We start from the raw sequence: 55280 nt of genomic DNA, 5'->3' as shown, positions 1-55280 counted from the left end.
GGCGAAGCCGTCCCTCCCTCTGAGACTGGCGGTGGCGCCGGTGAAGATGATGGTGCCGCGACCGCGGGGCAGCATGACCTTGGCTGCTTCTCGCCCCATCAGGAAACCGGCGAAGCAAGCCATCTCCCAGACCTTGTAATAGACCCGTGCCGTGGTTTCGGTGATTCCGAACCGCACGTTGGCACCAATGTTGAAGACGGCCACTTCAATCGGCGCTATCTCTGTCTCGATCTTCTGAACGAGCGCCACCATCTCTTCTTCTTTGCGCGCGTCGGAACCGAACCCGTGTGCCTCGCCTCCCTCGGCGCGAATCTGCTCGACAAGGGGCTGGAGCTTGTCGGCGTTACGCCGGGTCATGCACGCGACATAGCCTTCGCGTGCGAACCGTTTGGCGATGGCGCCGCCTGTGGCGTCTCCCGCGCCAATGACCAGAATTGCTTTTCTGTCTGCCATGGTTGTCTCCTTTGGATGTGGGGTACGAGTAGGCCTACCGGATCGCGCCAGGACGGTCGCAGCGGCGTTCTCGAAATTTCAAGAGGCGTCGCCCGACGCTTCCTTGGCGAGCATGTGCTTCAGGATCTTTCCCGCGGATGTGGCCGGCAGCGAGGTTCGAATGAACACCTCGGCTGGCCGCTTGTAAGGTGCAAGGTGTTGGGCCGCGAACTGCCCGATTTCCTCTGGCGTGGCCTTGGTGCCAGGTTTGAGCTGTACAAAGGCGACGACCTCTTCGTTGCCTGGTACGCGTCTGCCTACTACCGCGCAAGTGGCCACATCCGGGTGCGCCGCCAGAACGGCCTCGACTTCAGGAGGGTAGACATTGAAGCCTGACCGGATGATCAATTCCTTGGTGCGCCCGACGATGTGCAGGTAGGGTCCGTCCATCCGTGCTAGGTCGCCGGTGTTGAACCACCCCTCAGGATCAACGACTTGCGTCGTCAGCTCCGGTGCCTTGTAGTAGCCGAGCATCACGTTCGGTCCGCGCACGTGCAGCTCCCCTACTTCGCCTGATGCCGCCAATTCCCCTGTCGTACTTTTCAGTCGCACCTCGACTCCAGGAATGGGCGGACCGACCGTGGTGTCATCGCGTGGATCGTCGACACGGGTAAAGGCGATCGTGGGGGCGCACTCGGTAATGCCGTAGCCGTTTTGCAAGGGCAGCCCGAAGGCGGTCTCCACCGCACGCTTCAATGTCAGGTCCAGCGGTGCGCCCGCCACGCCGATTCCGCGAAGTGCGGGACAGGAGATTTCTCCATCTGAAGCTTCAAGCAGGCGTTGGAACATCGTAGGCACACCCTGGAATCGAGTGATCCCGTCTTCGCTGAGGGCACGTAAGGCAGCCTTGGCGTCAAAGCGGGGTACGAGCTCTAGACGTGCACCAAACATCAATGTGCCGATGAGTACTGAAGAGAAGCCGACAATGTGGGACATCGGCAGCACCCCGTAGACAAAGTCATCCGGCCCAAATCCGCGCATAGCGCCACCGATCACCGCAGTGAACATCACGCTGCGATGACTCAGCATGACGCCCTTTGGGGTTCCGGTTGTACCGGAGGTGTAGATGAGCGCCCCGACTTGATGGGCACCGTCAGCACTGACGGGTTCCGCGGTCGCGGCCGGATCAATGTCGGTCACGGCAACGGCGCCGACTCCCGGTATGTCATGGACGAGCGCGCTCAACTGCTGGGCATGCCGGGCAGCATCGGGTGAGATGGAGCTCGTCGCGATCACCAAGCGAGCCCCGCTGTGTACGCGGATGGCAGTAACCTCGCGCTCGCTGATCCGCGCGTTAACGACCAGGGGCCAGGCGTCGATGTCCCCGATAGCGAGAACCAGGACCGCGAGTGCGATTGAGTTCTCACCAAGGACCATGACCCGGTCTCCGGGGCGAACACCGCGCTGAATGAGCCACTGCCCCGCGGCTTGGATCGCTTGCGCCAGCTGTAGATATGTCATGACGCGGGCGCCTTCTGACAACGCGATCGCATCGGGCGAGCGCTGTACCCAAGGGCGCACTACGTGCGACGTACGATCCGGAAGGGCGGCGACCCTGGCCTCCAGCTCGGCTGCAGAGAGTTGCATGTTTCCTTGTCTCCATAGTTCTGTTTTTGAACTTACAAAATCATAAGTTTGAAAATTGAACTCGTCAACGGTAAAATCGCGCAAATGAAGTGGAATGATCTTGAACAGGAACACTGCTCCGTGGCGCGCACGGTCTCCGTGATTGGAGACCGATGGACCCTGCTCGTGCTGCGCGACTGCTTCCTTGGCGTGCGCCGCTTCCACGAGTTTCAGCAGCGGCTCACGATCTCACGGCCCATGCTTGCGGATCGTCTTAGCAAGCTGGTGGAGGCCGGCGTTCTCAAGAGGGTTGCATACCAGGAGGCACCAGTCCGATATGAGTACCGGCTGACCGCCAAGGGCATGGACCTTCATCCGATCATCATGGCGATCGTGCATTGGGGCGATGTCCACATGGCCGGCAAGGCAGGAAGGCCCTTGCTGCACCGGCACACCGCCTGCGGGCACTTGTTTGATCCTGTCGTTGTTTGCTCAGAATGCGCGGCAGAGGTCCATGCCAAAGACGTGGTGGTAGAAAAGGGACCGGGTGCGTAGCGTTGGTGCTGGCACTGAGGTTCCGACCGTCGTGTCGGGATGCGGGACATCACGGTCATCATGCAACGGCCTGTTCGGGGCCCTTCAGGCGGGAAACGCCTTCCCCGTCTGCCTGGCCCTTTTGACTTCATCGCTATGCAGGTAGACCGACGTCGTGGATACGGACACATGCCGCAAATTGTCCCGAACGCTGGTCAACTCCACGCCTCTGGCTAAAGCATGCGTGGCATGCGTATGCCGCATCCAGTGCGGACTGGCACGGCGCGGCTTGTCGGCTGCCGCGGGATGGTCGCCACCAATGGCACCGCGGGGGCTCGCCGAGGCGGCCACAATCCGAGGTGACGGAATTGGGCGAGCCGACACGCTCCTGGCCGAAGCCAAAGCAGTAGGCCTGATCGCGCTGAGCGACGGAGCCACCTGGCAGGAAAAGATCGACACCCTGCGCGCGATCCAAACGACGCCGGTGCGATCCGCAGGCGCGGAGGCCGGCGATGACGCAGAGTTCAAGCGGCTCTCGACCGTTCGCGGCGAACTAGTGCTCGAGCAGCGCGCACTGCAATCGACGTTGGAGCGCGCACGGAACTTCGAAGGCAGTTCGCAGGGGTATTCGGCGGAGGCGCGCGAGCATATCGCCCGCCTGAGCGCCCTCACGGTCTTCGAGCATGATGCCCCCGGGCACTCGTGCCCACTGTGCCTGCAGGGGCTGCCCGAAGCCTCTCAGGTTCAGTCCATCGGCGACCTGCGTGCGGCCCAGAATTACATCGGCGAGCGCAGCGGTGCGATGGATTCCGCGACGCCACACATCGCAACGGCAATTCAGGAGGTCGAGAGCCAGCTCGCGGTCTTTTCAGCCTCATCTTCGAGGTGGTCGAAAGCCTAAAAGGAAAGTTCCAAGTAATCATCACCGACCACCCCGATTTCAGTGACAATGCCCGCTTTCAGAAGGCACTGCGAGAGCGCTGGCGCGACGGACTAAAGCTTGTCCCCGAAGATTGGCCGCCTGCACCCTGACCCCTATCTTCCGCACAATAAGGACGAAGCCTTGATTAGCGCTTAGTCTGCTGTGACCGCAACTGCTGCAAATCTGTCATCCCAGCAATTCTGAGTTCCGCTTCGGGGTCGAGAGCTGCCGTAGGCGCAGGCCATTTGCAGCGAGTCGCTCTGGATCCGAGGGGCACCCTGTCTTCTCATGGCCCGAATGCCAACAACCACTCGGGGTTCGGTTAACCGTGCAAGGCGACCCACGCTACCTATCACCAAAGGCCTCCCTTATTTGCCGAGCTCGCGTGACTTCATCGCTATGCAGATAAACCGATGTTGTCGACACCGACGCATGCCGCAAATTGTCCCGAACGATGGTCAGGTCCACGCCCCGTGCCAGGGCATGTGTGGCGTGCGTATGCCGCATCCAATGCGGACTCGCGCGGCGCAGTTGCTCCGCTAGCGAAGGATGGACCGCTGCAATGACATCGGCGGCCAGCGTGAAGAAGCGCTTGATGACATGCCACAGCCGCGTGCTCGTGATGCCGATTTCCGGCTTCCCGGTCAGATCACCAACGAGGGCGGTCTCGGGGCGCCACAGACTCCGACTGATCGGAAGTTCGCGGTCCGTCAGATTGCGCTCCAATGCCCGGCGCGCCAACGGCGGCAATGCCACCTTGCCCCTGCGCATGCCCTTCCCCGTCAGATTGAGCCATTCATCACCCTCCCCGTCGGTCTCTATATCGCCGAGCCTCGCTCCAATCAACTTGGTGGCCCGCAGTCCCGTGGCATAGCCGAAGTCCAGCAAAAACCGCAGGCGCTGCGCAGCGGCGGCCTCCCAACCGTAGGCCCACTCGAGCCCGTCGGCTATGGTCCGCACCAGCTTCCATTCGCCTTCGGTGAAGGCGTGCGAATTGTCCAGCGCCGCCGTGCGGCCGCCGCCCTGGACCTTGATGCCGGCGAACGGATTGGCGAGGACATACCGCTGCTGGACCAGCCAGCGGAACATCGCGCCCAGGATCGACAGCGCATGGGCGACGGACTGCGCCGATAGCGCACCCGTAAACGGCCGCCAGATCTGAGCGATGACGAGTGGCGCATGCAAAGGCTCCGCGTGGGTCGGCGTCAGACGATCCACGCGGACGTTGGTCTGGTGGCAATACCGGCCTCAGAAGCGGTGGCGAATGCCGATCGCGGTGCCGATCTGATCGTTGTTGCCCTGCGCCAGCGCATAGCCGGACGAGATGCCCGTTGCCGCGCCATCGAAGTTCAGGCCGGAATGCCGGGCATAGGCGATCGACCAGTAGATGTCGGTGCGCTTGGACAGCGAATAGTCGGCATTGAAGCTGATCTGCCACGGATTGGCCGGGTTGCTCGCCGGGGCGTTCAGTCCAACGCGTGATTGCTTCAGATCGTCGTAGTAGTAGCCGGCTTGCAGCAGTAGTGCCGGGTTGACGTTGTAGTTCACGCCGAGCCAGTAGAGGTCGTCGCGCAGCAGCGTCGCCCCGCTCGCGCTCTCGGTATTTCCCCAGCGATAGCCGGCCACCAGCTTGACCGGTCCCACCGCATAGCTGACCGCCGCCGCGGCCTTCTTCGCGCGGGCCGCGTTGCCCGTGGTCACCGCCGGATTCCATTGATCGTAGATCGCGGTCACGCCCCAGGGGCCGGACGCATAGGTCAGCGAGCCGCCGTATGCCGAGTTGTCGCGGAAGTGCCCCGGCGCTTCACCGACCCCGCCGCCGGCGAGCGGCATGGCGCCGAGCGTACCGTTGCCGGCGCCAAAGCTGTAGTACGCCTCTGCGCTGAGCGGCCCCCATTTGCCCGCGTACTTCGCCGTGTTGTCCACACGAAAGGCAGGCCCAAGCAGATAGGTCAGCGGCTCGTACAGCGGCGCGAAGCGCAGCGGCGTGAAGTTCGCCAGCACGTCGAACATCGGCGTGTACTGACGGCCGAACGTGACCGCCCCGTAGTCGGCATGCTGCAGACCGACGAACGCTTGCCGGCCGAACAGCCGGCCGCCCTGCTGCGAGCGGCCGTCGTCGACCCCGAAGCCGCTCTCGAGCGTAAAGATGGCGCTCAGGCCGTCACCGAGGTTTTCCGTGCCGCGCAGACCCCAGCGCGATCCCGACAGGCCACCGCTGTTAATCATCGAGAAGCGGTTGCCGCCTGTGCGCTGCGTGACCTGACCGGTGGCCGCGTCAATCGCCGGCGCCGGGGCGGCGTGATTGATGTACTCGATCGCCGTATCGACGACCCCATACAGAGTGACGCTCATCTGTGCGTTTGCTTGGCCGAACGCTGTCGCGCCGAGCGCGGCCAGTAGCACGCGTGTCTTCTTCATGCTCATTGTCTCCTCTATGTTGTTGTTTGAGGTGGTGGAAGATCGGTTTGTTGTGTGTCTGTGCGCGCTCGACTGTGCGGTTGTGCGAGCGTCCTCCGGGCGTCAGCCGTGTCGCAAGCGCACGCCACCGCGCCGGCGGCGTGCAAACGCCGCCGGTGTTGTCGCCGACGATGCGATGAGCGTGGAGAGTGCTGCGGCGCGGAGCCGCGGCGCCGCTATGAGGCCGCGGCCGTTAGCGCCGGCGCGATGCGATGGGTGCCGGCGTTGAAGTTGATGATCGGCCTGGCAAGGCGGCAACTAGTCCTGCGGATCTTGCCGACGATCAGGTCATGCGTGCCCAGTGTCTCAGTACAGACGATCTCGCACTCGATGCTGGCCAGCGCGTCATCGAGTACCGGCAGGCCCTGGTCGCCGTCCACCCATCGCCCGGCCGAGAAGCGCGCCGGACCCTGCGGCGCCTTCAAAAAATCGCTGATGATGCTGCCATGCTCTTCGCCGAGCACGTTGGCGACGAAGCGGCCGCTGCGCAGCAGCGGCCCATGCGCCGAGGCCGTACGCTGCACGAAGAAGCCCACCATCGGCGGGTCGGCAGACACCGAAGTCAGGCTCGAGACGATCAGCCCGGCTACGTCGGCGCCGCTGCCGGTCGTCACCGCGCTGATGCCGGCCGGCAACGCGCGCATCGCGGCCTTGAAGTCGTCGACCGAGACCACCTCGTCGGAATCGTTCAGCGTCAGGTGTGCACGCACGTCGCCGCGTTCATCCACCCAGCCGTGGCTTGCGGCGTAGCCGAGCATCGCCGAGAAGCCCGCCTCCCACTCCGGCTCGCCGGCATGCCCCGACAGGAAGCGCAGCACGGACGGCGACAGGCGGACATGCGCTTCGTCCTCGCGCCTGCCGATGCGCGCGATCGCATGGGCTAGCCGCTCGGGCGGTTGCGGATCGACCACGACGTCGAGTCGCTTGAAGTCCGCCGGGTCGCGCAGCGTGATCGCGCCCGCGTTGGTCAGATGGATACGCATGGGTCGGTCCTCAGGCGGCAACCCGCAATTCGCCGACTTCCTTGCGAATCGCCGGAATGATGCGCTCGCCCCACAGCGCGATCTGCTTGAGCATCGTCTTCTGGTCGAAGTCGCCCAGCTGGGTCTGCAGCGCAATGTGCTTGGGCCGCAGGATGCTGATTTCCTCCAGCAGCTTGTCGATGACCTGATTGACCGAGCCCACCGGCAGGTTCTGGCGCAATTGCTCGAACGTCGGATCGGTGTCGGACGGCACCTCCTTGACCATATAGCCGTCGTCGCTCTGCGCGCGCCGGTATTTCAGGCTCTCCGAAATCCGGCGCTGGAAGCGCGCGCAGTCCAGGTAGGCGTCGATCTCCGCCTTGTTGTCCGATGCATAACCGCAGCGCAGGAAGCCGAACTTGACGTCGCGGTCCAGATCCTTGCCGTTGTCCGCGGCAATCTTCTCGAGGCGGCCGCGCAATCCGGCAATGGCATCGTTGCCGTTGAGCAGCGCGGTGACGAACAGATTGTGGTTCTCGCGTACGCCGCGACCGAGCGTAACGGGATTGCCCGAAGTGACCCACAGCGGTGGCATCGGATCCTGCAGGCAGCGCACCGCGATCGAGCTGCGCGGAATCTTCAGGAATTGCCCTTCGTATTCGAAGATCTTCTGCGTCAGGCCCTGCGGAATGACGTCGAGAAACTCATTGAAGATGGCGCCCGATTCGGCGATGTCGACACCGAAGCGCTCGAACTCGAATTGCTGATAGCCCGAACCGACACCGAGATCGAGACGGCCATTGGACACGGTATCGACAAAGCCGACTTCGGCCAGGAAGCGTGCCGGATGATACAGCGGCAGAATGCACACCGCCGTACCGAGGCGAATCCGATGCGTTTTCGCGGCGGCATGGGCCACCGTCATCAGTGGCGACGGCGACAGCGAGTAGTTGTTGAAGTGGTGCTCGGCGTACCAGGCGGTATCGAATCCGGCCTGCTCCGCCATCACGGTCTGCTCGATTGAGTTGCCGATGACTTCCCTTGAAGTCTGATGGTACCCTCGCTGTTGCGCCAAAATAAATACGCCGAATTCCATGGTGTCTCCTAAAAATCCCTGCTGCGGTTCGAGGAAATTCTAGGGGTCGGCGATACCAGCCGGAATACCGCAAACACGGCGATCTGTACTGCAGAAAATGGAGGAATGATGGACAGGCTTCGCGCGATGGAACTGTTTCTGTCGATCTCGAAGACCGAGAGCTTTTCGGAGACGGCGCGCCAGTTCGGCGTATCGGCGACATCAGTGTCGCGCATGATCACCGACTTCGAGAACGAGCTGAACGTCAAGCTGCTGATGCGCTCGACGCGCCAGGTGGTGCTGACCGAAGCCGGACAGGAATACGCGCGCGAGCTCGAAGGCATTCTATGGAACATCAATCAGGCCCACCGCAATATCACGGAGATTCGCTCGGCGCCCAAAGGCACGTTGCGGGTCCATTCGCGGATGATGTTCGGGCTGGGCGTGCTGCCGCCGCTGATCGCGGCCTTTCGCCAGCAGTACCCCGATATCCTGGTCGAACTGGTGCTGTCCGAATCGAAGGCGGACCTGCGCCGCAACAACTTCGATATCGATTTCCGCATCTCGCCGCCGGTCGAGGCCGGGCTGAAGCGGCGCATCCTGTTCCGCAGCGAGCGCTATCTGGTGGCTTCTCCGGCGTACCTGTCGCGCCGGCCGGCGCCGGTGCAGCCATCGGACCTCCTCGCGCATGACTGCATGGCGTACCTGCTGCCGGGCAACTACCCGAGCTGGCAATTCAAGCAGGGCGAAACCGTCGAGGAAATCAGCTTCAAGCCCCGGCACGTCACCAACAATGGCGTGGCGTTGCTGGAACTGGCGCGGCTGGGCGAAGGCATCGCGCTGCTCGACGACTACACGGTCCATCACGACCTGTCGCGCGGCACGCTGGTGCGGCTGTTGCCCGAGTTTCGCGTCACCAATACGACATTCGAGGAAGGCATGTACGCGACCATCCTCGATACCGCGATGATCCCGGCCAAGATCCGTCTGTTCCTCGATTTCGTCGCCTCGCACGTGTCCGGCGAGTCGATGCGTTTCAGCGCCTACAGCAAGGGCAGCGCCGCAATGGCGGGCGCCACACCCTAGACCGGGATACGACAGCGCGGTCGCGTCGCCCCGCGAAAGCCCGCGCCCCGCACGCGCAGCAGCGCGCCGTCGAGCGGACCGTCGGCGCGCAAGCGGCCGCTGTCTCGGATCGAGGTCACGTAGATGTCGTCCAGTTCCGCGCCGCCGAAGCACAGCGCAGTCGGATGCGCGACCGGCAGCGCGATCCGGTGCGACAGCACGCCGTCCGCGTCGAAGCGGACGATGGCCCCGGCATGCACCAGCGTCGTCCACAGCCCGCCATCGCGGTCGAAGCAGCAGCCATCGGGCGCCGAGCCTAGCGGTGCGGTATCGACGAACGGCACGCGCAGGCCCAGATTGCCTTCCGCGTCGATGCGATAGCGATAGATCTCGCGCGCGGCACTGTCGGCCACATAGAATTCGGCGCGCGACGGATGCGGCAGCGGTCCATTGACGACCGCCAGGCCCCGATCGAGCCGCGCGAAGCAGCCGCCCGGGTCGAGCCGATACAGCCCGCCGAGCGGCGGCTCCCCCGGCTCGCGAAACAGATGCATGGTGCCGACGATGAAGCTGCCGTCCGGCATCGCCGTGCCATCGTTGAGCCGGAGATGGGGATGGCTGTCGTCGATGCGCGCGATGCGAGTCAGGGAGCCGGTGGACGGTGTGTACAGCCCGATCTCCTCCTTCAACGCCACCACCAGGCTGTCGTCGTCGTTCAGCGCGAAGGCGCCCAGCGGCGCCGGCAGTTCGTGACAGATGTGGCCGCCCTGCTCCGGGTCCAGCCGATAGATCAGGCCTCGGCGGCAGTCCGCCAGCCACAGCTGCCGCTGCTCGGCGTCCCACACCGGGCACTCGCCCAGATCGGTACGGACGGTTCCGATGCGCTCGATCTGGATGGCCATCGCTACATGACCTCGCCGCCGTTCGGACTCAGGACCTGGCCGGTCATGTAGTCCGCGTCGGACGATGCGAGGAAGGCCACCACCGCCGCGATCTCTTCGGGCGCGGCGCGCCGTCGCAGCGGCACACGGCGCCGCATTTCCGCCTCGTAGACCGGATCGGCACTCAGGCTCGCGCTCATCGGCGTCTGCACCCGTCCCGGTGCGACCGCATTGACGTGGATGTTCCACTCGGCGAATTCGCGTGCCCATGCCCGCGTCAGGCTCAGGATCGCGCCCTTGGCCGCGGCATAGACGCTGCCGCGCGCATGGGAGCCAAATGCGGTGATCGACGACGTGTTGATGATCTTGCCGGCGCGGCGGTCCTTCATCGCGGGCAGCACCTGGCGCGTGCACAGCATGGCGCCCTTGACCGTGACCGCGAACATGCGCTCGATCGCGGCCTCGTCGATCTCCTCGAAGGCCGGCATGCCGCTCGGAATGCCGGCGTTGTTCACCAGGATGTCGACGGCGCCCAGCGTCTGCTGTGCGTCGGCAAAAGCCCGTCGTACCGCCTCGGCGTCGGACACATCGGCGACGCACGGCAGCGCCGTGCCGCCTGCCTGGCGGATCAGTGCGACGGTCTCGTCTGCCGCGCCGGCGTTGACGTCGTTGACGATGATGGCGGCTCCGCGCGCCGCCATGAGCACGCTGTTGGCCCGGCCGATGCCGGAGCCCGCGCCGGTGACCAGCGCAATCTTTCCTGCCAATGCTTGCATCGCTGTTCTCGCTTCCGAAATGCCGGCGCTGCCACCGAGGCGGGCGGTCGGCATGCGGCTGGCCGCCTGCCGGCGCAGCCCATGTTAAGCCAGCACGGCGCCGGGCACTCCGTCCGTTTGCGCAGAACACACTCAAGCATTCTGCAGGAATACAGCGCGATCTTCGTGGATAGAATTCCCTCACGCCCCCTGCAGAGGGCTTCGCATTTTCCCGGCCTCAATTCCCGGCATCAGGAGACAACTTTGACAGCGCCCGTTTCGCTGCGCCAGTTCGCGCGGCCCCTCCCCCTTCCTTCCCACGCCATCGCCCGCCAGCGCCGCGATATCGACGGAGGCCGTCATGACTGAGAAAAGCGTGCTGCTGGAGGTCAGCGACAAGGTCGCGCTGGTGACATTGAACCGCCCGCCGGTCAACGCGCTCAATCGCGCGATGCGCCGGGAACTGGTGGCGGTCTTCGACGAGGTGTCCGAGCGCGACGATATCCTGTGCGCCGTGTTGACGGGCCAGGGCTCGGTGTTCTGCGCCGGCGCCGATCTGAAGGATCGGCCCAGCCCGGACATTCCGGGCGACTTTCTCGAGCACAACCGCATCACGCGCGAAACCGGCAACGCCATCCGCGAATGCGCCAAGCCCGTGATCGCCGCGATCAACGGCGCGGCGCTCGGCGCCGGCATGGGCCTCGCCGCGGCCTGCGACATCCTGTACGCCTCGGACAACGCCACGTTCGGCATGCCGGAGATCAATGTCGGGCTGGCCGGTGGCGCGTCGATGCTTCGCACGCTGTTCGGCCGCTCTACCGCGCGCCGCATGTTCTTCACCGGCCAGCGGCTGACCGCTGCCGATCTGCTGCGCCGTAACGTCCTGGAAGACGTAGTGCCGGCCGACGCGCTGCTGCCGACGGCCATGGCGCTCGCGCACGAGATCGCATCCAAGGCCCCGCTGGCGGTCGTCTACGCCAAGCGCGCGGCCAATATGGTCGACCTGATGCCGCAGCGCGACGCCTATCGCTTCGAGCAGGATTTCACCATGGCCCTGTCGCGCACCGAGGACGCGCGCGAAGCGCGCATGGCTTTCCTGGAAAAGCGCGCGCCGCAGTTCAAGGGACGCTGAGCCATGCGCACGACAGGCAAACCGGCCCCCGGGGCCGGCATGGAGTCCTTTTTTCTCGCGAATCGCATCGCGGTGATCGGCGCCTCGTCGGAGCCGTCGAAAATCGGCGGCCGTCCCGTCCATCTGCTGCGCAAGCACGGCTATGCCGGCGAGATCTATCCGATCAATCCGAAGGGCGGCGAGATCCAGGGCCTGCGCGCCTATGCGACGCTGGCCGATACCCCCGAGGCGCCCGAGCTGGCGATCGTCGCGGTCCCCGCCGCGATGGCGCTGCAGGCGGTGCGCGATTGCGCCGCGCGCGGCGTGCGGGCGGTCGTGGTGCTGTCCTCCGGTTTTGCCGAAGCCGGCGGGGAAGGCGCGGCATGGCAGGCCGAAATGCGCAGCGTCGCCCTGCGGCACGGCATGCGCCTGCTCGGCCCGAACTGCCTGGGGACGGTTGGCGTCGCCGAGCGCACGATCGGTTCGTTCTCGGTCGCGCTCGAAGACCATTTTCCTGGCCCGGGCGCGATCGGCATCGTCTCGCAGTCAGGCAATATCGGCAGCTACACGCTGCAGTTGCTGGTGCGGCGCGGTGCGGGCATAAGCCGCATGATCACGACGGGCAACGAGGCCGAGGTCGACCTGGCCGATGGCATCGCCGCGCTGGCGCGCGACCCGGCCACAGGCGTGATCCTGTGCTGCATGGAAACCTGCCGCGACGGCGACCGGCTGCGCGAGGCGCTGGCGATCGCGCGCGAGCATCGCACGCCGGTCATCGTGCTGAAGATCGGTGCGACCGAACAGGGCCAGGCGGCTGCCGCCTCGCATACCGGGGCGCTGGCCGGATCCGATGCGGTGATCGACGCGGTGTTCCGCCGTCACGGCGCACTGCGCGTGCGCTCGCATGAGGATCTGGTAGAGATCGGCCTGGCCGTGGCGCAGCTGCTGCCGGACCGTCTGCCACGCACGGCGGCGGTCACGCTGGTGGCCGCATCGGGCGGGTTCGGCATCATGATGGCCGACGCGATGAGCGAGGCCGGATTGCCGATGCCGCCGCTGGCGCCGGCGACCCGCGACCGCATCGTCGCGGCACTGCCCGGGGCCATTCCCAACAATCCGGTCGATGCGTCGGCCCAGCTGTCGAGCCGTCCCGACATCCTGTTGCAGGTGTTGTCGGCGTTGCAGCAGGACCCGGGCGACAGCACCACCGTGCTGTTCCTGTCGCTGGCGCTGTACAGCACGCGGCTGCGCGACATCTATCTGGAGGCGCTGGCGCGGGTGCGCGAGGCCTTCCCACAGCGCCCGCTGGTGATCGTCAGCAGCGGTCCCGCCGACGCGGTCGCACAGATCCAGGCGCTCGGCATCCCGGTGTTCTCCAGCATCGATGCCGCGGCGCGCGGCGTACGCGCGCTGACGCGCATGGCGGATCTGGTCGGCGGCGACGCCCCCGCGGCCGTCGCAGAACCTGCCCCGGTTGCCGCCGCCCCGCTGCCCGAGTCCGCCTTCCGCAACGAATACGCCGCCAAGCAAGTCCTGCTCGAAGCGGGCTTCGATGTGCCGCGCGAGATGATCGTGGACGATGCCGAAGCCGCGGTGCGCGCCGCCGAGACCATCGGCTATCCGGTGGTGATGAAGATCGTCTCCGCAGACATCGCGCACAAGACCGAGGCCGGCGGCGTCGCGCTGAACCTGCACGATGGCCAGGCGGTGCGCGACGCCCACGCGCGCATCCTCGACAGCGTCGCGCGCCATGTGCCGCACGCACGGCTGGACGGCGTACTGGTGGCGCCGATGCTGCGCGGCGGCACCGAACTGATCGCCGGCATTTCGCGCGATCCCGTGTTCGGGCCGGTCGTGATGGTTGGCATGGGCGGCATCTATGCCGAGGTGCTGCGCGATGTCGCGCTGCAGCCGGCGCCCGTCAGCGAGGCGCAGGCCGAGGCCATGATCCGTTCGCTTCGGCTGTTTCCGCTGCTCGATGGCGCGCGTGGGCAGACCCCCGCCGATATCCCGGCCGCGGCTCGTACGGTGGCACGGCTGTCCGAGTTTGCCTGCCGCCACCGCGCCCAGATCGCCGAGATCGATCTCAATCCCATCCTGGTGCGGCCGCGCGGTCAAGGCGTCGCCGTCCTCGACGCGCTGATCGTCCCGCTGCGGCCCACCGCCCCTTCCGAACACGAGAGTATCCATGCCGCATGACCTCGCTGCGGCCGCCGATCCGGCGAGCCGCTACCGCGCCCACGCCCGCGACTGGCTGGGCCAACATCTGCCCGCGCACATGCGCGCCGACAGTCTGGACTACCGCAGCCCGACCCTCGAAGCGTGCTGCCACTGGGAGGCCGCGATGCACGAGGCCGGCCTGGCCGGCATGACGTGGCCGAAAGCCTACGGGGGCCATGGCCTGACCCTGCGCGAGCATCTCGTGGTCAACAAGGAGATCGGCGCGCTGCTGATGCCCGAGAGCGTCAGCTCCATCGGCAAGGAGCTGGCCGGCCCGATCATCATGGCGGTGGGGACCGAGGCGCAGAAGCAGGCGTTCCTGCCCAATATCCTCGCGATGCGGCAATTCTGGTGCCAAGGCTTCTCCGAACCCGACGCGGGTTCGGACCTGGCCCGGCTGCGTACCAAGGCGGTGCCCGAGGGCGATCACTGGCGCATCAATGGCCAGAAGATCTGGACCAGCGGCGCGGCCAAGGCGCACTACTGCCTGCTGCTGGCGCGCACCGGCACCGTCGCCGACCGGCATCGCGGCCTGGTGATGTTCGCCGTGCCGATGCGGACGCCCGGCATCCGGGTGGTGCCGATCAAGTCGATCGATGGCAAGGAGTCGTTCGCCGAGGTGTTCTTCGACGACGTAGTGGTGCCGGACAGCGCGCGTCTCGGTGCGCCCGACGAAGGCTGGACGGCCGCGCTGCGCGTGCTGTCGATCGAACGGGCGACCAACCGCATGTACCGCGCATGGCGCTTCGAGAGCGAGCTGCGCTTCCTGGTGCGCGCGCTGCGCTCGGACGCGGTGCTCGCGCGGCAGCTCGACGATGGCGCGGTACAACGGCGCGTGGGCACCGTGCTGGCCGAGATCGATGGCCTGAAGGGACTGGTGGAACGCACGGTGGAGCAGCTGATGCAGGGCGACGCCATCGGCGCGCGCGGCTCGCTGACCAAGCTGTTCTGGTCCGAATGCCACCAGGCGTTCGCCGGCTTCGCGCTCGAGCAGGTCAGCCAGATCGGCCCGCATTCGAGTCCGCTGGCGCAGCGCGCACGCCAGTTCTTTACGCACGCCTACCTGTTCGCGCGCGCCGAGACGATCTACGCCGGCACGTCGGAGGTACAGCTCGATCTGATTGCGCAGCGCATCCTGCAGCTGCCGCGGGAGCACTGACATGAGCTACGACACCAACGAGCAATGCATGAGCCAGCACGACCACGGTGACGACAACAAGGGCCTGCGCCCGGAAGAATTCGGCGAGGCAGCCGAAGCGGCGATCGAGGACGCGCTGGGGCGTTCGGCCGCCGAGCACGCAGGCGTGCTCGCCGCTGCAGGCCTGTTCGGCGTGTACGCCGCCGAGGAGGACGGCGGCCTGGGCCTGCCGCTGGACTTCGCCGTCCCGGTGGTGCAGGCCGCAGGCCGTCTGCGGCTGCGGTTTGCGCTGGCCGAGCAGATCGTGCTGGCCCGCCATCTTCCCGACGCCGCCATGCGCGCCGCGCTGGTCGAAGGCCAGCGCCGGGGGGCCATCTCCTGTCAGGGCCGCCTTGGCGAACGCTGGGTCGGTCATGCGCGTCAGGCCGCGGATGCCGACTGGCTACTGCTGCGCGCGACACATGGCGACGGTGCAGTCCTGGTCGATCTGAACGGGGCGCCGCGCCGCCAAGACCCCGCGCTGGACCCGGAGGAACCGGCGACATGGCTGGATCTGGCCGAGGGGCCGGTGCTGGCCGAGCTCGACGCCATCGCCGCCGGCGCGCTGTGGCGCGATCTCCAGTTGTTGCTGGCGGCCACCGCCCACGGCGCGGCCGAAGGCGCCCTGCAGGCCGCCGTCACGCATACCGGCACGCGCGTGCAGTTCGGCGCGCCGCTGTCCACACGGCAAGCGGTGCGCCACTGGCTGGCACGCATGAAGCTGTTCCACGAGGCCAGCGGCGCGGCGATCGGCCGCGCGCTGCGTCGCGACGAATGGGGCAGCGAGCGCGATGCGCGCGGCGCGCTGGCGCTGAACCTGCAGCACGCCGCCTTCATCATCGAAAAGGCCATGCACCTGCACGGCGGCATGGGCTTCACCTGGGAACTGCCGCTGCACCGTGCGCTGCGCGAAGTGCGCGCGCTGGACGCCGCCTTCGGCGCCACCGCGCTGCCCCGTCAGTTGGGCCGCGATTTCATCACCGCACAGGAGTCCGTATGACGCCGATCCCCAAACTGGACCTGCAGGACCGCGTCGCGCTGATCACCGGCGCGGGCAACGGCATCGGCCGCGAGACCGCCCGCCAGATGGCCGCACGCGGCGCCGTGGTCGCGGTCAACGATCTGAAGCCGGAGTTCGTCGACGCCGTGGTCGCCGAGATTCGCGGCGCGGGCGGCCGTGCCTTCGGCGTGGTACAGAACATCGCCAGCCGCGAGGGCATCCAGGCCGCCGTGGCACAGGCCCGCCACGAAGGAGGACGTTTCGACATTCTGGTCAACAACGCGGCGTGGGTCCGTTATCAGGCGGTACCGGAAATCCTGCCGGAGACACTCGAGCGCATGCTCGACGTCGGCTTCAAAGCGGTGGTCTGGGGCATCCAGGCAGCGGCCGCTTCGATGGATGTCGAGCGCGGTGGCGCCATCGTCAACGTGGCATCGACCGCGGCGTTGCGCTCCACGTCGAACTCGCTGGTGTACTCGGGCATCAAGGCCGGCATGCTGGGCCTGACGCGGGCGGCGGCCGCCGAACTGGGGGCGCGGCGCATTCGCGTCAACGCCGTCTGTCCCTCGGCGGTCCCCACCGAAGGCACGCAGCGTAACCGCAATGCCGAGCGCGATGCCTTCCGTGTCGCGCGCACCCCGCTGGGTCGCCTTGGTACCGTCGAGGACATCGCGCGCGGCATCTGCTTTCTGGCCAGCGACGAAGCCGGCTTTGTCACCGCGCAAACGCTCGCCGTCGATGGCGGCGTGACCTTCACCAATATCTGAGGCGCGGCGACGATGTCGAACCACCGTGGCTTCTCTCCACCGGCCGTGCTGATCACCGGTGCGGCCTCCGGCATTGGCCGCATGGCCGCGCTGCGGCTGGCGCGCGAGGGCTGGCGCTGCGTGCTGGTGGACGCCGACGAGGCCGCGCTGGCGCGCGTGCGCGGCTTGTGGCCTAGCGATGCCCCGACGCCGACGCTGCTGACGGCGGACCTGACCGATGCTGCACAGATCGATGCGCTCGGGCCGCGGCTGCCGCCGCTCGATGCGCTGATCAACAACGCGGGCATGACGGGCGGCGGCATCGATGTCATCTCGGGCATCGGCGACGCAACGGCGCGCCGCCTGCTGGCGCTGAACCTCGACGCACCCGCGCGGATGGTACGGGCTTGCACGCCGGTGTTGTTGCCCGACGCCCGCATCGTCAACGTTGCCTCGGGCGCCGGCCTGCGTGCGATTCCCTGGCGCAGCCTGTACAGCGCCAGCAAGGCCGGCCTGATCGCGCAAACGCGTGCCCTCGCCCGGGCCTATCCCGGCTGGACCGTGTGCGCGTTGTCACCCGGCTTTGTCCGCACCGAGCTCGTGCAGCGGCTGATTGCGCAGGGCCATCTGGATCCGGCGCGCGCGATCGGCAAGATTCCGCTTGGCCGGATGGCCGAGCCGGAAGAACTGGCGGCGGCGCTGTGCTTTCTCGTTGGCCACGGGGCACGCCCCTTGACTGGCCAGCTGCTGATCGTCGACGGCGGTTCCTCGCTGTATGGCGGCTCGGAACCGCTTCCGGCGGCGCGCCATGCACTGCTGCCGGGCGACGCGCCGCTGGTACCGGATATCGGAACCGTGCAGGCTGCCACGTGGTACGCCGTCCTGGCGTCCTGGGCCGGCCAGCATGCGGACGCCGGTACGCCGGTGGCCAACGCCAGCCATGCCGTGATCGACGATCGCGCCATGGCGGCGGCGCCGGGCGGCATGCTGGAGGCGGTACTGGCCGCCGCGCGTCAGTTCCGCGACAAGCATGCGGCGCGGGCCAGCCTGACGCTGTTGTTGCCCGGTGAACCGCCCGGACCAAGCGGATCGCAAGGGCCCCGCGATCGCGCGTGGCAGCATGCTGGCGACGCGGCCGCCGCCCGCATGGCGATCGCCACGCTGGCGATCGAATGGGGCGCGCTCGGGCTGCGCATCAACGCGCTGTGTCCGGCCCCGGATGTCGATCCGGCGGCGTGTGTGCCGTTGCTTGACTATCTGGCCGGCCCGCGCGCGCAGTTCGTCACCGGGCAGCTGCTGCGCCCAGGCGCCGGCCCGGCATGGGAGGGAACATGACGGCATCGACCGGCATGGACGGCACCGCCGATGGCGCGCACGTCCGAGACGCCATCCGTGCCGAATTCATCCGCGAACGCGGCTACTGGCGACCGTGGACCGAAACGCTGCTGCGCGAGCATCCGGCGTTTCTGCAGGGATATGCCCGCTATGCCGGCCATCCGGCACGCCATGGACCGCTCGGCGAGCGTATGGTGGAGCTGATCTACGTCGCGCTCGACGCCTCGGGCAGCCATCTGTTCGAGGCGGGCGTGCGGACCCATATGGCGCGTGCGATCGAACTCGGGGTGCGCCCCGCCGAGTTGTTCGACGTGCTGCACCTGGTCGCGGCGCAAGGCTTGGATGGCGTCACGCAGGGCGCCGCGCTGCTCGCCGAAGAATGCGGCATGGGCGGCATGGGCGGCGATCGCACTGGAAAGCGCGCCGATGCGGATGCCGACCCGCTGTCCGCGCTGGCAGCGCTCGATCCCGCTTATGCTGCCGCCGTCCGTGATTTTCTCGCGCTCCCGAGCCCAGGCGCGGGCCTGACGGATGCGGAGAAGTGCCTGCTGCGCGTCGCGCTCGCCGCCTGCTTCACCGCGCACCACCCGCAGGCGCTACGACAGCATCTGCGCGCCGGACTGGCGCTCGGCCTGCCTCCCGCGGCGCTGCTGCAGGCGATCCAGTTGGGCGCGCATCTGGCCGTGCATGGCACGGCGCTGGGCGCACAGGTTTATGCGAGCCTGGCCGGCGCCGGCCAAGCCGACACCGATTCGCCGTAAAAATACAGACAGGAGACATCTCGATGGTTCACAACCGCATCGGTCGCCGTACCTTCCTCGCCAGCGCGGCCTTGTTGGCGCTGCCCAGCTGGATGCCGGCGCACGCCACCACCGCAAACTGGCCCAACCGTCCGATCCGTCTGGTGGTGCCCGGTCCAGCCGGTGCCGGCATGGACATCTTCGCGCGCATGATCGCCGCCAAGCTGAACGACGCACTGCGTCAGCCGGTAGTCGTGGACAACCGGCCCGGCGCCAACAGCCTGATCGGCACCGACGCCGTGGCCAAGGCCGCGCCCGACGGGTACACGTTGCTGATGACGCCTTCGTCGGCAGTCGCCATCAATCCGATCATCCAGCCGAAAATGCCGTACGACGCGCTCAAGGATCTGGTGCCCGTCGCACAGGTCGGCGCCGCCGGCATTCTGTTGGTCGCCAATCCCGCCACCGGCTTGAAGAACCTGGCGGACCTGGTGCGCTATGCCAGGGCCCATCCCGACAAGCTGGTGTACGGTTCGTGGGGCAACGGCTCGACCGGTCATCTGGCGATGGAAGGCATTAAGGCCCACTATGGACTGTCAATGCAGCACGTGCCGTTCAAGGGCAGCGCGCAACTGGTCACCGATCTGTTGGCGAACAATATCCCAGTCGGCTTTACCGATATCGCTTCGCCGGTGCCGCACATCCGCTCGGGTAAGCTCGTCGCACTTGGCACCACCGGCTCCACGCGCGGTCCGGCGCTGCCCAATGTGCCGACGCTCGGCGAACAGGGCTACCGCTTCGACAAAGAGGGCTGGTACGGCGTGTTCGCCCCCGCCGGCACGCCGCCGGAGATCGTCGAGCGGCTGAACAAGGAAATCAACCGCATTCTGACGTCCGAGGATGTCGTGCAGAAATTCGCGCAGCAGAACATGCCGCGCCCACCGATCAAGAGTGTGGCCGAGTTCGCGAACACGGTCCGCCAGGACGTGCAGGCATGGCAGCAATTGGCCAAGGTCGCAAAGCTGCAGATCGACTGAGTGGGACCGAGCATGGCGCGCCATGCTCCAACGCATACGCCGAAACGGCCCATCGGGAGACAGCACGCTGCATGGCGAGGAGACCTCTGTGATCTTGCCGGGCTGGGCTTCGGCACGCGCACTTTCTTCCGGCCGTCGTACTTCGTGCAGGCCCGCCGCAAGCAGGCCGCTAGCCCAAGGCGGGCGCTCGACGATGCCGCGTCGCCGCCTCGTAGTCGCGCGCGATGCCGAGCAGCAGGCGCTCGTCGCCGCGGCGGCCCAGCAAGGATAGTCCTGCAGGCACGCCGGCCTCGGTCCAGCCCATCGGCACACTGATCTCCGGAAAACCGGCGGCGCTCGCCATATGCATCGGCGCGAGGGGTTGGGCGGCACGGCAGCGGTAGCTCGGATCGTCCTGATCGAAGCGCGGCGACGCAGGACACGCGAGCGTGGGAAAGACCAGCGCGGCGCAGCCCTTGGACTGCATCAGGCCGGCAAGCGCGGCACCAAACGCGCGGGCCGTGGACAGGCCCGGACGCGCGGGCTCGTCGCGCGTTTCCACGGCATGGCGCAGCGCGGCGATCGTCAGCGGATTCGGCGAGCGCCCTGCTCCATCGGCCAATCCATCGCCAAATCCATCGCCCAATCCATCGGCCAGTTGCGCATCGATGCGCGCCAATAGCGCTGCCGAATCCCTTGGGCAAGACGGCGGCTTCGTGGCCAGATAGCGGTCGAGCTGCACCGCCCATTCGCTGCGGGCGATATCGCCCAGCACCCGCTCGTACAGATGGCGCGCATCGGCGGGCAAAGCGACCGGCACGGTCTGCGCACCGGCATCGACCAGGTCCACGCACGCTCGCGAAAACAGCGCGTCGATCTCGTCGTTGGCGCCGTTGAAGTCCGTCACGATGCCGAGACGGCGGCCGGCAAGACGTTCCTTCGTGCCATCGATGCGCGCCTGCGGAGCTAGGGCCGCGAGCACCAGCGCCGCGTCGTCCACCGTGCGCGCCAGCGGCCCGACGGTGTCGAAGGACTGCGCCAGCGGCAGCACGCCGGCCGCGTCGAGCAAGCCGTGGGTCGGCCTGATTCCGACGAGGGCATGCACGCAGGCCGGGCCACGCACCGAGCCAAACGAATCGGTGCCGAGCCCGAACACCGCGAAGCCGGCCGCCACTGCCGCGCCCGTGCCGCTGCTGGACCCGCTGGCATTGCGGGAAAGACGGTAAGGATTCAAGGTCAGGCCGTTCGCCGAGCTGTAGCCGAAGCGGCCATTGGACGCGGCAAGCTCCGACATATTGGCCTTGCCGAGGACGATCGCGCCCGCGGCGCGCAACCGGGCCACGACCGGCGCATCGGCGGAGGGCAGCGCGTCGCGCAGTGCGGCGCAACCGGCCGTGGTCGGCAACCCCACGGTGTCGATATTGTCCTTGACCACCATCGGCATGCCGTGCAGCGGACCCCTCGCGCCATGCCGCCGCCGTTCGCGGTCGAGCCGCACCGCGTCATGCAGCGCATCGGGATGCAACTGGCTGACCGCGTTGATCGACGGTCCCATGCGGTCGAACGCCTCGATACGCGCAAGATGTCCCGCCACCAGTTCCTCGGCCGTCAGCATGCCGTCGTCCATGCGGCGCGCCAGTTCGGCGATCGGCAGTTCGAACAAATCGCATGCCGCCTCGGCCGCCTCGACCTCGCCATTGCCCCCGGGTCCGGCCAGCCTGTTCGTACGATCGATCATCGTGTTGCTTTCCCTCACGGAATACATGAACGACAATGGCGCGCGCAGTACCTGCGCCCACCGTACCGAGTCTCACCGTCCGCCCGAGGATGCCCCGATGAAAAGCACCACCAGCCGCAACCTGCCCGCCCTTGCCAACCTGGTCGCGCTTGAGTCCACCGTGCGCAAGGGAAGCGTGACCGAAGCTGCCGAGGAGCTGTGTCTGACGCAGAGCGCCGTCAGCAAGCAGTTGACGGAGCTGGAGAACTTCCTTGGTGTGCGGCTGCTCGACCGGCGCAAGGGCGGAGTCGTCGCGACCGCGACCGGCGCGGAATACCTCAAGCGCGTCAGGCAGGTACTGAACCTGCTCGAGGAAGCCACGCTGGAAGTGCTCACCGGCCGTGGGTCCGGCGGGCGGCTCGACCTGTCCGTGCCGGTGTCGCTGGGCAACATCTGGCTGCTGCCGCGGATGCTGCAATTTGCCAAGCAGCATCCGCAGATCCAGCTGAACATCACCACCAAGGTTGGTCCGGTGGACCTGCCCCACAGCGGCCTGGACGCCGCCATCATGTACTGCGGCGGCCCGCCGCCTGGACACTTCGGCGTCGAAGTCATGCCGCTGGAGCTGTTCCCCGTGTGCGCTCCCGACAGGCGGCCACGGGGCGGTTCGCTGTCGCAGGCACTGCGGCAAATGCCCCTGCTCCATCAACATACGGCGCTGGACGCATGGCCGGCCTATCTCGCGCAGATCGGCGCCAAGGTGGCCAGGCCCGGCGACGGGCCGCGCTACGGCCTGCTGACCATGGGCCTGCAGGCGGCCATCAGCGGCATGGGCGTGGCGTTGCTGCCGGAATTCGTGGCCGGCGACGATCTGCGGGCCGGCCGGCTGATACGGCTGTCGGACACCAGCTATCTGTCGCCGAAGTCGTACTACTTCGTCTGCCTCGACGAGAAGCGCGCCAACCCTACCCTGGTCACCTTCCTGGACTGGCTGCTGCAGACGGCCAGAGCCGACACGAACGGACCCCGGCATCGGCTCACGTCGGCACGCCCGACCTGACCAGGGTCGACGTCACGAAGCGTCCGGGCCGGTTGGCAGTAGGCACGCCATCGCGCAGCGTTGCCTGCCCCGCGACGAATACGTCCCGGATGCCGACCGACGGCTGCGTGGGCGCATCGAAGGTCGCGCAATCGCGGATCGTTGCCGGGTCGAACACCGTGATGTCGGCCACCTTGCCGACGGCGAGATGGCCCCTGCCATCGAGCCCGAAGCGCTGTGCGGGCAGGCCCGTCATCTTGTGAACCGCGCGCTCGAGCGGAAACAGGCCCAGCTCGCGCGAGTACAAGCCCAGCACGCGCGGAAAGGTGCCCCACAGGCGAGGATGCGGCGTTTCGTCGGACGGGATGCCGTCCGAGCCGATCATCGTGTCCGGGTAGCCGAGGATGTCCCGCACATCGCCCTCGTCCATGATGAAGTACACCGCGCCGCCCGGCAGCAAGGCCTCTGCCACCTCGCGCCGCGAGCGTTGCCATTCCTGCGCCAGATCCTCCAGATAGCGGCCCGCAGCTTCCGGATGCGAGGCCGACCAGGTGATCAGGATCCGGTCGCACTGGTCGACCCGTTCCGGACGCAGCATGGTCGACGAGGCCGCGTACGGATAGCAGTCCAGGCAAAGCGGCATGGTGCGCGAGAGTTCCCGCACCTGCGCCAGCGTCTCGCGGCTGCGGCCATGATTGCGCTTGCCGACCAGCTTGTGGTGCGAAATCACGGTCGGCACATTGAGCGCCCTGCCCAGCCGCGCGGTCTCGTCGATCGCCTCGGCGACGTTGTCGCTCTCGTCGCGCATATGCGAGACCAGCACGCCGCCCAGCCGCTGCATCGGTTCGCACATGCGCAGGATCTCCTGCTCCGATGCGGCCGCCGACGGCGGATAGAAGGTACCGGTGGAGACGCCGATGGCGCCCTCCAGCAGGGCTTGCTCGACGTCGCGCCGCATGCTGTCGATCTCGCCGTCGGTCGCAGCACGTCCCAGCTCCGCGACGCGGCGCGCGCGCAGCGTCGATTGGCCCACAAGCACCGAGACATTGACGGTGGCCGGCCGGGCGGCGAACGCCTCGCGATAGGCCCGCACCGATTCGAATACGAAGCCGCCGCGCATGATGTCGAGCGGCGCCGGCGGGATGCTGTCGGTGACCAGCGGAAAGAGGCTGATGCCGCAGTTGCCTGCAATGATCGTGGTGACGCCCTGGGTCACCTTGGGCAACATCTGCGGGGACTGGAACACCATCCAGTCGTCGTGCGTATGCGTGTCGATGAATCCGGGCGCGACGACCATGCCGGTGGCATCGACGACCTCGTCGGCGGTGGCCTCCGGGCCGATGCCGATCGCGGCAACCATGCCGTCGCGCACTGCCACGTCGGCAGAACGCCGCGGCGCCCCGCTGCCGTCGACCAGGTCGCCGTTGCGAATGATCAGATCGAAATGCGATGACATGCCGTGCACCCTCAATCGACCTTGGCGCCGCTCTTGCGCACCAGCTCGCCGAACTTCACGGTTTCGGATGCCACCAGTGCCTGAAAGTCGCGCGGCGATCCGCCCAGCGGCTCGAACGAGAGCTGGTCCAGCCGCGCACGGAACCCCGGGTCCCGAATCACCGCATTGACCTCGCGATTGAGGCGGTCCACCACCTCCCCCGGTATGCCCGGCGCGCCGACCAGCCCCGCCCATGCGGTCAATTCGTAGCCCTTGATGCCGGCTTCGTCCATCGTAGGCACCTGCGGAAAATGCGGCGAGCGCTTGGTCGATGTCACGGCCAGCGCGCGGACCTTGTTGCTGCCGACATAGGGCCCGATCGACGGCACGTTTTCGAACATCAGCTGCACGTTGTTGCCGACCAGGTCCTGCAACGCGGGGGTGCTGCCCTTGTATGGCACGTGCTCGATATTGAGCTGGGCCAGCGTCTTGAACAGCTCTCCGCCCAGATGGCTGGTCGTGCCGTTGCCGGCGGAGCCCATCGACAGCTTGCCGGGATTGGCCTGCGCATAGGCGATCAGTTCGCGCACCGACTTCACCGGAAGCGCGTTGTTGACCGCGAGGATGTTGAACGTCGTCACGAGCCCGACGATGGGCACCAGCTTGTCGGGATCGTAAGGCAGCCGGCTATAGAGGAATCGGTTGGTCGCCAGCGTGGCGTTGTTGCCATAGGCGATGGTGTAGCCATCGGCCGGCGCCTGCAGCAATGCCTGCATGCCGATATTGCCGCCTGCGCCAGGCCGGTTCTCCACCACGATCGCCTGGCCCAGCCGCTTTGACAGCGCATCGCCGAACAGACGCGCCACGATGTCCGGCGCGCCTCCGGCCGCCGTCGGCACGATCAGCTTGATGGGTTTCTCCGGCCACGCCGCCTGTGCGGACGGCATGCCGATGCCGATCGCTCCCGCTACCCACATCCATGCCAATGCCATTTTCATGGTGCTCCTCCCCGATCGCTGCGGTTCAATGATGATGCGAGTATGGAGGAGCGCGCCACGCGCGGCGTGAAGTTTTTTCGGCGATGTATTCCGGGACGGAATGAATCGCTCGGGTCGCGCTGCGCTCCCGCCAGCTCAGGGATGCAGCAACGGATATGCCACCAGGCCGATCACGGCAGCGCCGGCGACAATCACGGGTTCCGTCAGCTTCTTGAACTTGAGCAGCAACACGACGGCAATCAGCGCCACCAGGGCGGTGGGAACATCGACGATCGAACGCTTGGCCAGCACGATTACCGCGCCGGAAATGGCCCCGATCGCCGCGGCCGTCACGCCGTCGACGAAGGCCAGGATCGCGGGCAGCTTGCCGTATTTCTTGAAGTACGGCGCCGGCAGGATCGTGAACAGGTAGCACGGCAGGAAGGTGGCGACCGCGGCCACGCATGCGCCGGGCAATCCGGCAATCAGATAGCCGATGAAACCCACGGTGATGACGACCGGTCCCGGCGTGATCATCGCCACGGCCACCGCGTCGACGAACTGCCTCTCGTTGAGCCACTGGTGGTCCGTGACCACGCCGCCGTACAGGAACGGCACGATGGCCAGTCCGGAGCCGAAGACGAAGGCGCCGGCCTTGGCGAAGAACAGTCCGATCTGCGAAAGCAGCGGCCAATCGATCGTTGCAAGCATGCCGCTCGCCATCGGAATCGGCACCGCGGCCACCGCGTGCAATCTGTTCGATCGAATCCACCTCGGCGGCGCGCGCCAGAACCAGACCAGCACGCCCGCTGCCAGAAACAGCCACGCCATCTCGGATTCCGTGACGACTGTCACCACCGCCAGCACGAGGTAGACCGCCCACAGCAATCTGTCCTTGCCGACGCTCCTGGTGGTGAGTTTGTAGGCGCTGATCGCGATGATGCCGATCACGGCCGCACTGACTCCATAGAACACCGACTGCATCCACGTCAGCCCGCCGAAGCGCACATATGCCCAACCGAGCGCCACCACCATCAGGAACGATGGCAGCACGAAGGCGATGCCGATCAGCGTCGCGCCGACAATGCGGTAATGCACGTAGCCGAGATAGATCGCCAATTGCGCGGCCAGCGGGCCCGGCGCCAGTTGTGCCAGCGCGAGGCCTTCCTTGTAATCCGCCTCGGTAATCCATTGCCGCGTTTCGACCAGATCGCGATGCATATAGCCGGCCAACGCGACGGGGCCGCCGAAGCCGAGCGTGCCGAGGCGGAGGAAATAGCGGACCAGTTGCCAGAGGGTGTAGCCCGGTCCTTTGATGCCAGGGGCGGCCTCGACCGATTGTGGAGTGCTCATCGACGATCAGAAGAATCCGGGGTTGGAAGCCGCAGTCATGCCGGCAGCATAGGCACACGTTTGCATCGCTGCAAGGCTGTAGCTCCCCCTACATAGTGATCCTGGTTGCACTCAACAAGGTTGCCATGCCGAGCCCTGCTCGTGGGGTGCCCTCGGGCATCGAACGCTTCGGTCATCCCGCAACGTGCCGAGACTTTGGGCATCGTGTTGCCGCGAAACGCTAGACTCCCGGTTTCGAATCCATCCCGACAGAAACCGAAGGAGCCATCACCGCATGACGGAGTTCGATCCCGCATCCCCTGCCCGTCCGGCCGCCATGGGACTCGGCAGCGCAGCGCGCGAGCTGTACCGCGCGCTCTGGCGCCATGCGCACGGTGTGCGGGCTCAACTGGTAGGCGCATCGGGCTTGTTGGCGGCGGCGCAGTTGCTGCGGCTGGTGATGCCGTGGCTGGCGGCGCAGGCGATCAACGCCCTGCAGCAGGACAACATCGCGGCGGCGGGCCGCTGGATTGTCTATCTTATCGGCATCTATCTGCTGTCATGGCTGGTGCACGGCCCGGGACGGGTGTTGGAGCGCAACGTTGGCGTGCGGGTGCGCGAGCGGCTCAGCGACCAGCTCTATGCGCGCATCGCGGCGGCACCGTTGGCATGGCGCGATGGACGGCATTCGGGCGACCTGCAGCATCGCGTCGTGCAGTCCAGCCGGGCGCTGTCGGACTTTGCGCAGAACCAGTTCGTCTATCTGCAGAACATCTTCAACTTCATCGGTCCGCTGGTGGCGCTGACCCTGCTGTCGCGCATGAGCGGCGCGATCGCGGTGACCGGCTACGTGGTGATCGCGCTGATCATCCTGCGTTTCGACCGCGCATTGATGCAGCTGGCACGGGCCGAGAACGATGCGGAGCGTCGCTATGTGTCCGCCCTGCTCGACTTCGTCGGCAACGCCAGTACGGTGATCGGACTGAGGCTGCAAGCGGCGTCGCGCAAGCTGCTGGGCCGGCGCATGGAGAGGATCATGGCCCCGCTGCGCCGTGCGGTCATGGTCAACGAAGGCAAGTGGTTTGCGGTCGATCTGCTCGGCATGGGGCTGACCTGGATTCTTGTCGTGATGTACGTGCTGCAGGAGCGGCAGCCGGGTCAGGTGGTACCGCTCGGCACGGTCTTCATGATTTATCAGTATGCGCAGCAGGCCGCGTCCGTGGTCGGCTCGATGGCCGCGAACTTTCAAAGCTTTGCGCGCATGCACACCGACTACGGCAGCGCCGAGCCGATCTGGCGGGCGCCCGGCGATCCCGATGAAGCCGTTCCCGCCGTGGTGCCCGACGCGCCCTGGCAGACGCTGGAACTGCGCGGCGTCAGTTGGCGCTACGGCAACGATGCGCGGGGCGGCCTGCACGGCGTGAATCTGACGCTGCGGCGCGGCGCACGTGTGGCGTTGATCGGCCCGAGCGGCGGCGGCAAAAGCACGCTTCTTCGCACGCTCGCCGGCCTCTATCGGCCACAGCAGGGCGAGCTGCGGCGCGATGGCGTGACGCTGGACTGGTCGGAGTTGCGCACGTTGGCCACGCTGATCCCGCAGGAGGCCGAGGTATTCGAGGCCAGCGTGGAAGAGAATCTGACGTTCGGCGAGCCGGTCGACGCCGCAGCGCTGCAATCCGCGGTGCATACGGGCGGGTTCGACGAGGTGTTGCAGCGGCTGCCCGATGGCCTGGACAGCGCCATCAGCGAGCGCGGCGGCAATCTCTCCGGTGGCCAGCGGCAGCGGCTGGCACTGGCGCGCGGCGGGCTGGCGGCGCGGGGCAGCTCCATACTGCTGCTCGACGAACCCACCAGCGCGCTAGACCCGAAGGCCGAGGGCCACGTATTCGACCGTATGCACGCCGCCTTCCCTTCCGCCTGCATCGTCGCCTCGGTGCACCGACCCAGCCTGCTGGAACGCTTCGACACCATCGTCGTGATGGACGGCGGCAGCGTGGTCGATGCGGGACCGCGCGACGAGGTGCTGGCAAGGCGGGCGCATGGATGAGGTCAGCAGCCGCATGTGGGGCGTGCAGGTGGGGTCGAATCTGTTTGCGCGAAACGATGACCGGGGGCGTGAAGAGCGATGCGGCCAGGCGCTGGCCCTGGCTGCATCGAAATCGCCAACCGACCGCAAGCCGTTCAGTCCAGCTTGATGCCCACCGTCTTCACGACCTTGGCCCACTTCTGCGTGTCGTGATTGACCAGTTGCGTGAACTCGACCGGCCCCAGCGCGCTCGGCTCCATGCCTTGCTTGGCGATCGAATCGCGGATGGCGGGCTGGGCGATCACGGCAGCGATTTCCTGCGCGAGTCGGTTGACCGTCGGCATCGGCGTGCCGCCCGTGGTGAACACGCCGTACCACGACACGACCTCATAGCCGGGCACGCCGGACTCGGCGATGGTCGGCACGTTCGGCATGGTTTCCACGCGCTTGGTGCTGGTCACCGCGAGGATGCGCACCTTGCCCGAATCGGCGCCGGCCTTTGCCGACGGCAGACTGGCGAACGTCATCTGGGCCTGGCCGGCCATCACGTCCTGCATTGCCGGTGCGTCGCCACGGTACGGAATGTGCGTAATCGAGACGCCCGCCATGCTCTTGAACAGTTCGGCCGACAGGTGCGAGATGGTGCCGTTGCCCGGCGACGTCACGTTCAGCTTGCCCGGATTGGCCTTGGCATACGCAACCAGCTCCTGCACGGTCTTGACCGGCAGATCGTTGTTGACCACCAGCGCATTGGCCGACTTTGCCACCAGCGAAACCGGCTGCACGCCCTTGACGGGGTCGTATGGCAGCTTGCTGTAGATCGACGGCGCGATGGCCTGTCCGCCCACGGACCCCAGCAACAGCACGGATCCATCGGGCTTGGCGCGCGCCACCTCGGCGGTCGCGATCGTGCTGCCGCCGCCGGGCTTGTTTTCCACGACGATGGTGGTCTTGGTGTTCAGCTGAAACTGCGTCGACACCGTGCGGGCAATCACGTCGTTGCCGCCGCCGGGCGCAAAGCCGACCAGCATCCGGATGGGGCCCTGCGGCAGGTCCTGCGCGATGCCATGGGTGGCGGTCAGCGCGAGCGCGAGAGCGGGGACAATCTTGGAAAACGCCATGGTTGAACCTCGATAGATGGTTTGTGGAGTGCTCTCAGGTTTCGTCGCTGTGCTGGTGCAATCGGCAAGACGCGGCATGCCGCGGGGCGATCCGGTCCTGCTCGTTTATTGTGGTGTTGCCGTACTCATGCCGGCCTGTCGTGCAGGCCGGCGCTTCGCATCGCCATGTCGCGCTTCATTTCTTGAAGCGCACCACGGCTTCGCGCGAAGCCTGCGTCTGCGGCAGCGTCGCGATCTCGCCAAGCGTCACCGGCTTGGTCGGAAAGCGAAGCCGGTAGTAGCCGACGTCGCGCGGATGGCGCTGCTGTTCGTCCGCGATCAGCTCGGTGACCGTCAGCCCGCAGAAGCGCCCCTGGCAAGGACCCATGCCGCAGCGCAGGAACGCCTTGAGCTGGTTGGGACCCTGGCAGCCGATGCGCGCGGCGTGCCGCACCTGTTCCGCGGTGGCCTCTTCGCAGCGGCAGACGACGGTGTCGCCAACCGGGCGCCGGAACTGGGCCAGCGGGCGGTACAGGACCTCGAAGAACTCGCGCCCGCGCGTCGCCCGGGTCAGCGCGGCGCGATGTGCCGCCGCTTCCCTGTCGCGCGTCGCGATGTCGATCCGGCCGAGGTCGGCGGCGGCATGCAGCGCCGCGATCCGGCCGCGATGCTCGGCGGCCACCGCGCCCGCGATACCGGCGCCGTCGCCGGCAATGGTCAGGTGCGGCACCGAAGTCGCGCCCCAGGCATCGACCGCAGGCTCCCAGCAGTCCTGACGCTCGTTCCACGCGTGCTCGGCGCCGACCGCGCGTGACAGGTTGGTATTGGGGACCACGCCTTGATGCAGCAGCAGCTGGTCAACCGCCATCTTGCGGCTCTGGCCAGCGGCCTCATAGCGCAATTCGGCGACCTTGCCGTCGGCACCGGCCAGCGCCTCGAGCGCCGTCACGCCGTTGACGATGGGCACGGCCTTGCGCACCGCGCGCAGCAGCTTCAGCCCCTTGCCGAGATAAGGCGAACGCAGGAAGCCCCAGGCGTGCGGCAGCGCCTTGCGCCATTGCCCGCTGTCGGTGGTCTCCAGAATCGCTTCGAGCTTCACGCCGGCATTCAGGTATTGCCACGCCAACAGATAGAGCAGCGGGCCGCCGCCGGCCAGCACGGTGCGGCCTTCCGGCACGACGCCCGACGTCTTCAGCAGGATTTGCGCCGCGCCGGCGGTGATCACGCCGGGCAATGTCCAGCCGGGGATCGGGAACGGCCGCTCCTGCGCGCCGGTGGCCAGCACGATATGGCGGCAATGCAGCAGCGCGGCCTGCGGCTCCTGGCCGGGACGGGCTACCGAATAGGCGACCTCGAAGCCGGCGCACCTGCCCTCGCCCTGCCCTTCGGCACCGGCAGCCGCTTGCCCTTCGAGGGCATTGATCGACCACACCGTCGCGGCGGAAAGGTGCCGTGCCCCGCTGCGCGCAAACGGCTCGAGCAGGCTTTGGCCGTGCCAGTAGTCTTCGCCAAGAATGGCGCGATTGCGCACCGGCGTGTTGCCGATCGCGCGATAGATCTGTCCGCCCGGCGCCGGTTGCTCGTCAATCAGCACCGTCGACAGACCGAGTCCGGCGGCGCGTGTCGCGGCGGCCAGGCCTGCGGGGCCGGCGCCGACCACCAGCAGGTCGCAGGTCGTGATGTCGATGCTCATGCCGCCACCTCGCGCGCGCCAAGCTGGCGTTCCACCGTCATGCCCTCACGCACTGGCGTCATGCACGCCTGCTGGTTGGGCCGGCCATCGATACGCACCAGGCAGTCGTAACAGACGCCCATCATGCAGTACGGTCCGCGCGCCGCGCCGGAGACGGCCGTGTCCCGGCATGCGAGCACGCCGGCTGCGAACAGGGCCGCGGCGACGCTGTCGCCCTCGCGGCATTCCAGGGCGGCACCATCGACCGTGACCCGCACCTTGCGCTCTGTCGCTTGCAGGACAGCCGCATCAATTCTTCGGAACATGGAACCTCCGGGTCGAGAAAGTAGCCAGCTCGGGCGGCAGCTGCCCCGCGGCGATCATGGGGGCCAGGTTCAGTGCATGCGTTGCGGCAAGCGTCACGCCGCTGTGGCATGTCACGACGAACGCGCCAGGATGCGTGCTCGATTGCTCGTAGACCGGAAATCCGTCCTTGGCCCGCACGCGCAGGGCGGACCAGGCGCGCACCGCGCGCACGTCGCGCAGCGCGGGCAAGGTACGCACGGCGCGGTCGGCCAGCGTGGCCAGCACAGGCAGCGTGGTGACCTGATCGTTGTAGCCGGCGTCTTCCTGCGAATCGCCGACCAGCCAGCTGCCTTCGTCGTTCTGGCGCAGCGTGACCATCGGCGTATCGAGCAGCCGGCGGGTGCGTTCGAGCACCAGAATCTGGCCGCGCTGCGGGGCCATCGGCAGGTCGATGCCGACCATGCGGCCCAGATCGCCATTGCGCAGGCCACCGGCCAGCACGACCTTGCGCGCCCGCACCACCCCGTTGGTGGTGGTCAGCACGAATTGACCGCCTGCCTGCTGCACGATGTCGGTGACGCCGTGGTGCGGCAGGTATTGGACCCCACTGGTGCTGAAGGCAGTATGGAACGCGCGCAGCAGCTTGAGCGGGTTGACGATGCCGTCGTGCGGCGTCCAGATGGCGCCGGTCACATCGGGCCCGAGGCCCGGCACAAGCGCGGCGGCCTGGTGGTGGTCCAGCAGCTTCCACTCATAGGGTTCGACGTCCGGCTGCGACATCAGCGTATTGACCCATGCCAGTCGGGCCTCGATCTCGTAGTCGCCCATCAGCGGCGTCAGCCCGCCCTTCTGCTCGAGCGCCACGTCGATGCCGGTCTCCTGCAGCAGGTCGGCTGCCAGGGTCGGCCACAGCCGGGTGGACTTCAGTGTCCAGCGGCTGTACGCGCCCATCCCGTAGCCCTTGCTCTGCAGCCAGACCAGACCAAAATTGCCGCGGGATGCCCGCAGCGCGACATCGCCCTCGTCCAGCACGGCGACCGAACCGGCATGCTGGCGCAGCCCGTATGCCAGCGCCGAGCCGACCAGGCCGCCGCCGACCACGGCGACGTCGAACAGCGGATATCGGGAGGTGGAGGCTGCGGGCATCAGGCGCGCCTCCGAAGCGAAAAATGCGGGCCGTGGGCCCTGCTCAATCTCATGTGGGTCTCGCAAGAATCGTGATGCCACCGGCGGGATCGTGCAATCGTCGATCGGCTTCGATGGGCCCCGGTGTGTCGGTTCGAGCGAGTATGCGGCGCGTGCGCCGCAGCGGCAAATACGAGTCTGTCAGGCTCCCATGCAGAAACCTGATAGGCCCGGCGGCAGGGACGCCATTTCGGCATCGATGACTTCTTTCATCCGCTCGGTGAACCGGTCCACCAGCACGTTGACGGGGCGGTTGCGGGCCAGCAGCAGATAGCTGACGAACGGAATGGCGGGCTGGAACGGGCGCGCCACGACTTCGGCGGCATGCGCGCGGGCCACCAGCGGGTTGACAATGCCCACGCCCAGTCCGAGGCCGACCAGCTTGCAGATGGTGGCGCCGTAAGGCGTCTCGAAATGCATCACGCGCTGGTCATCGTCGGCGAAGGCTGCGTCCACCGCGGCGCGCAGGCCATCCCCGTGGCTCATCGAGATGAACGACTCGCCGGCCAGGTCGGCGGCCGTGATCACGTCCTGGCCGGCGAGCCGGTGCCCGGGCGGCACCACGCAACATCCGGCGAGCTCCGCGATCGGCTGCGCTTCGGTGACCGCCGCCGGTGGCAGGAAGGAGACCAGACCGAGATCGCAGTAGCGGCTGCCGACCCGATCGGCCACCAGCTGCGTGCTGCCCGTTTCCATCGCGACATTGACGTCGGGAAACTCGGCATGGAATCGCTGCAGCACCAGCGGCAGCACGGTCATCGCCAGCGACGGCACCGCGGCAATGCGCAGCCGCCCCTTGCCGAACTGCCGAATGTTGCGCGCCGCGTCCTTCAACGCATCGAGGCCGACGAAGGCGCGCTCCACCTCGCGCAGGAAAGCCAGGCCCTCCTCGGTCGGGGTCAAACGGCCGGCATTGCGCGCGAACAGCGTCAGGCCCGTGGAGTACTCGAGTTGCGCGATCATGCGGCTGACGTTCGGCTGCGAGGTGTACAGCTCGGCCGCGGCCGCTGTCATCGAGCCGGAGCGCATCACGGCTTGAAACGCACTGATTTCCTTGAACTTCATGCCAGGGGTAAGGACTTCGGAGGAAGAAACAAATCCGCCCGATGGTATAACAAATCCGTATGCAGGCGACTGGAAAGCAGGATCTGCCGTATGGCGGCAGGATGCCGAGGCTGGGGGACGGTCAGGCCTCCGTACCGCACTTCCGGACGCGCCGCACCGTGCATGACGGTCGTGCAAGGCGCTCTCCGCCCACGAGGCGGGCAGAAAGTCACGCGCGCGTCCGGATTCCGGCGTACTCTGATCCGTAGCACCGCAGTGCCTGCAACACGTCCGCCGCCTTGTGCTGAACCCAGCGCCAATGGCGGCCGATCGAAAACGAGACGGAGACAGCGATGACCAGGCAGATCAAGAACAAGGCGGAGATCCGCGCCATGATCCGGGCCGAGCAGGCCAAATGGCCCGAGTGCAAGGATGCGTGCTTCGGCGATATCTGCATCCAGGCGCCCGACGCGACCGGCTGCAACTGGGGGCTATCGACGATGGAAGGCGAGCATGCCGAGGCGTGCATGGCGAAAATCCAGCCTTTCATCGAATCGATGAAGGCGCAGTTCAGTGTCCCGGAGGAAGAGAAACGGGGCTGACCGAGCGGCGCGGGGTTGGACTATGCGGCGAGGTCGGGGCGCGTCAGCATCCGACGGGATGGCTGACAACGCGCGACATGGCCTGGTTTACACCGGAATCAGCGCCGCCGCCCTTGGCCCGTGCCGCCGGTCCATATGAGGTCACCGTGAGGAATCCTCCGCAGAAAGCAGCCGCACCGCCGTCTCCTGGTCGAGATCGAGGCGGTACTTCGTCGCCAGATAGCACGCCAGATTGGCAATGCGCGATGGCGTCCTTCCCGCAGCTTGCAATTGCGCCCGGTAGGCCTCGACCTCGCAGTCCTGCCGATAGGCCTTCGACAGCAGATATCGCGGCCCATGTGTGAATGGCCGGCGCCAGAACTGGCGCACGTGAACCAGTTCATGCGCGATCAGCCCGGCCGACACACCGGGCCGAAGCAGCACGAGCGGGCCGAGACTGATGCCGTCGAAATGCCGCGGGACAAACCAGCGGCTTTCGACCAGCAGGCACCTGGGATTGCGCAACGCCTTCATCGGGGAACGTAAGGTCAGTCGGGAATGCGGGCCCTGACGCTGATGGGCCTCGACGGTAAACCGTGGCGCGGGCGCCCGGCGATGTCGGTGGTAGACATCGCAGCCATTGCCGAAGTTCGCGGCCAGGCCTCGATCCGGCCCGCTCACCCTTGCGGGCCTGGCCCCGAATCGTGATCCAGCGCATCACGGATCAGCGCGCGCCCCTTGGGCGGCGCGGCCAGATACGCCAGGTACATCGAGGCGGCCAGCGCCAGCCCGGCCACGGCAAAGGCAATAAAGGTCGTCCCGGCGATGCCGAGTTTTCCGTCGGACATGTTTCTCTCCTGCAAGGGTGGAGCAAGGCTGAAGGCCGATGCTGCCGAGTCCGGCCCATCGACCTGAGCCATCGACTCAAGCAAGCCTTGCGCCACCGGTCTGCCGCAGGGTGGTATTCAGAGGCGGAGCGTGGTCTAGCGGTAAATATTGCCTGCCCGACGCAAAAACCGGCCTTTGGCACGGCCGCGGCCGGATGGCGAGATAATTGTCCAGCCATGCTTCCCAATACGCCCTCCATCCCCTCCTTCGAATCCCCGATCGAACTGCTGACAGCCTGCCACGACAAGGTCCGGCGTTTTGCCTCTCTATGCGGCCGGCTTGCCGAACACACTGCCCGGCATGGCGCGGATGACCAGGCTCGCACCGCCGCGGCAGGCATCGTCCGCTACTTCACCATTGCCGCGCCGCTGCATCACGCCGACGAAGAAGAGGATCTGTTCCCTGCCCTGCGCGACCTGCAAGACCCTGCCCTGCAGGCGACCATGCAGGCGCTCGAGCAGGATCACGGTGCACTCGATGCGCTGTGGGAACAGGCCCGCCCCTGGCTCGAACGCGTGCAGCAAGGGACCGCGGAGCCCGCACCGGAGGCGCTGGCGCTGTTCGCCGCCCACTATCTGGCGCACGTCGACCGCGAGGAGCGCGAAGTGTTTCCCTTCGCAACCCGGTTGCCGGACCAGACCTTGCGGGCCATCGGCGAACGGATGGCACAGCGCCGCGGGGCTTGAAGCCGGGGCCGTGCATGTTGCCCGGATTCCATGTTTCGACTATATTCGAACAATGGAAACCGATAACGTCCTCGAAGCGCTCTCCGCCCTTGCCCATTCCGTTCGGCTTGCCGTCTTCCGCATGCTGGTCCAGGCCGGCCCCGAGGGGCTGCCGGCGGGGCGGATCGCCGAATCGATGCAGATGCCGGCCTCGTCGCTGTCCTTCCACCTGAAGGAGCTGCATCGCGCCGGCCTGCTGCGCAGTCGCCAGGACGGCCGCTCGATCATCTACATGGCCCGCTTCGAAACGATGAACGCATTGCTCGGCTATCTGACGGAGAACTGCTGCGGCGGCAATCCGTGCTCCCCCGTGTCCGGCTGTTCCACCGTGCCGGAGTCGGCACCGATGACAATGCGTGCGCCCGGCGCGCCGGCGGCGGAGCCGAAGGCATGACGGCGGCCGAACAGGCGGCGAAACAAGCCGCCACCGTGTCGCCAGCGAGCGGCATCGGCTTCTTCGAGCGCTATCTGACGATCTGGGTGGCGCTGTGCATCGTGGCCGGGATCCTGCTGGGCCAGTGGTTTCCCGGCGTGTTCCAGGCGATCGGCGCGATGGAGGTCGCGCAGGTCAATCTGCCGGTCGGGCTGCTGATCTGGGTGATGATCATCCCGATGCTGATCAAGATCGACTTCGGCGCGATGGGCCAGGTCGCGGGCCACTGGCGCGGCATCGGCGTGACGCTGTTCGTCAACTGGTTCGTCAAGCCGTTCTCGATGGCGCTGCTCGCGTGGATCTTCGTGCGGCATGTATTTGCGCCGTGGCTGCCGGCCGAGCAGCTCGACAGCTACGTCGCCGGCCTGATCCTGCTGGCGGCGGCGCCCTGCACCGCGATGGTGTTCGTCTGGTCGCAACTGTGCAAGGGCGATCCGTATTTCACGCTGTCGCAGGTGGCCGTCAACGACGCCATCATGGTGGTGGCATTCGCGCCGGTGGTCGGGCTGCTGCTCGGGCTGTCGTCGATCACGGTGCCGTGGGACACGCTGATCGTCTCGGTGGGGCTGTATATCGTCATCCCGGTGATGATCGCCCAGGCCATCCGCAAGCTGCTGCTCGCGCGCGGCGAAGCGACGTATCGGCGCGTGACCGGCGCGCTGGGCCCGTATTCGATCACCGCGCTGCTGGGAACGCTGGTGCTGCTGTTCGGCTTCCAGGGCAACGCGATCGTCGAGCAGCCGCTGATCATCCTGCTGCTGGCGGTGCCGATCCTGATCCAGGTCGTGCTGAACTCGGGCCTGGCCTATCTCCTGAACCGCAAGCTCGGCGTGGCGCATTGCGTCGCCGGCCCCTCCGCGCTGATCGGCGCCAGCAATTTCTTCGAGCTGGCCGTCGCCACGGCGATCAGCCTGTTCGGCTTCGAATCCGGCGCGGCGCTGGCCACGGTGGTCGGCGTGCTGATCGAGGTGCCGATCATGCTGCTGGTGGTCGGCGTGGTCAACCGCTCGCAACGTTGGTACGAAGCCTCCTGAGAAACGTCATCCCCGCTGTCATGTCCACTGTCACGATCTATCACAACCCCGCCTGCGGCACGTCCCGCAACACGCTGGCAATGATTCGCAATGCCGGCATCGAACCCACGGTCATCGAGTACCTGAAGACGCCGCCGACCCGCAGCGAACTCGAAGGCATGATCCGGCAGGCCGGCCTCAGCGTGCGCGCAGCGATTCGCGAAAAAGGCACGCCCTATGCCGAACTCGGTCTCGACGACACGTCGCTGACCGATGACCAGCTGCTCGACGCGATGATGGCGCATCCGATCCTGATCAATCGGCCGTTCGTGGTCACCGAGCTGGGCGTCCGGCTGTGCCGTCCCTCGGAATTGGTCCTCGACATCCTGCCCGCGCCGCAGCAAGGCCCGTTTGCCAAGGAAGACGGCGAGCTGGTCATCGACGCCGACGGCCGGAGGGTTGGCCGATGAGCGCCGACCTGCCCAACGTCGTGCCGTCGCTGCTCGATGTCCCGGATCTGCACAAGCTGGAACCGGCGAAGACCAGCACCCACCCGCCGCGCATCCTGCTGCTCTACGGCTCGCTGCGGGCCACCTCGTACAGCCGGCTGCTGACGCTGGAGGCCGAACGCATCCTCAAGCGCCTCGGCGCGGAAACGCGCGTGTTCGATCCGCACGCGCTGCCGATCGCCGACAGCGTGCCGGCCGACCACCCCAGGGTGGCCGAGCTGCGCAAGCTGTCCGAATGGTCGGAGGGACAGGTCTGGTGCAGCCCGGAGCGCCATGGCACGTTGACCGCGGTCTTCAAGAACCAGATCGACTGGCTGCCGCTGGAGAGCGGCGGCATTCGTCCGACCCAGGGCCGCACGCTGGCGGTGATGCAGGTCTGCGGCGGCTCGCAGTCCTTCAACGCGGTCAATGCGCTGCGCGTGCTGGGCCGCTGGATGCGGATGATCACGATCCCGAACCAGTCGTCGGTGCCGAAGGCGTATCAGGAATTCGACGCGAATGGCCGCATGAAGCCATCGTCGTATTACGACCGCGTGGTCGACGTGATGGAGGAACTCGTCAAGTTCACGCTGCTGACGCGCGACCGCTCGGACTACCTGACCGACCGCTACAGCGAGCGCAAGGAGGCCGCGCCGGTCGTCGCCACGACGCTGACCGCCGCGGCGATGCGTCATGAGCAGGACGCCAAGGTCGGCGACACCGACGACGGCGAGGTCGAGTAAAGGCGGCGTTGCCAGCGGAGCGGGCGCGATACCGCCCGCTCTCCCTGGCGACTTCTGCGGTTGCTGCAACAGGAGCGTTCGCTACTGCGCCAGCGCGGCCTGCGGCGTATTCCGGAAGCTGATCGCCATCCGGTTGTAGAGGTTCATCACGCCGATCGCGATGGTCAGGTCGACCAGTTCCCGTTCGTTGAAGACCGCCCTCGCCGCCTGGTAGTCGGCGTCCGGCACGCCGGTCTGCGCCACGCGCGTCACCGATTCCGCCCATGCCAGCGCGGCACGCTCGCGCTCGTCGAACAGATCGCCGGCCTCCGCCCAGGCCTGGACCAGCGCAAGCTTTTCGACCTTCAAGCCCTTCTTCAGCAGGTCGCGGGTATGCATGTCGAGGCAGTAGGCGCAATTGTTGATCTGCGACACGCGCAGGTAGACCAGGTCGACCAGCACCGGCGGCAGGTCGGTCTGCATCACGTAGCCGTAGGCCCCGCCGAGGGCCTTCATCCCGGCCGGGGCGATCTGGTTGTAGTCGAGACGTTTGCTCATTGCATGGACTCCTTCTTCGCAGGGGAATGGATCGGGGTGGTCAGTTCCTTGTCGCCGGTATCGACGATGAACACCGCCAGCAGCTTCGCCGGTTCAGTCTTGCTGGCATTGCGGCTGACCGGATGGCGCGAGCCTGGCGACTCGCTGAAGCTCTCACCCGCGCGGTAGATGCGTGTCGGTCCATCGTTGACCTGCGACTCGATGGCGCCCGAAACGACGTAGGCGTAGATGAACGCAGACTTCGCATGCACGTGCGCAGGCGAGGCGGCGCCCGGCGCATAGTCGACCTCCACCGCCACCAGCGACTTGCCCGGGACGTTGGGGATCCGCTGATTGAAGTTGGGGGTCACCGTTTCCGCTGCTCCGTGCGCGAAGGCCGGCATGACGAAGGCGACTGCGGCGGCGGCACAGAGGGCGCGCGCTGCGCCAATAAAGGATTGGATGTTCACGAGGCATTCTCCAGATTGGTGTTCCCATTCTGGTTTCGCGCTGGTACAAATAAAAGAACCAAGAATCATCTATTTCGATGTACCACGGCAGATCAGCCCCTCATGAGCCCACCTCCGAACCCCGCCCTGGACCCGGTCCTGTCGCCCGCCCTGCCCCTCTCCCTGGACCGATCCGCCCGCACGCCGCTGGCCGAACAGATCCGCCAAGGCATCAGTACGGCGATCGAAAGCGGCGTGCTCGCGCCGGGCGCGCGTCTGCCGTCGTGGCAGGACCTCGCAACGCAGCTCGGCGTCGCGCGCGGCACGGTCAAGGCGGCCTACGAAAAACTGGCCGACGCGCAACTGGTGGTGGCATCCCGTGCGAACGGTACCCGGGTTGCCGAACGGCCGGCGCTGCGCAGCGATGCCGACGAGCGGCCCGATCCCGGCTCGTTCATGGACAAGTATCTGGAGTTCATGGCCGGGCCGGCGATCTTCCAGATGGGCGTGCCCGCGCAGCAAAGCCTGCCCGCGAAGCTGTTCTCCCGGGTACGCGCCCACGCGGCCCGTGCCGAACTCGGCGCCGCTGCGCTCTATCCGGACCCGCGCGGCGAACTGGCGTTGCGGCGCGAAATCGCCGCGTATCTGGCCATCGCGCGCGGCATCCAGTGCTCGCCTTCGCAGATCCTGATCACCGGCGGGTTCGCCGGCGGTCTCGGCCTGACATTGCAGGCGCTCGGGCTCGATGGGCGCAAGGCCTGGACCGAAGACCCGGGCTTTCCGTACACGCGTCGGGGACTGGAGCTGGCGGGCTTGTCGCTGGTACCGGTGCCGGTGGACGCCGATGGCATCGATGTCGACTACGGGCTGACGCACGCGCCGGATGCCGCGCTGGTGATGCTCACGCCCGGGCAACAGGCTCCGCTGGGCGGCACGCTGTCGCTGCCACGACGTCTGCGTCTGCTGGATTGGGCCGCGCAGCAAGGCGCCTGGATCATCGAAGACGACTACCTCAGCGAACTGCGCCTGGAGGGCCGGGCCGCGCCTGCCCTCGCCTCGCTGGACCGCGCCGGACGCGTGATCCACATCGGCTCGTTCAGCAAGACCATCAGCCCGACCTTGCGGCTGGGCTTCGTCGTGGCACCGTTGCCGCTGGTGCCCCGCTTTGCCGAAATGGCGGCGTGTCTGGCGCCGGCGCCCGCGCCGTCCATCCAGCTGGCCACTGCCGAATTCATCCGCGACGGCCACTACCTGCGACATCTGCGGCGCACCAAGCGTCTCTATGTGGCGCAGCGCGACGGACTGCTGGCGACCCTGCGGCCACGCGTCGGCGCCCAGGCGGAAGCCACTGGCCTGGCCGTGCTGCTGCGGCTGCCGGACGGCACGCCCGATGTATCGATCGCCAAGGAAACGGCGGCCTTCGGCATCGCGCCGTCGCCGCTGTCGGTCTGGTATGCGTCTTCGGCTTGCGCGCGCTGTGGGCTGCTGCTCGGCGTGGCAACAGCGCCGCCGAAACATGTTTCGGCTGCCTGCGATCGGCTGCTGGCGGTCGTGGACCGCTTCCGACCGGACTGGCGCGGCGCGATCCCGGTACAGCGACCAACACCATCTCACAGCAAGATAGAGACTAATTAAGCACTTTTGGAATCACGTTGACCGACGTATGTATAATTCCGGGCTTTCCGGTGCCGGCTGCGTCCATTCGCCCTGGCTGTGACGCCTTGTAGCGACCGCGGCTGCCTTGACGGCATGGCCCGACGCCCGGCACGCATCGGATGACCCCACGGCAACGTCCGGTGCCAGAAGGCGCCGGCTCGAAAGGTGTTCCCTTCATGCGTCGATTTCCCGGAATGGCGTTCAGCCTGCTGCTGATCGTTTTCTTGCATCTGTTACCGGGCGCCGCGCCCGCGGCCTTCGGTGCCGACGAGCCCTCCCGGACCGAAGACAAGCCCGCCGCGCCGTTTTCCGCGGCGGCGGCCAGCGCCGAACTGAAGCGGCTGCAGACCGAGCAGGACCGCATCAAGCAGCAGGCGTCCAAGGACACCAGCGGCAACCAGCTGACCGAGCTGGACGATGCCGTGCACCGGCTGCTGGCCGACGTCGATACGCTGAGCAGCACGCTGGTGGCCGAGCGCGCCAAGGTGCAGGCGCAGATCGATCTGCTGGGTCCGCCGCCCGCCGACGGCAGCGCCTCGGAGGCGCCCGCCGTCGCCCGCCAGCGCGCAGAGCTGAACGGGCGCGCCAAGGCGCTCGACGAGCAGCTGAAGAAGGCCGAAGAGGACAAGGAAAGTCTCGGCAATCTCGCCGATCAGATTGCGAAGCTGCAGCGCGGACATCTGAAGGATCAGGTCGCGTTGCGCTCGAACAGCATCCTTGGCGGCGCCTTCTGGATGCCTGCACTAGATCCGAGCCGAGAAGACCGGCAGCGCTTCGAGTCGCTGCGTTCGCTGGTCACGCCGATGGTCAAGCAGGCATGGGACGCCGACCACCGGACCGGCACCGTGCTGCTGGTGGCGCTGGCCTTCGCCATCTGGTCGTTGGGGCGCCGGCTGGTCGAGCGCGGCATGGCCAGGGTCTGCCTGCACCGCCTGCCGGAGCACCGCTTGCGGCGCAGCGCGCTGGCCTTGTCGACCGCGCTGGCGACGGTGCTGACCACCGCGCTGGCGGTGCGCATCGTGCTGTATGCGTTCACGCGCGACTATGAACTGTCCGAGCCGATGCGGGACCTGGCGGACGAGCTGATCAAGCTGACGATGACCAGCGCGCTGATCGCCGGCCTGGGCCGGGCGCTGCTGTGCACGCGCCATCCGACCTGGCGGCTGCCCTCGCTGCACGACGACATCGCCCGCGCGTTGCGGCCGTTCCCGATCGTGCTGGCCGGCCTGCTGTTGCTGGCCGGCACCATCGAGCAGCTGAACCGCACCATCGATACCAGCGTCCAGGTCACGTTGTTCGGGCGCGGCCTGGTCTCGCTGGTGGTCACGCTGACGATCGGCGCGGCGCTGCTGCGCGCCAACCGCGTGCGCAGCGCGCTGGTCGCCGCGGGCGAACGGCCCGGCAGCGGCTCGACGCTGACCGGCATCGTGCTCGCCGGCCTGGCGGTGACGATCGTGGTGACGCTGATGGCGCTGCTGACGGGCTACATCACCTTCGCGCGCTTCCTGACCTACGAGATCGTCTGGTTCGACATCGTGCTGTGCAGCCTGTATCTGCTGACCAAGCTGACGCGCGACGCGTGCGAGAGCCTGTTCTCGGTCAACTATTCGAGCGGCCGCATCATCAAGCAGCTGTTCGGACTGGGCGATAACCATCTTGACCAGGTGTCGACGGTGCTGTCCGGACTGGGCTCCAGCGTGCTGCTGCTGCTGGCGGTGATCGCGCTGTTGACCGGCGGCTTCGGCACCACGCCGAAGGACCTGCTCGACAGCCTGCTGATGGTGCTCGGCGGCGAGCGGCTGCGGGCGATGAACATCATGCCGGAGCGCATCCTGAACGCGGTGATCGCCACGGGCGTGGGCGTCTATATCCTGCGTTCGGTGCGCCGCTGGCTCGATGCCGATCTGCTGCCCAAGACCGGCATGGAGCCCGGCATGCGGGCCTCGCTGGTGACGCTGTTCAGCAACGTCGGCTACGTGCTGCTGGTGCTGATGACGCTGTCGCTGCTGGGCGTACGCTGGGACAACCTGGCGTGGATCGTCAGCGCGCTGTCGGTCGGCATCGGCTTCGGGCTGCAGGAGATCGTCAAGAACTTCATCTCGGGGCTGATCCTGCTGACCGAGCGGCCGGTCAAGGTCGGCGACATGGTCAATATCGGCGGCGTCGAGGGCGACATCCGGCGCATCAGCGTGCGCGCCACGGAGATTCAGCTCGGCGACCGCTCGACGATGATCGTGCCAAACTCGCAGCTGATCTCGCAGAGCGTGCGCAACGTGACGATGAACAACAGCACGCTGGGCGTGGCCTCGCTGACGCTGACGTTCCCGCTGAACATCGACCCCGAGGAGGTGCGCGACATGCTGCTGGCCGCCTACGCCGACAACCAGGCGATCCTCGACCATCCCGCGCCGTCGGTGACCTTCAGCCAGCTGGCGCCGAACGGCATCACGCTGACCGTGACCGGCTTCGTCTCCAGTCCTCGCATTGCCGGCGGTACCAAGAGCGACCTGCTGTTCGACATCCTGAAGCGGCTGCGCGCGGCGGAGATTCCGCTGACCAATCCGCAGACGCTGCGGCTGGTCAATTCGGAGCTGCTGGCGGCCTGATCTGGCGGCAGCGGCGCGCGATGGTGGGCCTCGCGGGATCGCCCGTGGGGAGCGGCCGGCGGGAGCGGCCGTCGGGATCGGCCGGCGGGGGCGGCCGTTATTTCCTGCCAGTTAGCCTTGTGTTGCCTGGCAGGCGCCCAATCCGCCGCCGCCGACGCACTAGAATGGCGCGATTCCCGTTTGGAGACCGCGCCGTGGACCTTTCCCTCTTTCCGCAATTCCGCAGCATCGACGTCGAGACCGACAGCGAGGTCCGTATCCATGCCGTCGTCGGCGGCGACGGGCCGCCGCTGTTGCTGCTGCACGGCCACCCGCAGACCCATGCGATCTGGCACAAGGTCGCGCCGACGCTCGCGCAGCGGTTCACCGTGGTCGCGTGCGATCTGCGCGGTTATGGCGATTCGTCGAAGCCGGCCGGCACCGCCGACCACGGCAACTACAGCAAGCGCACGATGGCGCGCGACACGCTGCGCGTGATGCAGTCGCTCGGCTTCGAGCGCTTCCGCGTGCTGGCGCATGACCGCGGCGCGCGCGTCGCGCATCGACTCGGCATGGACCACCCCGCCGCGGTCGAGCGGATGGTGCTGCTCGATATCGCACCGACGCTCGCGATGTACGAGCAGACCACGGAGGCGTTTGCGCGCGCGTATTGGCACTGGTTCTTCCTGATCCAGCCGGCGCCCTTGCCCGAGCGGCTGATCGAGGCCGATCCGTCGCGCTATATCCGCGATCTGATGGGCGGCCGCAGCGCGGGACTGCGCCCCTTCGATCCGCGCGCGCTGCGCGAGTACGAGCGCTGCGCCGCCCTGCCCGGCGCTGCGCATGGCGTCTGCGAGGACTATCGCGCGGCCGCGGGCATCGACCTCGACCACGATCGCGCGGACCGCGAGGCCGGCAAGCGGCTGACGATGCCGCTGCTGGTGCTGTGGGGCGAACAGGGCGTGGTCCATCGCTGCTTCCAGCCGCTGCAGGAGTGGCAGCGGGTGGCGGCGGATGTCGACGGCGGCCCATTGCCATGCGGGCACTACATCGCCGAAGAGGCGCCCGACGCGCTGCTGGCGCGGACGCTGCCGTTCCTGGAGCAATAAGGCCGGCGGCCAATGCTGCGCCATGCTGCAATAAGCGGCCCTTATGGCCGTAGTCGCAGATTGAATTTCCCGCCGGAGTTCTCCTTCGGTAAAGTCGCTCGCGAATCGGGTGGGTCGACGGCATTTGCCGCCACGACCCGCATGCGCGACAACAACGCGACAACATGGAGGAGACATCATGCAAGGCATTCGCCAGGCCCTGGCCTGCGTCGTTTCAGCGGTGGCATGGTTAGGCGCCACCCAGGCGGAGGCCGCGAGCCCCGCCGATCGCTGGCCCAGCAAGCCGATCCAGATGATCGTGCCCCAGGCACCGGGCGGGACCAACGATATCGTCGCCCGTCTGGTGGCGGCCGATCTGTCGCAACGCCTCGGTCAACAGGTCGTCGTCGAGAACCGGCCCGGTGCCGGCGGCAATATCGGCACGCAGTTCGCGGCCCGCGCGACGCCGAACGGCTACACGCTGCTGATGACGATCAGCAGCACGCAAGCGATCAACCCATCGCTGTACCGTCAGGTTCCGTTCGATCCGATCAAGGACTTCGAGCCGATCGCCCCGGTCGCCACCGTGCCGAACGTGCTTGTCGTCAATCCCGCCTTCCCCGCGAAGACCTTGCCCGAACTGATTGCGATGGCCAAGGCGAAGCCTGGCCAGTATCGCTTTGCGTCGGCCGGCAATGGCACGCTGAACCATCTGCTGGGCGAGATGCTGAACAGCATGGCAGGCATCCAGCTGGAACATGTCCCCTACAAGGGTGTGGCGCCGGCCCTCAACGATGTGCTGGGCAACCAGGTGCCGATGGCGTTCGCCAGCCTGCCCTCGGTGTTGCCGCATATCAAGGCAGGCAAGGTCCGCGCGCTCGGCGTCAGCTCGGCGAAGCGCTCGCCGTTCGCTCCCGACATCCCGGCCATCGGCGAGACGGTGCCGGGCTATAGCGGTGATCTGTGGGTCGGCCTGTTTGCGGTCAAGGGGACGCCGAACGAAATTACACAGAAGCTGGCGCAGACGATGCAGGCCGCACTGGCCGACCCGGCGCTGCGCGAAAAGCTCGGCGCGCAAGGTGCCGAAGCGCTGTCGGCCACGCCGCAGCAATTCGCCGCGCAGCTCAAGGGCGATCTCGACAAGTGGGCGCGCATCGTCAAGGCATCCGGCGCCCAGGTGGACTGAAAACCGACTGGCCCGTCCGCACGTTGCGCTGGACGGGCCAGTCGATGGCCTCTGGGGGCCTCTGATGTCTGCCGCTCAGTGGGCTGCCGAACCGGCGTTGGGCTGCTCGGCCTGTGCCTTCATGAAGTCCCGTGCCGCGGCCACGGCCTGCATCTGCTCCGGACGGCCGCCCTTGTCCGGATGCGCCTTCAGCGACGCTGCCCGAAAGGCCCTGGCGATCTTCGCCATATCGGTCTCGCCGGCATTGAGCCCGAGGATTTCATGGGGCAGACGGTCGAAGCTCCATCCGTCGGGCGCGTAGGGATTGATGCGAGCGGTGGGCCGATGCGGCGGCGTGCCGCGGGCGCGTTCGGGCCGATTGCGCTGCTGTCTGGTTCGCTCGCTTTGCCGGTCGTCGCGCCGCTCCGGTTCGGGCTCGGGACCCCGCACCGGCCACAGCACCACGACAGCCGCCGACAGCCTGCCGGCATGGTCGACCAGCACGATCGTATTGATGCTGAGCGGTGCCGACGTCCGCGACGCAAATGCATTGGCGTTGAGGTTGGCAAGCACCAGGCTCATCAGCAGCGCGACGGCGGCGTCCTGGGGCGGCGTCGAACACCGCTCGCCGGAGGACTTCGCGTGGGGCACAGCCGACGGCATGTCGATGGGCCGCTGGGCCGGGATGGCGGAAAGGGATGACATGGCGACTCCTTCAGGACATGAGGGGCTGCCATCTTTGCTCCGCGCGCGCTGCGCCGCTACTGCCGAAGCGAACTGGCTTTCGCTTTTGCCGCTCGCCCCGCCTGACACGGCCCATCGCGCGGGGCCTCGGGCTCGGTGCGCTCGCGCACATACCGCCGCCATCGGCGTCGCTGCAATATCGCCTTTCCGCATCGACAGGGGCGACGATGAAGCGCGTGATCCGTATTGCGGTGTGGACGATCGCCGGGCTGGCGGTTGCCGCCGGGCTGGTGCTGGCAACCGGCATTCTGCTCGGCGAACGCAAGGCTCAACGGCGCGTGCATGTGCCCGCGGTTCCGGTCGCCTATCGCGACGATGCGCAAGCCCTCGCGCGCGGCAAATATCTCTACGAGTCTCGCGGCTGCATGGAATGCCACGGCGCCGACGGCCGGGGCCGCGTGATGATCAACGATCCGGGCGGCATGTTCGTGCGTACGCCGAACGTGACCGCCGGCAATCCCGATATGGCGCGATATCGCGAAGGCGACTGGGTCTTGGCAATCCGGCACGGCGTCGCGCCGTCGGGCCGCCCGCTGATGATCATGCCCAGCGAAGACTACAACCAGCTCAGCGACGAGGACCTGTCCGCACTGGTCGCCTATATCCGCAGCCTGCCGCCGCTGCTCAGCGGCATGACCGAGATCCATCTGCCGCTGATGGCGCGCGTGCTGTACGGTTTCGGCATGATCGAGGATGCCGCCGCCAAGATCGACCACACGCGGCCGCCCTCGCCACCCCAACAGCCCGCACCGACCGCAGCCTATGGTGCCTATGTCGCCAATGCCTGTATCGGCTGCCACGGCGCCGACCTGGCGGGCGGCAAGATTCCGGGCGCGCCGCCCGACTGGCCGGCGGCCGCCGACTTGCGGCCGGGTGCCGTGATGCTGCGCTACCGCACGCCGGACCGCTTTATCGAGATGATGCGTACCGGGGTGCGGCCCGACGGCACCGAGGTCAGCAAGACGATGCCCTTCGAAAGCCTGAGCAAGATGAGCGACACCGATCTGACCGCGCTCTATCTGCATCTGAAGGCGTTGCCGGTGACGCAGGCGGCGCGCTAAGCCTGTCTGGCGCATCAGGCGTTGCCCGCTCGCGACATTGGCTGACTGGCAGCGCAATAAGCGAAAGCAGTAAGCGAAAGTTTTACACGTTTGCCTAATTTCCCTGCGCCGCGACTACGATAAGCGCGGCCTCGCTCTCCGATCTCGCGCCGGTTCGCCCGGCGGCAGGCCACAACGACGGCGTGTCTTCCCTGCGATCGCCGCTGCGGGCATGGGCATTGCAGCGCAACCCTCGCCCATGCGGCCCGAAGTACCGCTTGAGTCCCTGCTTGATGTCTCTTTGACCGAGATCGGAGGATCCCCATGTTCATTCACAACAAGCGATTGCAGTACACCGTACGCGTATCACGGCCCGATCCCGGTCTGGCCAATCTGTTGCTGGAGCAGTTCGGCGGTCCGCAGGGCGAATTGGCTGCTGCGCTGCGCTATTTCACGCAGGCGCTGGCCGAGGACGACCCCGGCCGCAAGGACATGCTGCTCGATATCGCCACCGAGGAGCTGAGCCATCTGGAAGTGATCGGCTCGATCGTCGCGATGCTGAACAAGGGCGCCAAGGGCCAGTTGGCCGAGGGCGTCGAACAGGAAGCCGAGCTCTATCGTTCGCTGTCCGGTCCCGGCAACGACAGCCACGTGACCCAGCTGCTGTATGGCGGCGGCCCGCCGCTGACCAACTCGGGCGGCGTGCCGTGGACTGCGGCCTATATCGACACGATCGGCGAGCCCACCGCGGACCTGCGCTCCAATATCGCGGCCGAGGCGCGCGCCAAGATCATCTACGAGCGGCTGATCAATGTCACCGACGACCCCGGCGTGCAGGAAGCGCTGGGCTTTCTGATGACGCGTGAGGTATCGCATCAGAAGTCGTTCGAGAAGGCGCTGTACTCGATCCAGCCCAGCTTCCCGCCGGGCAAGGCGCCGCCGATGCCGGAATTCGCCAGCGTCTACTACAAGATGTCGCAGGGCGATGCGTTGCGCGGTCCCTGGAATGCCGATTCGAACTTCGAGTTCGTCGAGAATCCGCCGCCGGCAGTGGATGGCGGCAGCGGCCTGCCCGAAGTCCAGCTCGAGCCCACCCAGGCCAGCGCGGTGGAAGCGGCGGCAATGCGCACCGAGTCGGACGTCAACAGCGATCCGGTGACGGGCGCGGACCTGGGCAGCGTCGACGAGGCCGAGCTGCCGACGGACACCGGCGCACCGGCTGGCGGCGGCGCGGCATCGGCCCCGCCCACGACGCCGCCTGGCAAGGCTTGATCGGCTGTTCGCCGACATGTCCGGCAATGAAGAACGAGGCGGCCACAGCGGCCGCCTTTTTTCTTCCGCGCGCGGCGACGCTGGTTGCCCTACCCGCTACGGCAACACGATGGTCGTCACTAGCGTCACGTTCATGCCGATGATCAGCGTCACCGCGATCACCGCCAGCACCGTGACCCAGGGCTTGTTCACATACGCGCCCATCACCGAGCGGCGGCTGGTCAGCCAGATCAGCGGCACCACCGCGAACGGCAATTGCAGGCTCAGTATGACCTGGCTGAGCACCAGCAACTCCCCGATGCCCGCTTCGCCGTAAGCGAGTGCAACGAACATCGCCGGCACCACCGCGATGCCGCGCGTCAACAGCCGGCGCGCCCACGCCGGCAGCCGCAGCTTGACGAAGCCTTCCATCACGATCTGCCCGGCCAGCGTCGCCGTCACGGCCGAGCTTTGTCCCGACGCGAGCAGCGCGATGCCGAACAGGACGCTGGCGACCGCTGTGCCGGTCAGCGGGCCGAGCAGCTGGTACGCGGCGCGCAGATCGTTGACCTCGTGCATGCCGCCGGCATGGAAGACGGCACCTGCGGTGACCAGAATGGCGGCGTTGATGAAGAACGCGATCACCAGCGCCAGCATGATGTCGACCGTGTAATAGGCCAGCGTCGTGCCGATACTCTCGTGTCCGCGCCGGATCCGATGCGGTCCGACCATCGACGAATGCAGATAGAGGTTGTGCGGCATCACCGTCGCGCCGACGATGCCGATCGCGATGTACAGCATGTTGGTGTCGGTCAGCACGCGCGTGCTCGGCACGAAGCCGCGCGCGACCTCGCCCCATTGCGGCTGCACCAGTACCAGGTTGATCGCGAAGCAAAGGAACACGACCGCCAGCAGCGCGATGACGACCGCCTCCAGTTGCCGGTAGCCACGCTGCTGCAGCGCCAGGATCAGCAGCACGTCCAGCACGGTCGCCGCCACGCCCCAGGTCAGCGGAATGCCGAACAGCAGATTCAGCGCGATGGCGGTGCCGATGACCTCGGCCAGATCGGTGGCGCAGATCGCCAGCTCGCACAGCAGCCATTGCGCCAGCGCCGAGCGCTTGCTCGAATGCTGGCGGCACGCCTGCGCCAGATCCATGCCGGACACCACGCCGAGCCGCGCCGCCAGCGTCTGCAGCAGCATCGCGATCAGGCTGGACATCAGCACGATCCACAGCAGCGCGTAGCCATAGCCCGAACCGGCGGCCAGGTCGGTGGCCCAGTTGCCCGGATCCATATAGCCGACCGCAACGAGGTAGCCGGGCCCGAGGAACGCCAGCAGACGGCGCCAATGCAGCTTGCCGCGCGGCGGGCGGCGCCAGGCGTCGAGCGGCCCGGCGGCCCGCGCGCCGGCGTCGCTCGGCGGGGGCGTGTCAGGCGGCATCGCGCCTCCCCCGCACGCCGCGCGACGGCCGCCCTTCAGACATCGGCAAACAGCCGGGTCAGCAGGACCGCCACGCCGCCGCCATTGATGATCAGGCCGAGCAGCAGCCGGACAGGATGGTCACGCCAATCGCGCCGGATTCGATCCATGGCTTCGCGTCTCCTCGTTTTCGCGCGCGCTCGGCTCGGCGCGCGCGGCCGCCATATCAAGCACGAGCCATGCCCGCGCGGTTCTGAACACTATAGGCGTACTATTACGGCCCGCTCCCCGTTCAATCGGCGTGCCGAGCCACGCCAGCTCGGTCGCCCATCGTCCGGCGTGCCGCCCGCCCTGGCACTTTGTTACAACGGCCCTGGCCGCCTTGCCATCGGCAGCCATCCGCCGCAGAATCGGCATGCCCGTGCGCCAGCGCACGCCTGTCCGCCGCGGTCCGCGGCAGCCTCGCCGACAAAGACCGATGCCAGATTCCATCGCCGCACCGTCCGACAAGCCTGCCGTCGCCCCCCTCGCGGCGTCGGAGGCCACCGTCGGCGCGATCTACCGCGCCGAATCGCGCCGCGTGCTGGCCACGCTGATCCGGTTGCTGGGCGATTTCGACCTCGCCGAGGAAGCCTTGCACGACGCGTTCAAGGCCGCCCTCGAGCAATGGCCGCGCGATGGTGTGCCGGCCAATCCCTGCGCATGGCTGATCTCGGCTGGCCGCTTCAAGGCGATCGACGGCATCCGGCGCCATGCACGCTTCCGCCCGCTCGACGACGTCAGCGAACAGGTCGAGGCCATCGTCGACGAGAGCGCGACGCGCGCCTTCGATGAACTGTTCGACGACGCCTGTCTGGAAGACGACCGGCTGCGGCTCATCTTTACCTGCTGTCACCCCGCCCTCGCGCCCGACGCACAGGTCGCACTGACGCTGCGCGAGGTCTGCGGCCTGACCACCGAGGACATTGCCCACGCGTTTCTGACCGCGCCGTCGACGCTCGCCCAACGCATCGTGCGCGCCAAGGCCAAGATCCGCGACGCGCGCATCCCCTATCAGGTGCCCGACCGCAAGGACCTGCCGGAGCGGCTCGACAGCGTGCTGCGGGTGGTCTACCTCGTCTTCAACGAGGGCTATTCGGCCAGCTCCGGCGACCAGCTGACGCGCCACGATCTGTCCGGCGAGGCGATCCGGCTGGCGCGCCTGCTGCTGGAACTGCTGCCCGAGCCCGAGATCATGGGCCTGCTGGCCTTGATGCTGCTGCACGAGTCGCGGCGGGCCGCGCGTACCTCGCCCGACGGCGAACTGGTGCTGCTCGACGAGCAGGACCGCAGCCGCTGGGACCGCGCACTGATCGCGGAGGGCACGGCGCTGGTCGAGCGCGCCCTGTCCTCGCGCCGCTTCGGGCCGTATTCGCTGCAGGCCGCGATTTCGGCGGTCCACGCGGAAGCGGACAGCGCCGCCTCGACCGACTGGCCGCAAATCGTCGCGCTCTACGACGTGCTGCTGGCAATCCAGCCCTCGCCGGTGGTCGAACTGAACCGCGCGGTCGCGGTGGCGATGCGGGACGGTCCCGAGGCGGGGCTTGCGCTGGTCGATGCGATCCTGGCCCGCGGCGAGTTGACGGACTACCACCTGGCCCACGCTGCCCGGGCCGATCTGTGCCGGCGCCTGGGTCGCTACGCCGACGCGCGTGCCGCGTATCGGACGGTACTCGAACTGGTCCGGCAAAACCCCGAGCGGCGCTTCATCGAACGTCGGCTTGCCGCACTGCCGCAATAAAGGGAGTCGAGGCCGTTGCGGCGGGCTTGCCTGATGTCGATTCCCTCTGTCGATTTCGCCCGATCCCGAACGACTAATCACTGACAGGGTGACCATCCTGCCGGCGTCATGGCGCCGTCGTTGGCGCCGTCTATGCTGATTTTCCGTGCCGTTTCGTTGCCGCGTCGCTTGCCGACCCGCCAACGCCACCATTACCGAGGAGCCTCAGATGAAATACCTCTGCCTGATCTACTACCAGGAGAAACAGGTCTACAGCATGCCGCCCGAAGAATGGAATTCGCTGGTTGGCGAATGCCTGCGCTTCGGCGACAAGGTGCGCAGCAGCGGCCACTACATCGGCGGCGAAGCGCTGCAGCCGGTCGAAACCGCCAAGACGCTCCGGGTGCGCGACGGCAAGGTGACCGTCACCGATGGGCCGTTCGCGGAAACCAAGGAGCAGCTGGCCGGTTTCTACCTGATGGAGGCCGCCGACCTGAACGAGGCGATCCAGGTCGCCTCGAAGATTCCGCCGGCGCGGCATGGCAGCGTCGAGATCCGGCCGATCCGCGAATTGCCGGGTGCGGGCGAGGCGTGATCACCGGGTCGTAAATTTTTTTGCGCGGCATTGTCGATTGGCGCGCTCGCTGCACGACTAGGTAACAGGAAGTCCGAACAGCCACCGAAATCCGAGGAGCGGCGACGATGAAATACCTGTGCCTGATCTATACCGACGAGCGTGTCCTGCAAGCGATGCCCGAGCCGGAATGGCGCAGCCTGGTGGAACAGTGCCTGCGCTTCAGCACCTCGCTCGAGCGCGATGGCATGTATCTGGCCGGCGAAGCGCTGGAAAGCGTGACGACGGCCACCACGCTGCGGGTACGCGCCGGCAAGGTATCGATCACCGACGGGCCGTTCGCGGAGACCAAGGAACAGCTGGCGGGCTTCTATCTGATCGAGGCCGAAGGCCTGCACGAGGCGTTGCACGCGGCCGCGGGGATTCCCGCCGCGCGGCTGGGCAGCGTCGAAGTGCGGCCGGTGATGTCGCTGGCGGTTGGCAGTATGCCGCCCGCGCAGTGACGGCCGGATCCGGCCACGACCTCGCATGTTCCTACTTGCTATCCGCCTTTTCCTTTCAGGAGATTCAACATGAGCAACGCCCCTCAATCGCAGACCGCCGCCCACGACGAAATCCGGACCATGCTCGAAGCGTGGCGCCAGGCCGCGATCGCCCGCGACGTGCCACGCATCATGTCGCACTACACCCCGGACATCGTTGCCTTCGACGCCGTGATGCAGTTGCAATTCAAGGGCGCGGACGCCTACGGCAAGCACTGGGCGGCCTGCATGGAAATGTGCACGGGGCCAATGGTGTTCGAGATGCACGATTTGCAACTGTCCGTGGACGAGCGGTTCGGCTATGGCCATTACCTGCTGCGCTGCGGTCACCAGGATGAAAACGGCAAGGAGAGTGGGTCGTGGATGCGCGTCACGGTCGGCCTGCGCAAGACGCCCGAGGGCTGGAAGATTGCCCACGATCATTTTTCCGCACCGTTCGACATGGAAAGCGGCAAGGCGTTGTTCGAACTGCAGCCCTGAGCGGCCGTTGGCATCGCCTAGACTGATCTACCGACAGGAGATACCGCAATGCGTTTCATGATTCTGGTTCGAGCCACGCAGAAAACCGAAAGCGGCGTGATGCCGGAGGACGCGCTCATCACGGAGATGGCGGCCTACCACGAGGAACTCGCCAAGGCCGGCGTACTGGTCGATGCGTCGGGGCTGCAACCCAGCGCCAAGGGTTGGCGCATCCGCTACCAGGGCCAGCAACGGACCGTCACCGACGGGCCGTTCGCCGAGACCAAGGAGTTGATAGCGGGCTACACCATCATCCAGGTCAAGTCGCGCGAGGAAGCGATGGAATGGACGCGCCGTTTCCCGAATCCCGCCACCGACGACGACAACTGCGAGATCGAGGTGCGGCAGCTGTACGACCTCGAGGATTTTCCGCCGAGCCAAGGCATCGAGCGCTTTCGCGAACTGGAGCAGATACAGCAGCGACAGCAGTCGCAATAACGGCGCGATCGCGCGCAAGACAGACGGTCGAAAACAGTTCGGAGTTCGAGTAATTCGAGAGTTCGATCAGTTTGATTAGTTCGATTAGTTGATTAGACAGGAGAACCAGGATGGCACAAACGCAAGTCAAGCCGATTCCCGAAGGCATGCCCACGCTGACGCCGCATATCGTCTGCAAGGATGCACTGGAAGCGATCGAGTTCTACAAGCGCGCGTTTGGCGCGGAGGAGGAATTCAAGCTGGTCACGCCGCAGGGCCAGCTGATGCACGCGATGCTGCGCATCGGCAATTCGCCGGTGATGATGGCGGAGGAAATGCCCGAATGGCAGAGCCTGGGCCCCAAGGCGTTGAAGGGAACGCCCGTGGTGCTGCATCTGTACGTCGAGGATGTCGACGCCGCGGTGGCCCGCGCCGTCGATGCCGGCGCCAAGGTCACGATGCCGGTCCAGGACATGTTCTGGGGCGACCGCTACGGCCAGCTGGAAGACCCGTACGGGCATCGCTGGTCGATCGCGACCCACGTGCGCGACGTACCGCCGGAAGAGCTGGCCAAGGCCGCGGAACACGGTTGCGGTGCTTGATCGACCGGTAGAGAGTAAGAAAGCGGCCCGTGTGGCCGCTTTTTGATGGCGTTTGTGTCGTGCGGGGCCGTTATTTTCCGCCGCCGCAAAGCAAAACGCCCCAGACCTTGTGAGATCTGGGGCGTTTTCAAAGGAGAGCCTGGCGATGACCTACTTTCACACGGGTAGTCCGCACTATCATCGGCGCGAA

At 66.9% G+C, this 55280-nt stretch carries 53 protein-coding genes and 2 pseudogenes (1 of these 55 running past the window's edge); 31 read left to right on the top strand and 24 right to left on the bottom strand.

From position 1 onward, the window contains the following. A protein-coding gene (locus HTY53_RS17035; protein ID WP_174107771.1) for an SDR family oxidoreductase crosses the window boundary here: on the bottom strand, positions 1-453 show its 5' portion. It extends 276 nt beyond the left edge of the window; 453 of the gene's 729 nt are visible here — the first part of the coding sequence; the start codon lies at positions 451-453; its stop codon lies beyond the left edge, outside the window. 78 nt (positions 454-531) lie between these two features. After that, positions 532-2193: a class I adenylate-forming enzyme family protein gene (locus tag HTY53_RS17030; RefSeq protein WP_368041022.1), complete on the bottom strand. Its 1662-nt coding sequence runs from the start codon at positions 2191-2193 to the stop codon at positions 532-534. Here HTY53_RS17030 and HTY53_RS17025 point away from each other — a divergent pair. Further along, positions 2164-2613, top strand: a complete 450-nt coding sequence (locus HTY53_RS17025; protein WP_174107770.1) for a winged helix-turn-helix transcriptional regulator — start codon at positions 2164-2166, stop codon at positions 2611-2613. The genes HTY53_RS17030 and HTY53_RS17025 overlap by 30 nt on opposite strands. Positions 2614-2697: 84 nt before the next feature. Here the strand turns inward: HTY53_RS17025 and HTY53_RS17020 are convergent. Then, positions 2698-2916, bottom strand: a pseudogene (locus HTY53_RS17020) (tyrosine-type recombinase/integrase); the annotation flags it as partial. A 378-nt stretch (positions 2917-3294) separates the two neighbouring features. Between HTY53_RS17020 and HTY53_RS25140 the strand changes: the two are divergent. Beyond that, positions 3295-3624: a DUF3732 domain-containing protein gene (locus tag HTY53_RS25140; RefSeq protein ID WP_217435657.1), complete on the top strand. Its 330-nt coding sequence runs from the start codon at positions 3295-3297 to the stop codon at positions 3622-3624. A gap of 235 nt (positions 3625-3859) precedes the next feature. Here the strand turns inward: HTY53_RS25140 and HTY53_RS17005 are convergent. The 4 genes and pseudogenes from HTY53_RS17005 to HTY53_RS16990 all read right to left on the bottom strand — a co-directional run. Continuing rightward, a pseudogene (locus tag HTY53_RS17005) lies at positions 3860-4669 on the bottom strand (tyrosine-type recombinase/integrase); the annotation flags it as partial. Between the two features lie 93 nt (positions 4670-4762). After that, positions 4763-5935, bottom strand: a complete 1173-nt coding sequence (locus HTY53_RS17000; protein WP_174107767.1) for a porin — start codon at positions 5933-5935, stop codon at positions 4763-4765. Positions 5936-6150: 215 nt separating this feature from the next. Then, positions 6151-6957, bottom strand: coding sequence for a flavin reductase family protein (locus HTY53_RS16995; RefSeq protein ID WP_174107766.1), 807 nt, complete (start codon positions 6955-6957; stop codon positions 6151-6153). A gap of 10 nt (positions 6958-6967) precedes the next feature. Then, on the bottom strand, positions 6968-8032 hold the full coding sequence (locus HTY53_RS16990) for an LLM class flavin-dependent oxidoreductase (protein ID WP_174107765.1): 1065 nt from the start codon (positions 8030-8032) through the stop codon (positions 6968-6970). Between the two features lie 105 nt (positions 8033-8137). Between HTY53_RS16990 and HTY53_RS16985 the strand changes: the two genes are divergently transcribed. After that, positions 8138-9097, top strand: coding sequence for a LysR family transcriptional regulator (locus HTY53_RS16985; RefSeq protein ID WP_254599999.1), 960 nt, complete (start codon positions 8138-8140; stop codon positions 9095-9097). Here the strand turns inward: HTY53_RS16985 and HTY53_RS16980 are convergent. Further along, entirely contained in the window at positions 9094-9978 is an 885-nt protein-coding gene (locus HTY53_RS16980) for an SMP-30/gluconolactonase/LRE family protein (protein ID WP_217435656.1), read from the bottom strand. The genes HTY53_RS16985 and HTY53_RS16980 overlap by 4 nt on opposite strands. A gap of 2 nt (positions 9979-9980) precedes the next feature. Then, the gene (locus HTY53_RS16975; RefSeq protein ID WP_254599998.1) at positions 9981-10787 is read right to left on the bottom strand and encodes an SDR family NAD(P)-dependent oxidoreductase; all 807 of its coding nucleotides are present in this window, start codon (positions 10785-10787) and stop codon (positions 9981-9983) included. A 286-nt stretch (positions 10788-11073) separates the two neighbouring features. Here HTY53_RS16975 and HTY53_RS16970 point away from each other — a divergent pair, with 286 nt between their 5' ends. The 8 genes from HTY53_RS16970 to HTY53_RS16935 are packed head-to-tail and all read left to right on the top strand — an operon-like array spanning position 11074 to position 20078. Then, positions 11074-11844 (top strand): enoyl-CoA hydratase/isomerase family protein, encoded by a 771-nt coding sequence (locus HTY53_RS16970; protein ID WP_174107764.1) that lies wholly within the window; start codon positions 11074-11076, stop codon positions 11842-11844. Between the two features lie 39 nt (positions 11845-11883). Then, a complete protein-coding gene (locus tag HTY53_RS16965; protein ID WP_254599997.1) occupies positions 11884-14022 on the top strand; it encodes an acetate--CoA ligase family protein in 2139 nt (712 codons plus the stop codon). After that, positions 14012-15202, top strand: a complete 1191-nt coding sequence (locus HTY53_RS16960; protein ID WP_174107762.1) for an acyl-CoA dehydrogenase family protein — start codon at positions 14012-14014, stop codon at positions 15200-15202. Before HTY53_RS16965 ends, HTY53_RS16960 begins: the two co-directional genes overlap by 11 nt. A 1-nt stretch (position 15203) precedes the next feature. Beyond that, positions 15204-16220, top strand: a complete 1017-nt coding sequence (locus HTY53_RS16955; RefSeq protein ID WP_254599996.1) for an acyl-CoA dehydrogenase — start codon at positions 15204-15206, stop codon at positions 16218-16220. Further along, on the top strand, positions 16217-16987 hold the full coding sequence (locus tag HTY53_RS16950) for an SDR family NAD(P)-dependent oxidoreductase (protein ID WP_174107761.1): 771 nt from the start codon (positions 16217-16219) through the stop codon (positions 16985-16987). The genes HTY53_RS16955 and HTY53_RS16950 overlap by 4 nt, the downstream gene beginning before the upstream one ends. 12 nt (positions 16988-16999) lie before the next feature. Then, a complete protein-coding gene (locus HTY53_RS16945; protein ID WP_174107760.1) occupies positions 17000-18301 on the top strand; it encodes an SDR family NAD(P)-dependent oxidoreductase in 1302 nt (433 codons plus the stop codon). Then, a complete protein-coding gene (locus tag HTY53_RS16940) occupies positions 18298-19062 on the top strand; it encodes a carboxymuconolactone decarboxylase family protein (protein ID WP_254599995.1) in 765 nt (254 codons plus the stop codon). The genes HTY53_RS16945 and HTY53_RS16940 overlap by 4 nt, the downstream gene beginning before the upstream one ends. 23 nt (positions 19063-19085) lie before the next feature. After that, positions 19086-20078 carry a Bug family tripartite tricarboxylate transporter substrate binding protein gene (locus HTY53_RS16935; protein ID WP_174107759.1) on the top strand — a complete coding sequence of 331 codons (993 nt, stop codon included), beginning with the start codon at positions 19086-19088 and terminating at the stop codon, positions 20076-20078. Positions 20079-20247: 169 nt separating this feature from the next. Here the strand turns inward: HTY53_RS16935 and HTY53_RS16930 are convergent, their stop codons facing one another. Further along, entirely contained in the window at positions 20248-21795 is a 1548-nt protein-coding gene (locus HTY53_RS16930) for an amidase (RefSeq protein WP_254599994.1), read from the bottom strand. 97 nt (positions 21796-21892) lie between these two features. Between HTY53_RS16930 and HTY53_RS16925 the strand changes: the two genes are divergently transcribed. Next, positions 21893-22834: a LysR substrate-binding domain-containing protein gene (locus HTY53_RS16925; protein WP_174107757.1), complete on the top strand. Its 942-nt coding sequence runs from the start codon at positions 21893-21895 to the stop codon at positions 22832-22834. Here HTY53_RS16925 and HTY53_RS16920 read toward each other — a convergent pair. The 3 genes from HTY53_RS16920 to HTY53_RS16910 all read right to left on the bottom strand — a co-directional run bounded on the left by HTY53_RS16920 (position 22812) and on the right by HTY53_RS16910 (position 26578). Continuing rightward, the gene (locus HTY53_RS16920) at positions 22812-24269 is read right to left on the bottom strand and encodes an N-acyl-D-amino-acid deacylase family protein (RefSeq protein ID WP_174107756.1); all 1458 of its coding nucleotides are present in this window, start codon (positions 24267-24269) and stop codon (positions 22812-22814) included. The two genes, HTY53_RS16925 and HTY53_RS16920, sit on opposite strands and share 23 nt — an antisense overlap. Positions 24270-24280: 11 nt before the next feature. Then, positions 24281-25246 (bottom strand): Bug family tripartite tricarboxylate transporter substrate binding protein, encoded by a 966-nt coding sequence (locus HTY53_RS16915; protein WP_254599993.1) that lies wholly within the window; start codon positions 25244-25246, stop codon positions 24281-24283. 135 nt (positions 25247-25381) lie between these two features. Further along, the gene (locus tag HTY53_RS16910; RefSeq protein ID WP_174107755.1) at positions 25382-26578 is read right to left on the bottom strand and encodes a chromate transporter; all 1197 of its coding nucleotides are present in this window, start codon (positions 26576-26578) and stop codon (positions 25382-25384) included. Between the two features lie 274 nt (positions 26579-26852). On the opposite strand from HTY53_RS16910, the gene HTY53_RS16905 reads away from it, so the two are divergent. Next, positions 26853-28604, top strand: a complete 1752-nt coding sequence (locus tag HTY53_RS16905) for an ABC transporter ATP-binding protein (RefSeq protein ID WP_254599992.1) — start codon at positions 26853-26855, stop codon at positions 28602-28604. A gap of 134 nt (positions 28605-28738) precedes the next feature. On the opposite strand, the gene HTY53_RS16900 is transcribed toward HTY53_RS16905, so the two are convergent. The 5 genes from HTY53_RS16900 to HTY53_RS16880 form a co-directional block, all read right to left on the bottom strand. Continuing rightward, entirely contained in the window at positions 28739-29704 is a 966-nt protein-coding gene (locus HTY53_RS16900) for a Bug family tripartite tricarboxylate transporter substrate binding protein (RefSeq protein WP_238512547.1), read from the bottom strand. A 175-nt stretch (positions 29705-29879) separates the two neighbouring features. Further along, positions 29880-31376: an NAD(P)/FAD-dependent oxidoreductase gene (locus tag HTY53_RS16895; protein ID WP_174107754.1), complete on the bottom strand. Its 1497-nt coding sequence runs from the start codon at positions 31374-31376 to the stop codon at positions 29880-29882. Then, complete coding sequence (locus HTY53_RS16890; protein WP_174107753.1) at positions 31373-31681, bottom strand: (2Fe-2S)-binding protein; 309 nt, start codon at positions 31679-31681, stop codon at positions 31373-31375. The genes HTY53_RS16895 and HTY53_RS16890 overlap by 4 nt, the downstream gene beginning before the upstream one ends. Then, positions 31665-32807, bottom strand: coding sequence for an NAD(P)/FAD-dependent oxidoreductase (locus HTY53_RS16885; RefSeq protein WP_174107752.1), 1143 nt, complete (start codon positions 32805-32807; stop codon positions 31665-31667). The genes HTY53_RS16890 and HTY53_RS16885 overlap by 17 nt, the downstream gene beginning before the upstream one ends. Positions 32808-32987: 180 nt before the next feature. Then, entirely contained in the window at positions 32988-33911 is a 924-nt protein-coding gene (locus HTY53_RS16880) for a LysR substrate-binding domain-containing protein (RefSeq protein ID WP_174107751.1), read from the bottom strand. Between the two features lie 332 nt (positions 33912-34243). On the opposite strand from HTY53_RS16880, the gene HTY53_RS16875 reads away from it, so the two are divergent. Beyond that, positions 34244-34492 carry a hypothetical protein gene (locus tag HTY53_RS16875; protein ID WP_174107750.1) on the top strand — a complete coding sequence of 83 codons (249 nt, stop codon included), beginning with the start codon at positions 34244-34246 and terminating at the stop codon, positions 34490-34492. Between the two features lie 141 nt (positions 34493-34633). Here the strand turns inward: HTY53_RS16875 and HTY53_RS16870 are convergent, their stop codons facing one another. Continuing rightward, on the bottom strand, positions 34634-35005 hold the full coding sequence (locus HTY53_RS16870) for a hypothetical protein (RefSeq protein WP_174107749.1): 372 nt from the start codon (positions 35003-35005) through the stop codon (positions 34634-34636). 143 nt (positions 35006-35148) lie between these two features. Beyond that, the gene (locus HTY53_RS16865; RefSeq protein ID WP_174107748.1) at positions 35149-35319 is read right to left on the bottom strand and encodes a hypothetical protein; all 171 of its coding nucleotides are present in this window, start codon (positions 35317-35319) and stop codon (positions 35149-35151) included. Positions 35320-35535: 216 nt separating this feature from the next. On the opposite strand from HTY53_RS16865, the gene HTY53_RS16860 reads away from it, so the two are divergent. Genes HTY53_RS16860 through arsH form a run of 5 tightly spaced genes read left to right on the top strand, consistent with a single transcriptional unit; the run spans position 35536 to position 38761 of the window. After that, positions 35536-36045, top strand: coding sequence for a hemerythrin domain-containing protein (locus tag HTY53_RS16860; RefSeq protein ID WP_174107747.1), 510 nt, complete (start codon positions 35536-35538; stop codon positions 36043-36045). 52 nt (positions 36046-36097) lie between these two features. Further along, positions 36098-36478 carry an ArsR/SmtB family transcription factor gene (locus HTY53_RS16855; RefSeq protein ID WP_174107786.1) on the top strand — a complete coding sequence of 127 codons (381 nt, stop codon included), beginning with the start codon at positions 36098-36100 and terminating at the stop codon, positions 36476-36478. Beyond that, positions 36475-37551: an ACR3 family arsenite efflux transporter gene (gene arsB / locus HTY53_RS16850; protein ID WP_174107746.1), complete on the top strand. Its 1077-nt coding sequence runs from the start codon at positions 36475-36477 to the stop codon at positions 37549-37551. Before HTY53_RS16855 ends, arsB begins: the two co-directional genes overlap by 4 nt. A gap of 20 nt (positions 37552-37571) precedes the next feature. Continuing rightward, positions 37572-38000, top strand: coding sequence for an arsenate reductase (glutaredoxin) (gene arsC, locus HTY53_RS16845; RefSeq protein ID WP_174107745.1), 429 nt, complete (start codon positions 37572-37574; stop codon positions 37998-38000). Further along, positions 37997-38761: an arsenical resistance protein ArsH gene (arsH, locus tag HTY53_RS16840; RefSeq protein ID WP_174107744.1), complete on the top strand. Its 765-nt coding sequence runs from the start codon at positions 37997-37999 to the stop codon at positions 38759-38761. The genes arsC and arsH overlap by 4 nt, the downstream gene beginning before the upstream one ends. 81 nt (positions 38762-38842) lie before the next feature. Here the strand turns inward: arsH and HTY53_RS16835 are convergent, their stop codons facing one another. After that, positions 38843-39298 (bottom strand): carboxymuconolactone decarboxylase family protein, encoded by a 456-nt coding sequence (locus tag HTY53_RS16835; RefSeq protein WP_174107743.1) that lies wholly within the window; start codon positions 39296-39298, stop codon positions 38843-38845. Next, complete coding sequence (locus tag HTY53_RS16830) at positions 39295-39747, bottom strand: cupin domain-containing protein (protein ID WP_368041019.1); 453 nt, start codon at positions 39745-39747, stop codon at positions 39295-39297. The genes HTY53_RS16835 and HTY53_RS16830 overlap by 4 nt, the downstream gene beginning before the upstream one ends. 102 nt (positions 39748-39849) lie before the next feature. On the opposite strand from HTY53_RS16830, the gene HTY53_RS16825 reads away from it, so the two are divergent. The 4 genes from HTY53_RS16825 to HTY53_RS16810 all read left to right on the top strand — a co-directional run bounded on the left by HTY53_RS16825 (position 39850) and on the right by HTY53_RS16810 (position 46241). Further along, entirely contained in the window at positions 39850-41361 is a 1512-nt protein-coding gene (locus HTY53_RS16825) for a PLP-dependent aminotransferase family protein (protein WP_217435654.1), read from the top strand. 197 nt (positions 41362-41558) lie between these two features. After that, positions 41559-43988, top strand: a complete 2430-nt coding sequence (locus tag HTY53_RS16820) for a DUF3772 domain-containing protein (RefSeq protein ID WP_174107742.1) — start codon at positions 41559-41561, stop codon at positions 43986-43988. A gap of 164 nt (positions 43989-44152) precedes the next feature. After that, a complete protein-coding gene (locus HTY53_RS16815; protein WP_217435653.1) occupies positions 44153-45076 on the top strand; it encodes an alpha/beta fold hydrolase in 924 nt (307 codons plus the stop codon). A 178-nt stretch (positions 45077-45254) separates the two neighbouring features. Beyond that, positions 45255-46241: a Bug family tripartite tricarboxylate transporter substrate binding protein gene (locus HTY53_RS16810; protein ID WP_174107740.1), complete on the top strand. Its 987-nt coding sequence runs from the start codon at positions 45255-45257 to the stop codon at positions 46239-46241. 75 nt (positions 46242-46316) lie between these two features. Here HTY53_RS16810 and HTY53_RS16805 read toward each other — a convergent pair whose 3' ends face one another. Beyond that, a complete protein-coding gene (locus tag HTY53_RS16805; RefSeq protein WP_174107739.1) occupies positions 46317-46925 on the bottom strand; it encodes a J domain-containing protein in 609 nt (202 codons plus the stop codon). Between the two features lie 206 nt (positions 46926-47131). Between HTY53_RS16805 and HTY53_RS16800 the strand changes: the two genes are divergently transcribed. Next, entirely contained in the window at positions 47132-48025 is an 894-nt protein-coding gene (locus HTY53_RS16800) for a c-type cytochrome (RefSeq protein WP_174107738.1), read from the top strand. A gap of 303 nt (positions 48026-48328) precedes the next feature. After that, complete coding sequence (locus tag HTY53_RS16795) at positions 48329-49276, top strand: manganese catalase family protein (RefSeq protein WP_174107737.1); 948 nt, start codon at positions 48329-48331, stop codon at positions 49274-49276. A 96-nt stretch (positions 49277-49372) separates the two neighbouring features. On the opposite strand, the gene HTY53_RS16790 is transcribed toward HTY53_RS16795, so the two are convergent. Continuing rightward, positions 49373-50698 carry an Nramp family divalent metal transporter gene (locus tag HTY53_RS16790; protein ID WP_174107736.1) on the bottom strand — a complete coding sequence of 442 codons (1326 nt, stop codon included), beginning with the start codon at positions 50696-50698 and terminating at the stop codon, positions 49373-49375. Positions 50699-51155: 457 nt separating this feature from the next. On the opposite strand from HTY53_RS16790, the gene HTY53_RS16785 reads away from it, so the two are divergent. From HTY53_RS16785 to HTY53_RS16760, 6 genes are all read left to right on the top strand, one after another. Then, a complete protein-coding gene (locus HTY53_RS16785; protein ID WP_217435652.1) occupies positions 51156-52457 on the top strand; it encodes an RNA polymerase sigma factor in 1302 nt (433 codons plus the stop codon). Positions 52458-52665: 208 nt separating this feature from the next. After that, positions 52666-53031 (top strand): YciI family protein, encoded by a 366-nt coding sequence (locus tag HTY53_RS16780; RefSeq protein ID WP_174107735.1) that lies wholly within the window; start codon positions 52666-52668, stop codon positions 53029-53031. 107 nt (positions 53032-53138) lie between these two features. Continuing rightward, positions 53139-53513 carry a YciI family protein gene (locus tag HTY53_RS16775; RefSeq protein WP_174107734.1) on the top strand — a complete coding sequence of 125 codons (375 nt, stop codon included), beginning with the start codon at positions 53139-53141 and terminating at the stop codon, positions 53511-53513. 120 nt (positions 53514-53633) lie between these two features. Beyond that, positions 53634-54032: a YybH family protein gene (locus HTY53_RS16770; RefSeq protein ID WP_254599991.1), complete on the top strand. Its 399-nt coding sequence runs from the start codon at positions 53634-53636 to the stop codon at positions 54030-54032. A 48-nt stretch (positions 54033-54080) separates the two neighbouring features. Continuing rightward, on the top strand, positions 54081-54509 hold the full coding sequence (locus HTY53_RS16765; RefSeq protein ID WP_174107732.1) for a YciI family protein: 429 nt from the start codon (positions 54081-54083) through the stop codon (positions 54507-54509). 110 nt (positions 54510-54619) lie between these two features. After that, on the top strand, positions 54620-55090 hold the full coding sequence (locus HTY53_RS16760) for a VOC family protein (protein ID WP_174107731.1): 471 nt from the start codon (positions 54620-54622) through the stop codon (positions 55088-55090). Positions 55091-55280 lie beyond the last annotated feature (190 nt).

The sequence above is a fragment of the Cupriavidus gilardii genome, from assembly GCF_013314895.1.
In the GTDB taxonomy this organism is placed as follows: domain Bacteria; phylum Pseudomonadota; class Gammaproteobacteria; order Burkholderiales; family Burkholderiaceae; genus Cupriavidus; species Cupriavidus gilardii_C.
This window is presented reverse-complemented; position numbering and strand designations above follow the sequence as displayed.

Coding starts and splice junctions, on each gene's coding strand:
- HTY53_RS17025 (WP_174107770.1), top strand. CDS start 2,164: ATGAAGTGGAATGATCTTGAACAGGAACACTGCTCCGTGGCGCGCACG.
- HTY53_RS17000 (WP_174107767.1), bottom strand. CDS start 5,935: ATGAAGAAGACACGCGTGCTACTGGCCGCGCTCGGCGCGACAGCGTTC.
- HTY53_RS16995 (WP_174107766.1), bottom strand. CDS start 6,957: ATGCGTATCCATCTGACCAACGCGGGCGCGATCACGCTGCGCGACCCG.
- HTY53_RS16990 (WP_174107765.1), bottom strand. CDS start 8,032: ATGGAATTCGGCGTATTTATTTTGGCGCAACAGCGAGGGTACCATCAG.
- HTY53_RS16985 (WP_254599999.1), top strand. CDS start 8,138: ATGATGGACAGGCTTCGCGCGATGGAACTGTTTCTGTCGATCTCGAAG.
- HTY53_RS16980 (WP_217435656.1), bottom strand. CDS start 9,978: ATGGCCATCCAGATCGAGCGCATCGGAACCGTCCGTACCGATCTGGGC.
- HTY53_RS16975 (WP_254599998.1), bottom strand. CDS start 10,787: ATGCCGACCGCCCGCCTCGGTGGCAGCGCCGGCATTTCGGAAGCGAGA.
- HTY53_RS16970 (WP_174107764.1), top strand. CDS start 11,074: ATGACTGAGAAAAGCGTGCTGCTGGAGGTCAGCGACAAGGTCGCGCTG.
- HTY53_RS16965 (WP_254599997.1), top strand. CDS start 11,884: ATGGAGTCCTTTTTTCTCGCGAATCGCATCGCGGTGATCGGCGCCTCG.
- HTY53_RS16960 (WP_174107762.1), top strand. CDS start 14,012: ATGCCGCATGACCTCGCTGCGGCCGCCGATCCGGCGAGCCGCTACCGC.
- HTY53_RS16955 (WP_254599996.1), top strand. CDS start 15,204: ATGAGCTACGACACCAACGAGCAATGCATGAGCCAGCACGACCACGGT.
- HTY53_RS16950 (WP_174107761.1), top strand. CDS start 16,217: ATGACGCCGATCCCCAAACTGGACCTGCAGGACCGCGTCGCGCTGATC.
- HTY53_RS16945 (WP_174107760.1), top strand. CDS start 17,000: ATGTCGAACCACCGTGGCTTCTCTCCACCGGCCGTGCTGATCACCGGT.
- HTY53_RS16940 (WP_254599995.1), top strand. CDS start 18,298: ATGACGGCATCGACCGGCATGGACGGCACCGCCGATGGCGCGCACGTC.
- HTY53_RS16935 (WP_174107759.1), top strand. CDS start 19,086: ATGGTTCACAACCGCATCGGTCGCCGTACCTTCCTCGCCAGCGCGGCC.
- HTY53_RS16930 (WP_254599994.1), bottom strand. CDS start 21,795: ATGATCGATCGTACGAACAGGCTGGCCGGACCCGGGGGCAATGGCGAG.
- HTY53_RS16925 (WP_174107757.1), top strand. CDS start 21,893: ATGAAAAGCACCACCAGCCGCAACCTGCCCGCCCTTGCCAACCTGGTC.
- HTY53_RS16920 (WP_174107756.1), bottom strand. CDS start 24,269: ATGTCATCGCATTTCGATCTGATCATTCGCAACGGCGACCTGGTCGAC.
- HTY53_RS16915 (WP_254599993.1), bottom strand. CDS start 25,246: ATGAAAATGGCATTGGCATGGATGTGGGTAGCGGGAGCGATCGGCATC.
- HTY53_RS16910 (WP_174107755.1), bottom strand. CDS start 26,578: ATGAGCACTCCACAATCGGTCGAGGCCGCCCCTGGCATCAAAGGACCG.
- HTY53_RS16905 (WP_254599992.1), top strand. CDS start 26,853: ATGACGGAGTTCGATCCCGCATCCCCTGCCCGTCCGGCCGCCATGGGA.
- HTY53_RS16900 (WP_238512547.1), bottom strand. CDS start 29,704: ATGGCGTTTTCCAAGATTGTCCCCGCTCTCGCGCTCGCGCTGACCGCC.
- HTY53_RS16895 (WP_174107754.1), bottom strand. CDS start 31,376: ATGAGCATCGACATCACGACCTGCGACCTGCTGGTGGTCGGCGCCGGC.
- HTY53_RS16890 (WP_174107753.1), bottom strand. CDS start 31,681: ATGTTCCGAAGAATTGATGCGGCTGTCCTGCAAGCGACAGAGCGCAAG.
- HTY53_RS16885 (WP_174107752.1), bottom strand. CDS start 32,807: ATGCCCGCAGCCTCCACCTCCCGATATCCGCTGTTCGACGTCGCCGTG.
- HTY53_RS16880 (WP_174107751.1), bottom strand. CDS start 33,911: ATGAAGTTCAAGGAAATCAGTGCGTTTCAAGCCGTGATGCGCTCCGGC.
- HTY53_RS16875 (WP_174107750.1), top strand. CDS start 34,244: ATGACCAGGCAGATCAAGAACAAGGCGGAGATCCGCGCCATGATCCGG.
- HTY53_RS16870 (WP_174107749.1), bottom strand. CDS start 35,005: ATGAAGGCGTTGCGCAATCCCAGGTGCCTGCTGGTCGAAAGCCGCTGG.
- HTY53_RS16865 (WP_174107748.1), bottom strand. CDS start 35,319: ATGTCCGACGGAAAACTCGGCATCGCCGGGACGACCTTTATTGCCTTT.
- HTY53_RS16860 (WP_174107747.1), top strand. CDS start 35,536: ATGCTTCCCAATACGCCCTCCATCCCCTCCTTCGAATCCCCGATCGAA.
- HTY53_RS16855 (WP_174107786.1), top strand. CDS start 36,098: ATGGAAACCGATAACGTCCTCGAAGCGCTCTCCGCCCTTGCCCATTCC.
- arsB (WP_174107746.1), top strand. CDS start 36,475: ATGACGGCGGCCGAACAGGCGGCGAAACAAGCCGCCACCGTGTCGCCA.
- arsC (WP_174107745.1), top strand. CDS start 37,572: ATGTCCACTGTCACGATCTATCACAACCCCGCCTGCGGCACGTCCCGC.
- arsH (WP_174107744.1), top strand. CDS start 37,997: ATGAGCGCCGACCTGCCCAACGTCGTGCCGTCGCTGCTCGATGTCCCG.
- HTY53_RS16835 (WP_174107743.1), bottom strand. CDS start 39,298: ATGAGCAAACGTCTCGACTACAACCAGATCGCCCCGGCCGGGATGAAG.
- HTY53_RS16825 (WP_217435654.1), top strand. CDS start 39,850: ATGAGCCCACCTCCGAACCCCGCCCTGGACCCGGTCCTGTCGCCCGCC.
- HTY53_RS16820 (WP_174107742.1), top strand. CDS start 41,559: ATGCGTCGATTTCCCGGAATGGCGTTCAGCCTGCTGCTGATCGTTTTC.
- HTY53_RS16815 (WP_217435653.1), top strand. CDS start 44,153: ATGGCGCGATTCCCGTTTGGAGACCGCGCCGTGGACCTTTCCCTCTTT.
- HTY53_RS16810 (WP_174107740.1), top strand. CDS start 45,255: ATGCAAGGCATTCGCCAGGCCCTGGCCTGCGTCGTTTCAGCGGTGGCA.
- HTY53_RS16805 (WP_174107739.1), bottom strand. CDS start 46,925: ATGTCATCCCTTTCCGCCATCCCGGCCCAGCGGCCCATCGACATGCCG.
- HTY53_RS16800 (WP_174107738.1), top strand. CDS start 47,132: ATGAAGCGCGTGATCCGTATTGCGGTGTGGACGATCGCCGGGCTGGCG.
- HTY53_RS16795 (WP_174107737.1), top strand. CDS start 48,329: ATGTTCATTCACAACAAGCGATTGCAGTACACCGTACGCGTATCACGG.
- HTY53_RS16790 (WP_174107736.1), bottom strand. CDS start 50,698: ATGCCGCCTGACACGCCCCCGCCGAGCGACGCCGGCGCGCGGGCCGCC.
- HTY53_RS16785 (WP_217435652.1), top strand. CDS start 51,156: ATGCCAGATTCCATCGCCGCACCGTCCGACAAGCCTGCCGTCGCCCCC.
- HTY53_RS16780 (WP_174107735.1), top strand. CDS start 52,666: ATGAAATACCTCTGCCTGATCTACTACCAGGAGAAACAGGTCTACAGC.
- HTY53_RS16775 (WP_174107734.1), top strand. CDS start 53,139: ATGAAATACCTGTGCCTGATCTATACCGACGAGCGTGTCCTGCAAGCG.
- HTY53_RS16770 (WP_254599991.1), top strand. CDS start 53,634: ATGCTCGAAGCGTGGCGCCAGGCCGCGATCGCCCGCGACGTGCCACGC.
- HTY53_RS16765 (WP_174107732.1), top strand. CDS start 54,081: ATGCGTTTCATGATTCTGGTTCGAGCCACGCAGAAAACCGAAAGCGGC.
- HTY53_RS16760 (WP_174107731.1), top strand. CDS start 54,620: ATGGCACAAACGCAAGTCAAGCCGATTCCCGAAGGCATGCCCACGCTG.